This window comes from Streptomyces sp. BV286 (assembly GCF_019090165.1).
Lineage (GTDB): Bacteria > Actinomycetota > Actinomycetes > Streptomycetales > Streptomycetaceae > Streptomyces.
The window spans coordinates 1-50,929 of the sequence record NZ_JAHRIB010000080.1 but is presented as its reverse complement, the minus strand read 5'-3'; the positions used below and the strand labels follow the sequence as shown (position 1 = coordinate 50,929).

General features: G+C 72.3%; 48 protein-coding genes, 1 pseudogene and 1 riboswitch. Of the genes and pseudogenes, 16 read left to right on the top strand and 33 right to left on the bottom strand.

From position 1 onward, the window contains the following. A partial coding sequence (locus KUF83_RS11655; RefSeq protein WP_302828512.1) for an SbcC/MukB-like Walker B domain-containing protein occupies window positions 1–653 on the top strand: 653 nt, incomplete at its 5' end. A gap of 400 nt (window positions 654–1,053) precedes the next feature. Here KUF83_RS11655 and KUF83_RS11650 read toward each other — a convergent pair. Beyond that, a complete protein-coding gene (locus KUF83_RS11650) occupies window positions 1,054–1,500 on the bottom strand; it encodes an Lrp/AsnC family transcriptional regulator (RefSeq protein ID WP_217454558.1) in 447 nt (148 codons plus the stop codon). Window positions 1,501–1,679: 179 nt separating this feature from the next. Between KUF83_RS11650 and KUF83_RS11645 the strand changes: the two genes are divergently transcribed. Then, complete coding sequence (locus KUF83_RS11645) at window positions 1,680–2,216, top strand: rhodanese-like domain-containing protein (RefSeq protein ID WP_217454557.1); 537 nt, start codon at window positions 1,680–1,682, stop codon at window positions 2,214–2,216. Window positions 2,217–2,404: 188 nt separating this feature from the next. Then, on the top strand, window positions 2,405–2,920 hold the full coding sequence (locus KUF83_RS11640) for an immunity 21 family protein (protein WP_217454556.1): 516 nt from the start codon (window positions 2,405–2,407) through the stop codon (window positions 2,918–2,920). A 65-nt stretch (window positions 2,921–2,985) separates the two neighbouring features. Here KUF83_RS11640 and KUF83_RS11635 read toward each other — a convergent pair whose 3' ends face one another. Together KUF83_RS11635 and KUF83_RS11630 are read right to left on the bottom strand one after the other, a co-directional pair. Beyond that, complete coding sequence (locus KUF83_RS11635) at window positions 2,986–4,677, bottom strand: DUF885 domain-containing protein (RefSeq protein WP_217454555.1); 1,692 nt, start codon at window positions 4,675–4,677, stop codon at window positions 2,986–2,988. Window positions 4,678–4,739: 62 nt separating this feature from the next. Beyond that, window positions 4,740–5,246, bottom strand: a complete 507-nt coding sequence (locus tag KUF83_RS11630; RefSeq protein ID WP_217454554.1) for an Lrp/AsnC family transcriptional regulator — start codon at window positions 5,244–5,246, stop codon at window positions 4,740–4,742. A 60-nt stretch (window positions 5,247–5,306) separates the two neighbouring features. Between KUF83_RS11630 and KUF83_RS11625 the strand changes: the two genes are divergently transcribed. Beyond that, on the top strand, window positions 5,307–6,551 hold the full coding sequence (locus tag KUF83_RS11625; RefSeq protein ID WP_254643700.1) for a PLP-dependent aspartate aminotransferase family protein: 1,245 nt from the start codon (window positions 5,307–5,309) through the stop codon (window positions 6,549–6,551). A 228-nt stretch (window positions 6,552–6,779) separates the two neighbouring features. Here KUF83_RS11625 and KUF83_RS11620 read toward each other — a convergent pair whose 3' ends face one another. The 5 genes from KUF83_RS11620 to KUF83_RS11600 all read right to left on the bottom strand — a co-directional run bounded on the left by KUF83_RS11620 (window position 6,780) and on the right by KUF83_RS11600 (window position 15,978). Then, the gene (locus tag KUF83_RS11620; protein WP_217454553.1) at window positions 6,780–8,246 is read right to left on the bottom strand and encodes a GNAT family N-acetyltransferase; all 1,467 of its coding nucleotides are present in this window, start codon (window positions 8,244–8,246) and stop codon (window positions 6,780–6,782) included. Between the two features lie 204 nt (window positions 8,247–8,450). Further along, window positions 8,451–11,144 (bottom strand): DUF6493 family protein, encoded by a 2,694-nt coding sequence (locus KUF83_RS11615; protein ID WP_217454552.1) that lies wholly within the window; start codon window positions 11,142–11,144, stop codon window positions 8,451–8,453. Continuing rightward, window positions 11,141–12,544 carry an SWIM zinc finger family protein gene (locus tag KUF83_RS11610; RefSeq protein WP_217454551.1) on the bottom strand — a complete coding sequence of 468 codons (1,404 nt, stop codon included), beginning with the start codon at window positions 12,542–12,544 and terminating at the stop codon, window positions 11,141–11,143. Before KUF83_RS11610 ends, KUF83_RS11615 begins: the two co-directional genes overlap by 4 nt. A 187-nt stretch (window positions 12,545–12,731) precedes the next feature. Further along, a complete protein-coding gene (locus KUF83_RS11605; RefSeq protein WP_217454550.1) occupies window positions 12,732–14,315 on the bottom strand; it encodes an alkaline phosphatase in 1,584 nt (527 codons plus the stop codon). A gap of 220 nt (window positions 14,316–14,535) precedes the next feature. Continuing rightward, window positions 14,536–15,978, bottom strand: coding sequence for a PLP-dependent aminotransferase family protein (locus KUF83_RS11600; protein WP_217454549.1), 1,443 nt, complete (start codon window positions 15,976–15,978; stop codon window positions 14,536–14,538). Between KUF83_RS11600 and KUF83_RS11595 the strand changes: the two are divergent. Beyond that, window positions 15,969–16,862: pseudogene (locus tag KUF83_RS11595) on the top strand (DMT family transporter); the annotation flags it as partial. The gene KUF83_RS11600 and the pseudogene KUF83_RS11595 sit on opposite strands and share 10 nt — an antisense overlap. A 45-nt stretch (window positions 16,863–16,907) precedes the next feature. Here KUF83_RS11595 and KUF83_RS11590 read toward each other — a convergent pair. Continuing rightward, window positions 16,908–17,738: an alpha/beta fold hydrolase gene (locus KUF83_RS11590; protein ID WP_217454548.1), complete on the bottom strand. Its 831-nt coding sequence runs from the start codon at window positions 17,736–17,738 to the stop codon at window positions 16,908–16,910. A 192-nt stretch (window positions 17,739–17,930) separates the two neighbouring features. Here KUF83_RS11590 and KUF83_RS11585 point away from each other — a divergent pair, with 192 nt between their 5' ends. Next, window positions 17,931–18,815 carry an RNA polymerase sigma-70 factor gene (locus KUF83_RS11585; protein WP_217454547.1) on the top strand — a complete coding sequence of 295 codons (885 nt, stop codon included), beginning with the start codon at window positions 17,931–17,933 and terminating at the stop codon, window positions 18,813–18,815. Window positions 18,816–19,060: 245 nt separating this feature from the next. Beyond that, window positions 19,061–19,822: a GntR family transcriptional regulator gene (locus KUF83_RS11580; protein ID WP_217454561.1), complete on the top strand. Its 762-nt coding sequence runs from the start codon at window positions 19,061–19,063 to the stop codon at window positions 19,820–19,822. Between the two features lie 220 nt (window positions 19,823–20,042). On the opposite strand, the gene KUF83_RS11575 is transcribed toward KUF83_RS11580, so the two are convergent. The 3 genes from KUF83_RS11575 to KUF83_RS11565 all read right to left on the bottom strand — a co-directional run bounded on the left by KUF83_RS11575 (window position 20,043) and on the right by KUF83_RS11565 (window position 23,158). Beyond that, on the bottom strand, window positions 20,043–21,200 hold the full coding sequence (locus KUF83_RS11575) for an ROK family protein (protein ID WP_217454546.1): 1,158 nt from the start codon (window positions 21,198–21,200) through the stop codon (window positions 20,043–20,045). 102 nt (window positions 21,201–21,302) lie between these two features. Beyond that, window positions 21,303–21,965 (bottom strand): response regulator transcription factor, encoded by a 663-nt coding sequence (locus KUF83_RS11570; RefSeq protein WP_217454545.1) that lies wholly within the window; start codon window positions 21,963–21,965, stop codon window positions 21,303–21,305. A 14-nt stretch (window positions 21,966–21,979) separates the two neighbouring features. Then, the gene (locus tag KUF83_RS11565) at window positions 21,980–23,158 is read right to left on the bottom strand and encodes a sensor histidine kinase (RefSeq protein WP_217454544.1); all 1,179 of its coding nucleotides are present in this window, start codon (window positions 23,156–23,158) and stop codon (window positions 21,980–21,982) included. 108 nt (window positions 23,159–23,266) lie between these two features. Between KUF83_RS11565 and KUF83_RS11560 the strand changes: the two genes are divergently transcribed. The 3 genes from KUF83_RS11560 to KUF83_RS11550 all read left to right on the top strand — a co-directional run bounded on the left by KUF83_RS11560 (window position 23,267) and on the right by KUF83_RS11550 (window position 25,461). After that, on the top strand, window positions 23,267–24,223 hold the full coding sequence (locus KUF83_RS11560) for an ATP-binding cassette domain-containing protein (RefSeq protein ID WP_217454543.1): 957 nt from the start codon (window positions 23,267–23,269) through the stop codon (window positions 24,221–24,223). A gap of 2 nt (window positions 24,224–24,225) precedes the next feature. Then, window positions 24,226–24,951: an ABC transporter permease gene (locus KUF83_RS11555; protein ID WP_217454542.1), complete on the top strand. Its 726-nt coding sequence runs from the start codon at window positions 24,226–24,228 to the stop codon at window positions 24,949–24,951. Between the two features lie 66 nt (window positions 24,952–25,017). Continuing rightward, on the top strand, window positions 25,018–25,461 hold the full coding sequence (locus KUF83_RS11550; protein WP_217454541.1) for a hypothetical protein: 444 nt from the start codon (window positions 25,018–25,020) through the stop codon (window positions 25,459–25,461). A gap of 1 nt (window position 25,462) precedes the next feature. Here KUF83_RS11550 and mug read toward each other — a convergent pair whose 3' ends face one another. The 10 genes from mug to KUF83_RS11500 form a co-directional block, all read right to left on the bottom strand. Further along, entirely contained in the window at window positions 25,463–26,014 is a 552-nt protein-coding gene (gene mug, locus KUF83_RS11545) for a G/U mismatch-specific DNA glycosylase (protein ID WP_217454560.1), read from the bottom strand. Then, window positions 26,011–27,450 (bottom strand): adenylosuccinate lyase, encoded by a 1,440-nt coding sequence (purB, locus tag KUF83_RS11540; protein ID WP_217454540.1) that lies wholly within the window; start codon window positions 27,448–27,450, stop codon window positions 26,011–26,013. The genes mug and purB overlap by 4 nt, the downstream gene beginning before the upstream one ends. Before the next feature lie 59 nt (window positions 27,451–27,509). After that, on the bottom strand, window positions 27,510–27,881 hold the full coding sequence (locus tag KUF83_RS11535; RefSeq protein ID WP_217454539.1) for a DUF4326 domain-containing protein: 372 nt from the start codon (window positions 27,879–27,881) through the stop codon (window positions 27,510–27,512). A gap of 151 nt (window positions 27,882–28,032) precedes the next feature. Continuing rightward, window positions 28,033–28,824 carry an SGNH/GDSL hydrolase family protein gene (locus KUF83_RS11530; protein ID WP_217454538.1) on the bottom strand — a complete coding sequence of 264 codons (792 nt, stop codon included), beginning with the start codon at window positions 28,822–28,824 and terminating at the stop codon, window positions 28,033–28,035. Between the two features lie 138 nt (window positions 28,825–28,962). Further along, window positions 28,963–29,985 carry a hemolysin family protein gene (locus tag KUF83_RS11525; protein ID WP_217454537.1) on the bottom strand — a complete coding sequence of 341 codons (1,023 nt, stop codon included), beginning with the start codon at window positions 29,983–29,985 and terminating at the stop codon, window positions 28,963–28,965. Then, the gene (locus KUF83_RS11520; protein WP_217454536.1) at window positions 29,982–31,337 is read right to left on the bottom strand and encodes a hemolysin family protein; all 1,356 of its coding nucleotides are present in this window, start codon (window positions 31,335–31,337) and stop codon (window positions 29,982–29,984) included. The genes KUF83_RS11525 and KUF83_RS11520 overlap by 4 nt, the downstream gene beginning before the upstream one ends. Before the next feature lie 174 nt (window positions 31,338–31,511). Then, window positions 31,512–31,937: a GNAT family N-acetyltransferase gene (locus tag KUF83_RS11515; RefSeq protein ID WP_217454535.1), complete on the bottom strand. Its 426-nt coding sequence runs from the start codon at window positions 31,935–31,937 to the stop codon at window positions 31,512–31,514. A 134-nt stretch (window positions 31,938–32,071) separates the two neighbouring features. Beyond that, complete coding sequence (locus tag KUF83_RS11510; protein WP_217454534.1) at window positions 32,072–32,959, bottom strand: TIGR03621 family F420-dependent LLM class oxidoreductase; 888 nt, start codon at window positions 32,957–32,959, stop codon at window positions 32,072–32,074. A 61-nt stretch (window positions 32,960–33,020) separates the two neighbouring features. Then, window positions 33,021–35,588, bottom strand: a complete 2,568-nt coding sequence (locus KUF83_RS11505) for an FtsX-like permease family protein (protein ID WP_217454533.1) — start codon at window positions 35,586–35,588, stop codon at window positions 33,021–33,023. An 11-nt stretch (window positions 35,589–35,599) separates the two neighbouring features. Then, a complete protein-coding gene (locus KUF83_RS11500) occupies window positions 35,600–36,448 on the bottom strand; it encodes an ABC transporter ATP-binding protein (RefSeq protein ID WP_217454532.1) in 849 nt (282 codons plus the stop codon). Between the two features lie 199 nt (window positions 36,449–36,647). Here KUF83_RS11500 and KUF83_RS11495 point away from each other — a divergent pair, with 199 nt between their 5' ends. Together KUF83_RS11495 and KUF83_RS11490 are read left to right on the top strand one after the other, a co-directional pair. Beyond that, window positions 36,648–36,875: an antitoxin gene (locus KUF83_RS11495; RefSeq protein WP_151483877.1), complete on the top strand. Its 228-nt coding sequence runs from the start codon at window positions 36,648–36,650 to the stop codon at window positions 36,873–36,875. A gap of 49 nt (window positions 36,876–36,924) precedes the next feature. Beyond that, window positions 36,925–37,263 carry a fic family toxin-antitoxin system, toxin component gene (locus tag KUF83_RS11490; protein WP_217454559.1) on the top strand — a complete coding sequence of 113 codons (339 nt, stop codon included), beginning with the start codon at window positions 36,925–36,927 and terminating at the stop codon, window positions 37,261–37,263. Window positions 37,264–37,308: 45 nt separating this feature from the next. On the opposite strand, the gene KUF83_RS11485 is transcribed toward KUF83_RS11490, so the two are convergent. Together KUF83_RS11485 and KUF83_RS11480 are read right to left on the bottom strand one after the other, a co-directional pair. Next, complete coding sequence (locus KUF83_RS11485; protein ID WP_217454531.1) at window positions 37,309–38,010, bottom strand: class I SAM-dependent methyltransferase; 702 nt, start codon at window positions 38,008–38,010, stop codon at window positions 37,309–37,311. A 149-nt stretch (window positions 38,011–38,159) separates the two neighbouring features. Continuing rightward, window positions 38,160–38,840, bottom strand: coding sequence for a triacylglycerol lipase (locus tag KUF83_RS11480; protein WP_217454530.1), 681 nt, complete (start codon window positions 38,838–38,840; stop codon window positions 38,160–38,162). A gap of 223 nt (window positions 38,841–39,063) precedes the next feature. Here KUF83_RS11480 and KUF83_RS11475 point away from each other — a divergent pair, with 223 nt between their 5' ends. After that, entirely contained in the window at window positions 39,064–41,292 is a 2,229-nt protein-coding gene (locus tag KUF83_RS11475) for a helix-turn-helix transcriptional regulator (protein ID WP_217454529.1), read from the top strand. A gap of 12 nt (window positions 41,293–41,304) precedes the next feature. Here the strand turns inward: KUF83_RS11475 and bioD are convergent, their stop codons facing one another. From bioD to bioB, 3 genes are read right to left on the bottom strand one after another with little or no spacing between them, the layout of a single operon-like run. Next, window positions 41,305–42,024 carry a dethiobiotin synthase gene (bioD, locus tag KUF83_RS11470; RefSeq protein ID WP_217454528.1) on the bottom strand — a complete coding sequence of 240 codons (720 nt, stop codon included), beginning with the start codon at window positions 42,022–42,024 and terminating at the stop codon, window positions 41,305–41,307. A gap of 1 nt (window position 42,025) precedes the next feature. Beyond that, complete coding sequence (locus KUF83_RS11465) at window positions 42,026–43,321, bottom strand: adenosylmethionine--8-amino-7-oxononanoate transaminase (RefSeq protein ID WP_217454527.1); 1,296 nt, start codon at window positions 43,319–43,321, stop codon at window positions 42,026–42,028. Next, window positions 43,314–44,540, bottom strand: a complete 1,227-nt coding sequence (bioB, locus tag KUF83_RS11460) for a biotin synthase BioB (RefSeq protein WP_217454526.1) — start codon at window positions 44,538–44,540, stop codon at window positions 43,314–43,316. The genes KUF83_RS11465 and bioB overlap by 8 nt, the downstream gene beginning before the upstream one ends. Window positions 44,541–44,776: 236 nt before the next feature. On the opposite strand from bioB, the gene KUF83_RS11455 reads away from it, so the two are divergent. Continuing rightward, complete coding sequence (locus KUF83_RS11455; protein ID WP_217454525.1) at window positions 44,777–45,916, top strand: 8-amino-7-oxononanoate synthase; 1,140 nt, start codon at window positions 44,777–44,779, stop codon at window positions 45,914–45,916. Here the strand turns inward: KUF83_RS11455 and KUF83_RS11450 are convergent. Both KUF83_RS11450 and KUF83_RS11445 read right to left on the bottom strand, forming a co-directional pair. Then, window positions 45,897–46,121: a DUF397 domain-containing protein gene (locus tag KUF83_RS11450; RefSeq protein ID WP_217454524.1), complete on the bottom strand. Its 225-nt coding sequence runs from the start codon at window positions 46,119–46,121 to the stop codon at window positions 45,897–45,899. The genes KUF83_RS11455 and KUF83_RS11450 overlap by 20 nt on opposite strands. Before the next feature lie 9 nt (window positions 46,122–46,130). Next, window positions 46,131–46,988, bottom strand: a complete 858-nt coding sequence (locus KUF83_RS11445) for a helix-turn-helix transcriptional regulator (protein WP_217454523.1) — start codon at window positions 46,986–46,988, stop codon at window positions 46,131–46,133. A gap of 263 nt (window positions 46,989–47,251) precedes the next feature. On the opposite strand from KUF83_RS11445, the gene KUF83_RS11440 reads away from it, so the two are divergent. Then, complete coding sequence (locus KUF83_RS11440) at window positions 47,252–47,695, top strand: ATP-binding protein (RefSeq protein ID WP_217454522.1); 444 nt, start codon at window positions 47,252–47,254, stop codon at window positions 47,693–47,695. 36 nt (window positions 47,696–47,731) lie between these two features. Here KUF83_RS11440 and KUF83_RS11435 read toward each other — a convergent pair whose 3' ends face one another. The 4 genes from KUF83_RS11435 to KUF83_RS11420 all read right to left on the bottom strand — a co-directional run bounded on the left by KUF83_RS11435 (window position 47,732) and on the right by KUF83_RS11420 (window position 50,328). Then, window positions 47,732–48,259 (bottom strand): DUF6328 family protein, encoded by a 528-nt coding sequence (locus tag KUF83_RS11435; protein WP_217454521.1) that lies wholly within the window; start codon window positions 48,257–48,259, stop codon window positions 47,732–47,734. A gap of 91 nt (window positions 48,260–48,350) precedes the next feature. Then, on the bottom strand, window positions 48,351–48,824 hold the full coding sequence (locus KUF83_RS11430; RefSeq protein WP_217454520.1) for a C40 family peptidase: 474 nt from the start codon (window positions 48,822–48,824) through the stop codon (window positions 48,351–48,353). 3 nt (window positions 48,825–48,827) lie between these two features. Next, window positions 48,828–49,029, bottom strand: a riboswitch (cyclic di-AMP (ydaO/yuaA leader). Window positions 49,030–49,376: 347 nt separating this feature from the next. Then, complete coding sequence (locus KUF83_RS11425) at window positions 49,377–49,685, bottom strand: hypothetical protein (protein ID WP_217454519.1); 309 nt, start codon at window positions 49,683–49,685, stop codon at window positions 49,377–49,379. Between the two features lie 7 nt (window positions 49,686–49,692). Further along, the gene (locus KUF83_RS11420; RefSeq protein ID WP_217454518.1) at window positions 49,693–50,328 is read right to left on the bottom strand and encodes an ATP-dependent Clp protease proteolytic subunit; all 636 of its coding nucleotides are present in this window, start codon (window positions 50,326–50,328) and stop codon (window positions 49,693–49,695) included. A 70-nt stretch (window positions 50,329–50,398) separates the two neighbouring features. Between KUF83_RS11420 and KUF83_RS11415 the strand changes: the two genes are divergently transcribed. Next, the gene (locus KUF83_RS11415) at window positions 50,399–50,677 is read left to right on the top strand and encodes a type II toxin-antitoxin system Phd/YefM family antitoxin (RefSeq protein WP_217454517.1); all 279 of its coding nucleotides are present in this window, start codon (window positions 50,399–50,401) and stop codon (window positions 50,675–50,677) included. Window positions 50,678–50,929: the final 252 nt, after the last annotated feature.

Genomic DNA, 50,929 nt, shown 5'->3' with positions numbered 1-50,929 from the left:
CCTCGTCGCGCGACGACGCCGCCCGCCGCTGCAGCGAACTCGACCGGCTGACACACCGGGTGGCCGTGTCGGTCCGCCGGCTGGCACCGCTGCGCGAGGAGTACGACCGCGTGGCCCGCCTCGCGACACTCGCGGCCGGGACCTCCGCGGACAACGAACGCAGGATGCGTCTGGAGTCCTACGTCCTCGCCGCCCGGCTGGAACAGGTCGCGGCGGCCGCCACAGCACGGCTGCAGCGCATGTCCGCCGGGCGGTACACCCTCGTCCACTCCGACGACCGGGCCGGGCGCGGCCGCAGTGGGCTCGGGCTGCACGTCGTCGACGCCTGGACCGGACGCGAGCGCGACACGGCGACGCTCTCCGGGGGCGAGACGTTCTTCGCCTCCCTCGCGCTCGCCCTGGGACTCGCGGACGTGGTCACCGACGAAGCGGGGGGCGTCCGTCTCGACACGCTCTTCATCGACGAGGGCTTCGGCAGCCTCGACGACCAGACGCTCGACGAGGTCCTCGACGTACTGGACTCGCTGCGGGAGCGGGATCGCAGTGTCGGCATCGTCAGCCATGTCGCCGACCTGCGCCGACGGATCCACGCACAGCTGGAGATCGTCAAGGGACGCTCGGGATCGGTCGTACGGCAACGGATGGGCGGCTGACGCCCGGGGCACCGGCGACTTCGGCGCGGCAGCGGGAGCGGGAGCGGCAGCGGGAGTGGGAGCGGCAGCCGTTGCCGCTGCCGCTGCCGGAAGGCTCGGCGGCGTCGCCCGCCGGGCGGGGCCGGAGACCGGCCGCGGGGCGACGCCGGTCGGGCGGACAGTCGGACGGACGCCTGGGCGTGGCCGAGGGCGGAGAGGCCGGCGGAGCAGCCGGTCGACGTGGGGGCGGTCGCCTGGTTCACCGGCCAGGTCGGGCGAGATGCCCGGATGACGTCAAGGGACGGTCGGGAGACGTCCGCTCGCGTCAGGAGCCGGCCCGCGGTACCAGCCGGGGATGCCCTTCGGCCGGGCGGGGCTGGTGGGGGCGTCCCGGCGGCCGTGCGATGCCGACGGGCCGGTTTCAGCGGCCGAGCGGTCGGCGGGGCAAGGGTGACGAGTACACGACGCTCGTCGTGACCGAGCCCAGCGTGCCGATCCTGCCCGACACCTCCTCCAGGTGACTCATCGAGCGGGCCGCCACTTTGATCACGAAGCAGTCGTCGCCCGTGACGTGGTGCGCCTCCAGGATCTCCGGGGTGACGGCGACCAGATCGTGGAACGGCTTGTAGTTGCCGTTCGGGTAGCGCAGCCGCACGAACGCGAGGATCGCGAGGCCGAGGCTCTCCGGGTCGACCACCGCCGCGTACCCCTGGATGACACCCGCCTCCTCCAGTCGGCGCACCCGCTCGGTGACCGCGCTCGCGGACATGGAGACGGCGCGGGCCAGTTCGGCGAAGCTGGCCCGGCCGTCGCGCTGGAGGACATCGAGGATGCGCCAGTCCGTGGCGTCCGGGGAATACGCGGTCATGGTCGAGGAATAGCAGGGAAATCCCCGGCCGATCAAGGCAGAGGCCGGGGATCGCTCCTTCAAGGGGAAGGATCACCGGCCGTAGATTCTGGTCATGGAGTTCCGCACAGCCGGTGCGGCGACGGCGCCGGACCGCTCCAGGGCGGGCCGGCGAAAGGAACGGGGAGGGAACCCAGGCCATGGCCATGACCAGCACCACCACCGTGAGTAGCAGCATGAGCACCAGTGGCGCGACGACCGGGAAGACCGCCGCCCGGAACCCCGTCCTTCGCGTGCCGCCGGCGTCGCCCGCCGCTGCCGCCGCCCACTTCGGGGCGAGTCTCGCCTTCCACGCCGACGTGTCCGACGTCGCCGCCGCGCTGGCGGCCGACGGCGACCCCGGGTTCGTCGTCCTCGACTCGCGTTCCACGGCGTCCTGGGACCAGGGGCATGTGCCCGGCGCGATCCACCTGCCCACGGCCCTGATACGCGAGCAGGCCGAGCAGCTCCTCGACAGGGCCGTGCCGGTCGTCACCTACTGCTGGGGCCCCGGCTGCAACGGGGCCGCCCGGGCCGCCCTCGCCCTCGCCGAACTGGGCTTCCAGGTCAAGGAGATGCTCGGCGGGTTCGAGTACTGGGTGCGTGAGGGCTTCGAGTTCGAGACCTGGGAGGGACGCGAGCAGCGCGCCGCGGACCCGTTGACGGCTCCGGCGGGCACGGACGACTGCGGCTGCTGACAGCCGCTCGGCACACCTGCCACCCGCCTCACCGACGCCGGACCCCGCCCTCACCAACGCCGAACCCGGCTCTCACCGACGGCGTGTGGTGCCCTGGCGGAGGCCGTACGGACTCAGTCGCGTATCAGCTGGGCGGGTGGGCAAAGGAATCGTCAATTGCGGCCCGCACGGGCGTGTAGCTTCGGCCCATGGCGAGTTATACGGACACCGGTTCGGTCGAGTGGGTGGAGTCGGGCGGTGGACCGCTCATGGCGATACCCGAAGGGGTGCTGCCGTTCTGGACGGGGGCCGACGGCGACGAGCTGGCCTCCGACTACGACAGGGCCTGCGAGGTGGAGGGCTTCGTCGGCCTGCTCCCCGTCGGCAACGCCACGGCCCTCGTCCTCGGTGAGGACCCCGCCGCCACCGCCTATCTGCCCGAACACGGCACGTTCGTACGGTGGTTCGCGGGCGCATCGGAGAGCGAGCTGCTCGCCGGGGTGCCGGCCGCCCTCGACACAGCGGCATGGGGGCGCGAGGTGCACTGGGAGGTCCCCGGGGCCGTCGTGCTGTTCGACGCGGCATGGCCGGGGGAGGAGTCCACGAAGACGGGGCACCTTCGGATCGCCCTCGCGCCGGGCCGGTACGCGGTGCGCGCGGCGCGCGCCGAGCCGGGCCCGGAGACGTGGCTCGGCCTCGTCCAACTGAGGCCCCTGGGAAGCTGATCGGGGCCGGCGGCCGGGCCGGTCGCTCCGCCGCGCGCGGTGCGGGACCCGGCCGCCGTGCCTGGTCAGAGACGGGACAGCTCGTCGACCAGATCGTCCAGACCCAGCGAACCCTGGGACAGCGCCGCCATGTGCCACGCCTTCGCGTCGAAGGCGTCGCCATGGCGCTTGCGGGCGTTCTCACGGCCCAGCAGCCAGGCGCGCTCGCCCAGCTTGTAGCCGATGGCCTGGCCGGGGATGGAGAGGTAGCGGGTCAGCTCGCTCTCCACGAAGTCCGCCGGACGGCTGCTGTGCGCGCCGAAGAACTCCTCGGCCAGCTCCGGAGTCCAGCGCTCCCCCGGGTGGAAGGGCGAGTCCGCCGGAATCTCCAGCTCCAGATGCATGCCGATGTCGACGATGACACGGGCCGCGCGCATCATCTGCGCGTCCAGGTAACCGAGCCGCTCCTCGGCGTCCTTCAGGTAGCCGAGCTCGTCCATGAGCCGCTCCGCGTACAGGGCCCAGCCCTCGCAGTTGGCGCTGACGCCGCCGATGGTCGCCTGGTAGCGGGAGAGGTTCTCGGCGACGTGGGCCCACTGGGCGAGCTGCAGGTGATGGCCGGGGACGCCCTCGTGGTACCAGGTCGACACCAGGTCGTACACCGGGAAACGGGTGAGTCCCATCGTCGGCAGCCACGTACGGCCCGGGCGTGAGAAGTCCTCCGACGGCGGCGTGTAGTACGGGGCCGCGGCGCTGCCCGGCGGGGCGATGCGCGACTCCACCTTCCGTACCCGATCGGCGAGTTCGAAGTGTGTGCCGTCCAGTTCCTCGATCGCCTGGTCCATGAGGCCCTGCAGCCACTCGCGGACCTCGTCGACGCCCTCGATGTGCCTGCCGTGCTCGTCCAGGTGGGCGAGCGCGACCCACGGGGTCCCGGCGCCGGGCAGGACCTTCTCGGCCTCCTTCTTCATCTCGCCGAGCAGCCGGTGGTACTCCGCCCAGCCGTACGCGTACGCCTCGTCCAGGTCGAGGTCGGTGCCGTTGAAGTAGCGCGACCAGCGGGCGTACCGGTCGCGGCCCACCGTGTCGGGTGCGCCCTCGATCGCGGGCGCGTACACGTCGCGCATCCAGTCGCGCAGCGCGACGACGGCGGCGGTCGCGGCGCGGGCGGCCTCGTCGAGTTCCGTGCGCAGGGTCCCGGGACCCGCCGACGCGAAGTCCTCGAACCAGCCACGGCCCGAGCCGTCCATGTCCGACCACTCCGTGAGCTGTTCGACGAAGGTCGCGGTGGGGCGGGGGCCCGCGTACAGCTTGCGCTCCAGGCCGAGGGAGAGGGACTCGCGGTAGCCGTCGAGAGCCGTCGGCACCGCGCGCAGCCGCTCGGCGATGGCGGCCCAGTCCTCGTCCGTGTCCGCCGGCGTCACGGTGAACACCTCACGCACGGAGTGGGCCGCCGTGTGCATGTTGCCGACGGCCCGCAGGCCCTCCTCGGCCTCGTGCACGCCGAGTTCGGCGGTGAGGCGCTCGCGCAGCAGGCGGGCGCAGCGGCGCTCGATGTCACTGTCCGCGCCGGGCTGCCGCTCCGCCTCGTCGAGCCGGGCCAGCGTCACCCTCGCCAGGTGCGCGAGTGCCTCCTGGCCGGCGGGCGAGGTGTCGGGCAGCCTGCTCGAACTCTCCTTCACGCCGAGGTACGTACCGGTGACCGGGTCGAGGGCGATGAGTTCGTCGACGTAGGTGTCGGCGACCTCTCGGGGCAGCGGGTTCTTCGTCTGTGACATGCGGCCATCCTCATACGGGGACGGGGGCCGCGTCAGCTTCGTTTACCGGGCCTTGTGCCGCGTCAGCCCGATTTGGCCGGGAGCGTGGCCCCCGGCGGATCGGGCGGCAGCAGCGGCCCGCAGTCCCACTGCTGGAAGATCAGCCGGGTTTCGACGCGGGCCACCTCGCGGTGCGCGGTGAACCCGTCCAGAACCAGCCGCTGCAGATCCGCCATGTCGGCGACCGCGACATGCACGAGATAGTCGTCGGGCCCGGTGAGGTGGAAGACGGTACGGGACTCCGGGAGCATCCTGATCCGCTCCACGAACGGCCCGACCAACTCCCTCCGGTGCGGCCTGACCTGCACGGACAGCAGTGCCTCCAGCCCTCGCCCCAGCTTGGCCGGATCGAGCCGCAGCTGATGGCCGAGGATCACGCCCGAGCGGCGCAGCCGGGTGACCCGGTCCAGACAGGTCGAGGGCGCGACACCGATCTGTGCGGCCAGATCCCGGTACGTGGTCCGGGCGTCGTTCTGCAACAGACGCAGAAGATGAAGATCCACCGGGTCCAGTACGACGGATTCGGTCATGCGCCGAACGTAGCACGGAGATGTTCCTCGATAGCCCGCTCGGTGTTCAGGCTGCACCTCATGGACTTCGGCAGCACTGACGTGCGAGACACGTGTGACGACGCAGCGGAGAACGGCGGCCGGGCGGCCGGGGCGGTGGGCACCCGCGTGCGGGCGCTGGCCACCGAGGCCGTGCACGCGGGGCGGGACGATCTCGCCCGGCAGGGTTTGCACGCCCCGCCGATCGACCTGTCCACCACCTACCCGTCGTACGACAGCCGGGGCGAGGCGGCCCGCATCGACGCCTTCGCCACCGACGGCGCCGAGCCGGACGGGCCGCCGGTCTACGGTCGGCTCGGCAACCCGACCGTCGCCCGGTTCGAGACGGCTCTCGCGCGACTGGAGGGCACACAGAGCGCTGTCGCCTTCGCGAGCGGCATGGCCGCGCTGAGCGCGGTGCTGCTCGTACGGAACGCCATGGGCCTGCGCCATGTCGTCGCCGTACGGCCCCTGTACGGATGCAGCGATCACCTGTTGACGGCCGGGCTGCTCGGCTCCGAGGTGACGTGGGTCGATCCCGCGGGGATCACGGACGCCCTGCGGGCGGACACCGGTCTGGTCCTGGTCGAGTCACCGGCCAACCCGACGCTCGCCGAACTCGATCTGCGGGCGATCGCCCACTCCTGCGGGAGTGTTCCGCTGCTCGCCGACAACACCTTCGCCACACCGGTGCTGCAGCGGCCGGCCGAACTGGGGGCACGGCTCGTGCTCCACAGTGCCACCAAGTACCTGGGCGGGCACGGTGACGTGATGGCCGGGGTCGTGGCCTGCGACGAGGAGTTCGCAGGGAGGCTGCGGCAGGTCCGGTTCGCCACGGGGGGCGTGCTGCATCCGCTCGCCGGCTACCTGCTGCTGCGCGGTCTGTCGACGCTTCCCGTCCGGGTGCGCGCCGCCTCGGCGAACGCCGCCGAACTGGTTCGGCGCCTTCGCGCCGACCCGCGTGTCGCCCGGGTCCACTATCCGCGGCTCGGCGGCGCCATGATCGCCTTCGAGATCCATGGTGATCCGCACGAGGTGATCGCCGGGGTCCGTCTCGTCACTCCGGCGGTGAGCCTCGGCAGTGTCGACACGTTGATCCAGCACCCCGCCTCGATCAGCCATCGCATCGTGGACGCGGAGGACCGGCGCGGCAGCGGAGTGAGCGACCGTCTCCTGCGGCTGTCGGTCGGCCTGGAGGACGTGGAGGATCTCTGGCGGGATCTCGACGAGGCACTGGGGTCGGCGCGGGGCGACGGCGCCGTGCGGGAGATGGCGGCGGAGCGGTAGTCCGGGGTGGTAGGCCGGGGCGGTGTGCGGCGTGCGGCGTGCGGCGTTGCGTGTGCGGTGTGCGGTGTGCCGAGAGTGGTGTCGTCCCGGAGCATCGGGACGTGCGGTGCGACCGAGTCACCGGAACGCGGACGGTGGCGGGCCCGGCGTGCTCGCTGGACCCGCCACCGCGCGGAACGGATGCCGGCCGGCCGACCCCGTCCGGCTCCGTCGCTCGGGTCGCCCTTGTCAGTCGCGCACCGAGTGCTCGTGCTCGGGTGTCTGCTCGCGCTCGTCCCCGGGAGCCTCCGCGTACGCCGGGTGCGGGTCGAGGGGCGTCGCGCTCAGGCGGGCCGTGATGACGAGAGTGCCCTCCTCGATCTGGTAGTCGAGGGGGAGGTCGAGGGCGCGCATCGCGGCGACCATGCCGGTGTTGGACGACTGCGTGACGGCGTACACGCTCTCGCAGCCGGCCTCGACGGCCATCGCCACCAGCCGGCCGAGCAGCTCGCCGCCGATACCGCGCCGCTGCCAGTCGTCCTCCACCAGCAGAGCGATCTCCGTTTCGTCGCCGTCCCAGAGCAGATGGCCGAGCCCGACGACGCGCCCCGACGCGGTCTGCACGGCGAGCGTGCGCCCGAAGTGAGGGCTGAGGAGGTGCTTGAGGTACTTGTCCGCGTCGTTGACGGGCCCGTGATAGCGCATGCTCAGCGTCCGCTGTGAGCACCGCTCGTGCATGGCCTTCGCGGCGTCGATGTCACCGGCGTCGGCGCGGCGCACGGTGATGTCGTTGCCCTGGGGCAGTGTCAGGACGTCCCGGCTGTGCGGCACCCGCGGACCGAGCCGGGCGTCCAGCTCGACCAGCGCCCGGGCCCGCGCGAACTCGGTGGGCGTGAACGGCAGATAGGGCCGCTCCACGGTGATCACTCCGCCCTCCGGCGCACGCAACCGCATCACGGTGTCCTCCAGTGCCCCCTCGACGGGAGCCCCCTCGTGCGAACGGTCGCCGCGCACCGACGTGGCGGGCAGCGAACGGATCGTGCACCGCCCGAGCAACTGGCGCAGCGCCAAGGGCAGTTCCGCCGCGTCCAGCGCCGTACGCGTCGCGAGGCCCAGGACACGGGTGGGCGCGTCCACCAGGTCGTGCGCGTCGGCCCGCTCGATCCACGTGCCGCGACCGCCGGCCAGCGCCACCGTGTCGGTGACGTCGGACGCCGCCACCGGCGCGGGAGCACGCAGCAGGAACTCGTCCACGGTGCCCTCGGCCAGCGGATGCGTCTGCAGGCTCAGGATGTCGACCCGCAGAGCGGCCAGCGCCACGCACAGCGCGGCCAGCGACCCGGGCTCGTCGCGCACGGTCGTACGCATCCGCCACAGCACGGCTTCGCCGGAGCCGGCCTCCGGCGAGGTGGCATCCCCCTCGGCCGCCCCGGCCTGCCGCACGGATGCGGGCGGCAGGGCGCCGGTATCGCCCGTCGGCGGGGCGTGACCGTGGCGGCGTGCCCACCATGTGTGGAACCCCGCCGTGGCGATCAGGGCGATCGCCGGAATCGTGAGCAGGGCGGGGCCGTAGGGGCCGTGCCCGGTCAGGTGCGCCACGGTGTCGGCGACTGCCGCGGCCGTGAACAGGGCGGCCAGCCGGATGAGGTGCCGACGCCAGTGGTGGACCGGCCGGCCGTTCTTCGTGCGCGTCACGTGAGACATGTCTGGAGTCATGCGTTCACTGTGGAGCATCGGTGTTGCGTGATCACGAACGCTTTGTGACTGATCGGTTAAGTGTACTTCTGTCTTTTTTGTTGCATTTTTTACGAATCTCGGGGCGGGAATCGAACGCCCCCTGAACGGACTCAACGGGTCGAACTGGCCGAACACGTACAGCACTTGCGCGCCGAGGCCGGAGCCTCGGCGGCCGTGCCCGCTTCAGGCGGCCACTTCCCTGCCCAGGGTGTCACGCAGTCGGCGGGCCTGGGTCACGAGCCGGGACGAGCCGCTCCGCTCCGCCGCCTGCGCGAGATGGGCCACGTCGTCGCGTGCCCCGGTGAGTTCGGCGCACTCTGCGGCGACCGCCAGCAGTTCGCCGTATCCGCGGGTGGCCGGGGCGGCGCCGTCCGTCGCGAGGTCCGCGAGCAGGACGGGCAGCGCGGCCCGGAGTATCGACCAGACGGTGGCGTACGCGCCGGTCGTCGCCGCGGTCCGCACGGACTCGGCGAGCCGCAGGGGCTTCACCGCCCCGCGGCGCACCAACTGCCCCAGGTCCCCGCCGAGTCGCTCGGCGTCCAACTGCCCCCGCGCGGCGAGGACCAGGAGGGCGTCCACCGCGCCGAGCCGGTCCTCCGGGTGACGTGCCCCCAGCCCGTACGCGACGCAGAGGTGCACGGCCTCGCCCGCCTCGCCCTCCGCCTCGGCGATCAGCGGCAGGACCATGGCGGCGTTGCGGGTGTCCTCGACCGAGACCGAGGAGACCTCGCGCATCAGGCGGGCGGCCACCAGCTCGCGCCGCCCGGGCACCACGGCCAGCCAGTGCTGCCGCCCGTCCTGGGTCCAGTAGTGGTGGCAGTATCTGCGCGCCTCGAAGACACCGACGGGCCGGCCGAGCCTGCGGAACGCCGCCGGGAGGTCTGCCGGCAGCCCGTCGAGCTCGCCGAGTTCCAGCAGGATGCGGACCCCCGAGGTGCGTCGCCTGCTCGTGGGCGCCGTCGGGGCGTCGCCCGTGAGCCAGCGTGCCAGCCGCTCTCCGTGCGCCGTGCCGAGCGAGGCGGCCCGCTCGGCGGCGGCAGCGGCCACCGCACGGTCGTCGCGCCGTACCCGGAGCAGTGCCTGCGCGAAGTCGGCCGCCCCGGGCCGGGCGCCGAGCCGGTGGTACTCGCCGAGGCGGGACACGAGCTCGTCCGGCTCCAGGAATCCGGACGCCCAGGTGGGCGTGGCGAGCAGAAACGGCATCGGGTCGGTGCGCACCCGGTAGGCCGCCTCCCACAGACGCGCGTTGAAGGCGGCGCTCATCGCGCTGTGCACGCAGGGGTCCGACATCGGTCCGTGCTGATCGGCCTTGTGCAGCGTGGCCGTCCGTACCCGTCCCAGCAGGGCCGCGAGCACGACCTCCAGGCCGTGCGGCGCATCCCGGAAGTACTCGTCCGCCGAGTGGTGCTGAAGCTCGGCGCCGGCCCACCAGAGCCGCGCGACCACCGGTGTCAGGGCTTCGGTCAACTCCGCCTGGTGCCGGTGGGCGTGCCGCACCAGGCCGTCCAGGGCGCGCTCGAACGCGGCCACGTCCCCGTCGCCGGACGCCAGCAGGGCGCCGACCTCCTCTGCCAGTTCGGTTGCCGAGTCCGGCGCGGACGCGAGCCGGTCCGGCACCGGCGCGGGAGGCAGCAGCTCCAGATACGGCGGCGGCGCGAGCGCTGCCGCGTCCATTCCCAGGACCGCGCCGGCACGTGCTCGCAGTCCGGCGCTCAACCGGGCGGCCGCGTCGGCCACTTCCTCACGCGCCCGCTCGTCCACCACACCGATGTGCCGCTCCACCAGCTTCCACGCACGCTCCTGCAGGTCAGTGTCCTCGTGCCCGAAGGCCTGCGCCACCGAGGGCAGCAGTTCGGTGGCGGTGGACGGGTCGCGCCGGAGCACCTTCCCGAGAAGCACGAGCTGGGCGCGCACCAGCTTCTTCTCCGTGCGGAACAGCATGCCGTCGGACATCTCGGCGAGCTGACGGGACGTGATCCCGCCGGCCGACGCCAGCGAGCCCAGCACCGACTGGGCGTGGGCCGCCACGGTGGAGGCCGCGTGGGAGGTGAGCGCCAGCCAGTCGGCGACCCGCTCCCGCTCCTCGTCCCGGCTGAGCCCGAGTGCCGCCAACAGCCGCAGGAAGACGCGGCAGTCGGACGCCGCGCCGCCCCGCAGCAGCCGGGCCACGCAGTCGTCCACCAGGGCCTTCCGATCGAGGACACCCTCCTCGGTGACCCGCGCGAGGGCGGCGCACCAACTGTCCGGACCGTCGCCGAAGAGCCAGTCCAGGTGGCCGCCGATGTCGGGGATCCCGAAGAGCGCGGGGACGAGGTCCGCCGTGTACGGATCCTGGCGAAGCCTCTGCGCAACGGTGTCGCCGCGCTGCCACAGGCTGCCGATCTGCTCGACCCAGCCGACGACGTAGGTCTCCGTCGTCGGCACCGCGCAACCTGACAGCCGCACCAGCCCCGCCATCAGCTCGTAGGGGACCTGGGCGGTCGCCGGGCGGTCCGCGAGCCGCCGCGCGAGGTTGCCCAGCCAGTCCCGCTCCCGGTCGCCCAGCACATGGAGCAGTGCCGCGGGAGACGCCTGGGACCAGCGCATGTCGGCCGCGGTGATCCAGCCCGCCGCACCGGCCGCTCCGGTGTGGCAGGCCGCACCGGCCGCGTGCAGTGCGGGATACGCCGTGCGGGACGCGGCGTCCCAGGGCGCGACCCGCAGCTCCTTGCGCAGCTCCTGCAGAGCGGGCAGACAGAGCCGCCGCTGCGGATCCGTCATCCCGTCCAGCAGGCCCGCGGCCTCGTTGGTCCGCCCCGCCCGTACGGCCGCCAGCAATGCTTCACTCACCGGCACCGCATCGCTCACCGGAACCGCATCCCTCACCGCACTGCTCATCGCACACCCCCGTCGACCAGAACCTCCGCCTGCCCGGACACCGCGCCGCGGCGGACCATGCGTACCGCCAGCGCGTGCTTGCACGGCCCGCGCCCGCCCCGGTACCTGGCCCACCACAGGCAGCTGCAGCTCAGCACCCCCGCGTCGTCGCGCACCCGGTGCGCGTGCCCGTCCTCGGCGGTCACCGTGGCGAGGACGCCGTCCAGGACCACCGCGCCCGCGCCCACGAGATCCCGGGCGGCCCGCAACCGGGGGTTGTACCGCTCCACGCGCCCGGCGTCGTAAGGGAGTTCGCGATGGAAGTAGGCCGCTTCCGCCGTGTCGTAGCCCACGCGTCCCGAGGTGCCCAGCCGGACGAGGGCCGCCCGCACCCGCTCGGCGGGCAGTCCCGAGGAGGCGGACAGGTCCCCGACGTCGATCCTGGGTTCCCAGGCCAGCAGGACCGCGATCAGTTCCGCGTCCTCGGCCGTCTCGTCCGCGGCCAGCGCGTCGAGTACTCCTCCCTCGCCGGAGAAGCCCCGGGAGGCCTCCGGTGACAGCGTCAGTGTGAGCCGCATCCCGGGCAGGACGACCTCCCAGGCACTGGCCGTGGCGGCGCCCCCGGCGAGCGCGGGACCGTACACCCGCAGGGCCGACGCGTACCGGAGCACCCGCTGGAGGGCGATCAGCCGCTCCGGGCCCGGAAGACAGACCGCTCCGGGCACCGACCGGGTCGTGGGCCGCAGGACATGCCCCGCGGGCACCACCCACCGCGCGCCCCGGGAAGCGCCCCGCGCGCTGGAACGGGGCAGCGAGCGCAAGAACCGCACGGCCTCCGACGCGGGCAGTTCGGCCCGCAGGTCGAAACCGGCCGCTATCACCTGGGCCTCGGCGAAACCCCGCAGCCAGCGGTCCGGCAGCGGCACCTTCTTCTCCACGACCGGCCCGTCCAGGGTGGTCACGGCCATCTCGTCCGGGCCGACACGCAGGTGCAGCGGATCGTCGGAACCGATCCTCGACAGAGCCTCCCGCAAGGGGTTGTTGACGTCGACGTTCGTCGTGCCGTGCCCCACCTCGCCGCCGTCGAGACCCGCTTCCAGGACGTCCAGCCGGGCGTACACCCCGCCGCAGCCGGAGAAGGACTCGAAACGCAGCCGGTCGCCGTTGCCCGTGACCACCGGGTCCAGGGACGCCGCGAGCTGCCGCTGGAAGTAGCGCGCCCTCGCCACGTCGGCGACCGCGAGCAGCCCGGCCGACGCCACCTGAGGCGATGTCAGGAACCCCGCGAAGAAACGGGGATGCTCCTCGACACCGCGGGGCGTCGCACCCCGCGAGGTCTCAAGTCCCAGGCGGCCTCCGCCCGGTGAGGACTCCAGCGCGGAGGGTCGGGTGTAGGCCACGGCCTGCAAGGATCGCGTCATGGAAAAACCGTAGAGGCGACCACTGACAATCAGCCCTGACCTGCGCGGACAGCGGCGCCGGGCAGGACGCCGACGTGCCGCGTACCGGGGGATGACGCCGGTACGCGGCACGGGTTTCGAGGGTACGGGAACCGCGGCCCCGCACCCCCTCGGCACGCGCCACGGGAGGAGCCGTGACGAGAGAGAACTACTGCCCCACGCGCCCCGGCTGCAGGACCTTCGTGAACAGGACCGCCCCTCCGGTGGCCCGCAGACGAACCGTCAGTTCGCCGCTGTCACCGTCGATGTCGACCTCGCCGAAGTACTGGGGCGACTCCATCGGGGAAACGTTCGCTCTCGTCGGCGCCTTGACGAAGACCCGGTCCGGACCGAACGTGCCGTCCAGCGCGTTGGCCTGGAAACCGCCCGCGGCGAGCGGGCCGGAGACGAACTCCCAGAACGGCGCGAAGTCCTTGAACGCCGCACGCGACGGGTCGTAGTGCTGTGCCGAGGTGTAGTGGACGTCGGCCGTCAGCCACACCGTGCCGGTGATCCGGCGGTGCTTGACGAACCGCAGCAGCTCCGCGATCTGGAGCTCGCGGCCGAGCGGAGCGCCCGGATCGCCCTGTGCGACGGCCTCGATGTCCGTCGCGCCGTCCGGCACGACCAGGCCGAGCGGCATGTCGGCGGCGATCACCTTCCACACGGCGCGCGACCGTGCCAGTTCCCGCTTCAGCCAGGCCAGTTGCTCCGCGCCCAGGATGCCGGTGGTGTCGTCGGTCTGCCGCCCGGGGGAGTTGGCGTTGCGGAACGTGCGCATGTCCAGCACGAACATGTCCAGCAGGGGGCCGTGGCGCACGACCCGGTGCACCCGGCCCTCCTCGCCGGTGGCGGGCAGCGTGGAGATCGGGAAGTACTCGCTGAACGCCTTGCGGGCCCGCGACGCCAGCGTGTCGACGTCCTTGACCGTGTAGCGGGCGTCGGTGAGGATCTCGCCCGGGTACCAGTTGTTGACGACCTCGTGGTCGTCCCACTGGGTGATCGTCGGGACCTGCGCGTTGAACCGGCGCACGTTCTCGTCGAGCAGTGAGTACCGGAAGTTGCCGCGGTACTCGGCGAGGGTCTCCGCGACCTTGGACTTCTCCTCGGTGGTGACGTTCCGCCAGACACGGCCGTCCGGGAGCGTCACGGACGCCGAGAGCGGGCCGTCCGCGTAGATCGTGTCGCCGCTGCACAGGAAGAAGTCGGGGTTGCGGCGGCGCATCTCCTCGTACGCGTAGAGGCCGCCGATGTCCGGGTTGATGCCCCAGCCCTGGCCCACGATGTCGCCGGACCACAGGAACCGGACGTCCTGGCGCCGCTTCGAGGGCGCTGTCCGGAAGGTGCCCAGGACGGGTTCGCCGGTGCGGCGGTAGTCGTCGGGGTCGGCCAGTGTCACCCGGTAGTGGATCTGCTCCCCGGACGGCAGACCGCGGAGCGGGACCGTACCCGTGAAGTCCGTGTCGGCACCCAGGAGCGGGCCGTGCCATCTGCGCGGCCTGCGGAACGACTCGGTCGCGGAGGTCTCCACGATCATGCGTGCGGGCCGGTCGGAACGCACCCACACCAGACCGGAGTGCGTGGTCACGTCTCCGGCCTGCACACCCCACTGCGCCCTGGGCCGCCCCGACAGGGCGAACGCCGGAGCCGCGGCGGCGACTGCGGAGGGCAGGGCGAGTGCCGCCGACGCGGCGAGCGTGCCGCGCAGGACGCTGCGGCGGCCGGGGAGCGGGCTCGGCGGGCTGAGTGGCATGGGGCGCCTCCTGGGGCGGGTTCGGCCGATGTGCATGGCTATGGATACAACTACTGGTGTGCCGCAGCGCACGCGGAAACCGCAAGTGAACAACGCGCTCCGCTCCACCCGACGTGCGGATCCGGCCGGACTCGGCGGACATGCGCGGGACGGTGTGAGCCCTCGGCGCGGCCCCCTCAAGTCACTGGGCTTGGGGCGGCGCGCGGGCGCCGTCGCCCGGCTACCCGGGGCGCGTCGCCGTGGCCAGAAGGCGGATTCCCTCGCGGATGCGTGCCGGGGACACATGCGCGTACCCGAGGACGAGTCGCACCACGTCGTCCTCGGACGGAGTCCGTGTGTAGTCCGAGAGCGGGCGGACGGCGACGCCGGCCCCGGCGGCGGAGGCCAGGAAGCGCCGGGGCGGCCCGTACCGGTCGGGCAGCGTCGCGATGACGTGCAGACCGGCCGCGATGCCGGAGACCTCCGTCCCGGGAAGGTGTTCGGCCAGGGCCGTGACCAGCGTGTCGCGGCGCTCCCGGTACGCGCGCCCGCAGCGGCGGAGCTGCCGGTCGTAGTCGCCGCGTTCCACGAAGCGGGCGAGAAGCGCCTGGTCGACGACGGGATTGCCGAGGTCCATCGTGCGTTTGCGTTCGACGACCTCCTCGGCGAGCGACGCCGGTACCAGCAGCCAGCCGAGCCGCAGCCCGGGGGCCAGCGACTTGCTGACGGAACCCGTGTACGCGACGTGCTCCGGATCGAGGCCCTGCAGGGCGCCCACCGGCGCCCGGTCGTAGCGGAAGTCGCCGTCGTAGTCGTCCTCGACGACGAGCCCGTCCACGGACCGTGCCCAGTCGAGGAGTTCCGCGCGGCGGCGCGCGGAGTACGCGATCCCCGACGGGAACTGGTGCGAGGGAGTCGTCACCACGGCCCGCACCCCCGACGCCCACAGCGCCCCGCCGTCCAGACCCTCGCCGTCCAGCGGCAGCGGTACGACGCCGAGACCCGCCGACGCGTACAGGGCCCCGTGATCGGGGCTTCCGGGGTCCTCCACGCCGACGGCACGCACCCCGCGCGCGTGGAGCACGAATCCCAGCAGTGTGGTCGCCTGGGCCACACCGGAGACGACCATCACCCGCTCCGGATCCGCGACCACCCCCCTGCGCCGGGTGAGCAGCTCCGCGAGCGCGCGGCGCAGCCGGGGCAGCCCGCGCGGATCCGGGTAGCCCAGGGCGTGGTGCGGCAGTTCGGCGAGCACCCCGCGCTGCGCGGCCGACCACGCCGCGCGCGGGAACAGCGACAGGTCGGGCGTCCCGGGCAGGAAGTCCGCCCGCGCGCCGGGGGAGCGGGGCGCGAGGTCCCGCACGAGAGGGTCGGCCGCCCGCGCGGCACCGCCGACCCAGGTCCCCGCACCCCGGTCACTGCGGAGGTACCCCTCCGCGGTCAGCTGCTCGTACGCCTCCGTGACCAGGCCCCGTGACACCCCGAGATCGGCGGCGAGTTCACGGCTGGACGGCAGCCGGGTGCCCGGCGCGAGCCGCCCCGCCCGGACCGCCTCCCGCAGCGCCGTCTGCAGGGCACGGCCACGCGCGCGTGCCGGTGCCGAAGCGGCCGGCAGGAGCATGTCCCAGGCGCCGGCCCGGTCCGCCGCGGCGGACCCCTCCGGATTGGTCCCCGATGACGTCATGGAAGTGGACCTTAAACCGGACCGCGGTCCTTCATAGCGTCACACCCATGAACGCCACCACCACGCGCGGGTCCCTGCTCGCGGCCCTCGCCTGTGTCCTCGTCGGAGGCTCCTTCACCGCCAACAGCGTCCTCGGCCACTATCCGTACGCGGGCGGCCAGTTCCTGCGTTACGGCCTCGCGTGCCTGCTGCTCCTCCCCCTGGTGGGGCGGGGCGGGGCGGCGCCCCTGCGCGCACTGACCCCGCGTCACTGGACACGCCTCGCGCTGCTCGCGGCCGTCGGCATGGTCGGTTTCAACCTCGCCGTGATCGCCGCCGAACGGACCGCGGAACCCGCGATACCGGGTGTCTTCGTAGGCTGTGCCCCGGTTGTCGTCGCCGTGCTGGTCCCCCTTCAGGAGGGCCGCCGGCCCCAACGGCTCGTCCTGTACGGAGCGTTGCTCGTGGCAGGCGGCGCCGTCACGGTCCAGGGCTGGGGCCGTACCGACGGCGCCGGAATCGCCTTCTCCGTGTGCGCGCTCGTCGGAGAGGTCGGCTTCGCGGTGCTCGCGGTGCCCGTCCTGCGGCCGCTCGGGCCGAGGCTGCTCTCCGCGACCGTGTGCGGGATCGCGGCGGTCGAGTCGGCGGTGGCCGGGGTGATCGTCGACGGCCGTGCCTGGCTGCGGACCCCGGACTCCACCGAGGCCGTCGCCCTGCTGTGGCAGGCGGCGATCGTCACGGTCGTCGGCTTCGTCTGCTGGTACATGGGCATGCAGCGCATCGGCGCGGAGCGCGCGACGCTCTTCTCCGGCCTCATCCCGGTGGCCGCCGCCTGCACGGCCCCGCTCGTCGGAACGGGGTCCTACGGGGCGGCACAGGCCGTGGGCAGTGCCCTGGTGGGCGCCGGAGTCGCCCTCGGGTCCGGTGCGTCGAGCCGCCGAGCGCGGGGCTCAGCGGCTGCCGTCCAGGATGACCCGGGCGACCAGCGCGGGGTCGTCGTTCATCGGGACGTGACCGCAGCCGGGCAGCCGCACCAGCCGGGCCCCGGGGATGATCTGCTTGGCGCGGACCCCCTGGCGGCGCACCAGGATCCGGTCCCGCATCCCCCATGCGACGGTGACGGGGAGCCCGGGGACGTCGTCCGTGAACTGCACCGAACCGCCCGCCCTGAGGGTTTCCACGAATCCCTGGGCGTTGGCCAGCGCGAGGGTCTCGGCGATCACCGCCTCGGGTGAACGGCGGGCCGGGCGCGCGTAGATGCTGCTGGTCAGGACCGCGCGACCGGCCGCCGACCGCGACAGCCGCTCGACCATCGGCAGTGGCATGCTCCGGGCCGCCTGCCGCATCGCCTGCAGCAGTCCGAACGCGTACCGCCGCTCGACGGGCGACCAGAAACCGGCGGGAGAGAGCGCCGTGACGGACCGTACGAGCTTCTCGCGGCCCAGTTCGAGGGCCAGCAGGCCGCCCAGGGAGTTCCCCGCCACATGCGGCCGGTCGATGTCCAGCGTCTCGCACAGCGCGGCGAGCGCCGTGTTCATCGTCGTCAGGTCGTGGGCGAGGCCGTCGGGCAGCGCGGGGGACTCACCGAAGCCGGGCAGGTCCACCGCGATCACGTCCCGCTCGGCCGCCAGGAGGTCGACGACCGGGTCCCACGCCTGCCGGTGGTGGCCTATGCCGTGCAGCAGCAGGAGCGGCTGGCCGCTGCCCACGCGCGTGTACGCGAGGGTCACGGTCCGCGGGCCGTGCGGAGAGGGGACGCTGAAGGAGACCGTGGCGGCCATGGACTGCTCCTCGACTGGAACCGGGGCGACTCCTAGACAGCTTGTCAGCAATTGCTACCGGCGGGTAGCCCCCTGCTGTCGCCAACCTTCTGTCCGTACGTCGCACAAGGCGCCCCATGCCCCTCCCGGCCGGTCCCCGGCGGCTCCTGATGTCGCTGGACACGAGCCGACGCGCCGGGATGGGATGGCTTCGTGGCTACCGACACCGTGACCGAGGTCTTCCAGGAGCACCGGCCCGTTCTGATGGGCGTCGCCTACCGCATGCTCGGCCGGGTGGCCGACGCCGAGGACGTGGTGCAGGACGCGTGGCTGCGCTGGTCCGGCGCCGACCGCTCGGGCGTGCGCGAACCACGCGGCTACCTGGTGCGCGTCGTCACCCGGCTCGCCATCGACCGGCTGCGGCAGGTCCAGTCCCGCAACGAGGCCTACGTGGGACCGTGGCTCCCCGAGCCGTACCTCACCGACTTCGGGGACACCGTCGCCGACACGGCCGAGCGCGCCGTCCTCGCCGACACCATCTCGCTGGCCGTCCTCGTGGTCCTGGAGTCCCTCTCACCGCTGGAGCGCGCGGTGTTCGTGCTCCGGGAGGCCTTCGGCTATCCGTACGCGGACATCGCCGTCACCCTCGACCGCAGCGAGTCCGCCGTACGGCAGCTCGCGGGGCGGGCCCGCCGTCACGTCGAGGAGAGACGCCCGCGCTACGAGGTCGACCCCGCCGAACGGCGTGACCTCACCGAGCGGTTCCTCGCCGCGGCGTTCGAGGGTGATCTGGACGGACTCATGTCCCTGCTGGCTCCGGACGTGCGCCTGGTGGGCGACAGCGGAGGCCTGTCGAAGGGGCCGGTGCGCGCCATCGAGTCGGCCGACAAGGTGGGCCGTTTCGTCGCCGGCATCGCACGCAAGGGCGTCGTGGACGTGTCCGTCCGGCTCATCGAGGCCAACGCCGGTCCGGCGCTGCTGGTGATGTCCGGAGGCAAGCCCGACAGCGTCCTCCAACTGGACGTCGCCGACGGCCGGATCCAGTGCGTCTACATCGTCCGCAACCCGGAGAAACTGCTGCTCCTCGCCGTCGACTGACGAGGCCCGGCCCGGCCGGGACCCCCGCCCCCGGAGGCTGGGGTCTCTCCGTCGTGTCACCCGTTCGACGTATCGCGAACGTCGCATGAACGCTCTGTGGCAGCCCGTCTGTGTGAGCGGTAACAGTACGAGGATTGGTCTTGACCAAGGGTGGGGGCGGCCCTATGGTCGCAGGGATAGTGCAGGAACCTTTAATAAACAAGGGCGCTAAAAGCCGCCGGTACACGGCGATTGCGGAGGACAGGGTGGGGACCACGCAGTTGGATACGGTGCCGGAGCCCAAGTACTGGCACCTCAGGACCGTGCTCAGCGAAGCACTGGACTCCGAGTTCTCGGTGGGCGAGATCCTGCCCAACGAGCGCGATCTGGCAGCCCGGTTCGGCGTAGCCAGGGCCACGCTCCGCCAGGCCCTGGAGCAGCTCGAACTGGAAGGGCGGCTCCAGCGCCGCCGCGGTGTCGGCACGACCGTGGCCCCGCCGAGGATGGGTGTGGCCGTCGGCTCCGAGCAGCATGTCTGGCCGGGCGCGGCCGGTGACGCCTGGCAGCCGGCGGACTGCTCGGTCGCGGTCCCGCCCCCGGCGGTGGCCAAGGTCCTGGAGACCGAGAGCGACGAGCAGGTGCACGTCGTGCGCCGCTCCCGGATGACGCACGGCCAGCCGGTCGCCGCCGAACTGCTGTACATCCCGGCCTTTTCGGTGCCCGAGCTGTCGGGCATCGACGCACCCGCGGGAGTCGCCCGCGCGCGTGCGGTACTGCGGGAGCTCCAGCGCCTGGACCTGGACGGCCAGGACCGTGCGGTCGAGCTCGGCTCGGCCCGGGCGGACGACGCGAAGGAGCTGGACCGCCTTCCCGGCGCGCCCGTCCTCGTCGTCACGACCCGCTTCGTCGCCGAGGGACGCACGGCGGCGGTCTCCGTCGCCACCTACCGCGCCGACACCTGCCGGCTGACCTTCGGCGACTCCGGCGGCGTGGAGATCCACCACGACCCGGAGCGTCGCGCTTCCTGACCGGAGCCGAATCTCGCGCACACGTCGCGCCCCGCCTCCGGGGCGCGACGTTCTGCTGCCGGGAGCCGGGAGCCGGGAGCCGGGAGCTGCGGCGCTGTGCCGCTGCTGTGCGACCGCCGATGACCGCGTGCCGCCGTGCGGCGACGAGCCCTGCGGTACGGGGCCTGACGTGACGCGGGACCGTGGCGCGGGGTGCCCCGGGTGGCTTCCGAGGGCCGCTTCAGCGCCGTGCCGTCACGGTGCCCTCCACCGCGAAGAGCTGCTCCTCCACATGGTCGAGAGCCAGCCGCAGCGCGCCCGTCGCGACGGCCGCCTCGCCCAGCAGCGACAGCGTCACCCGGGGCGGCCGCAGACAGTAGCGGGCCAGCTCCTTGCGCAGCGGCTCCAGGACGCCGTCGATGCCCGCCGCCCAGCCGCCGATCACGACGAGTTCCGGGTCGAGGGCCAGGACGAGCGCGGCCACGTCGTGCACCAGCCGCTGGATGAAGCGGTCCACGGCCGCCAGAGCCCGCTCGTCGCCTTCACGCGCGTGCGTGAAGACCTCCGCCACCGCCTGCTCGTCGAGCGGGTGCAGCGGTTCGCCGGTCGTCGACAGCAGCGTCTCGGGAGTCGCCTCCCGGCCCAGCAGGTGCAGCGCGCCGATCTCACCGGCCGCCCCGCCGTATCCGCGGTGCAGACGCCCGCCGATCAGGGCCCCGGCGCCCGGGCTCAGGCCGGCCAGGACGAACACCATGTCGTCGGAATCGGTGGCGGCGCCCTTCCAGTGCTCGGCGACCGCCGCCGCGTTGGCGTCGTTCTCCACGAGCACCGGGCACTTGAAGGAACGGCGCAGCCGTTCGCCCAGCGGCAGGCCCGTCCACTCCGGAAGCGCCGTACCGAGGCGTACCGTGCCGTCGGCCTCGACGATGCCCGGGGAGGCCACACCGACGGCCCGCAGGGAACCACGTGCGATTCCCGCGCGCCGCAACAGTTCGGCGACGGCCGTACGCAGCCGTTCGAGCCGTTCGTCCGCCGGAGCCGTCTCGCAGACGTCCTTGGCGAGCGAGCCGAGGACGCGGCCGTCCAGATCCGACAGGAGCACCGCCACACGGTGCGGGCCGATCTCCAGCCCCAGCAGATGGCCCGCCTCCGCCCGGAAGCGGAACCGGCGCGCGGGCCGGCCCTGGCGCCGCGCGGCACTCTCGTCGGCCGCGGTCTCCACGACGAGCCCGCCGACGATGAGACCCTCCACGACACCCTCGACGGTGGGCCGGGACAGCCCGGTCACCCGGGTGATCTCGGTGAGGGTCGCGAAGTCCGTGGCCCGCAGCGCGTGCAGCACCACCGCGGAGTTGATCCTCCGCAGCAGAGAGGGATCCCCGCCGGTCAACTGCCCCAACGTCCGTCCTCCCAGCTCGTGCGCGTGTCGGTTGGCCGGATCGTACTCGGCGCGGCGGGTCCCGGCGAGTGCCGGGGACCCCTTCACCGCCCGGGACCGGAATCAGCCGGGTGCCACGAAACCCGACTCGTACGCCGCGATCACCGCCTGCGTGCGGTCCCGGGCCCCCAGTTTTGCCAGTACCGCGCTGACGTGGGACTTCACCGTCTCGGTGCCGACCACCAGCCGCGTGGCGATCTCCGCGTTCGACAGACCCCGCGTCATCAGCCGCAGCACCTCCGCCTCACGGTCGGTCAGGGCCGCCCGCTCCAGGGCGGCCCGGGCCGCGGGATTCCCGTCGCCGTCCCCGAACTCCGCGGCCAACTGCCGCACCGACGCCGGGAACAACAGCGACTCTCCCTCGGCGACCAGCCGCACGGCATGCACGATCTCGGCCGGCCGGGCCCGCTTCAGCAGAAAGCCGTCCGCCCCCGCGCGCAGCGCCTCGTACACGTACTCGTCGTTCTCGAAGGTCGTCACCACGAGGATCTTCGGCGGCCGGTCGACGGTCCGCAGCACCGCGCGCGTGGCCTCGATACCGTCCATCAGCGGCATACGGACGTCCATCGCGACGACGTCGGGCCGCAGCCGCCGCACCAGCGGGATCACCGCCGCGCCGTCGGCGGCCTCACCGACGACCTCGATGTCGGGCTGCGCCTCCAGAACGGCCCGCAGACCGGCTCGTACGAGGGGTTCGTCGTCGACGAGCAGAACGGTGACCGGCATCCGGCCAGCGTAGATCAGCGCAACGGCAGCTCGACGTGCACCTGCCAGTCGCCCTCGTCCGGGCCGGTCCGCGCGGTGCCGCCGAGCAGCGAGGCCCGCTCCCGTATGCCGCGCAGGCCGCTGCCCCGGCCAGGCCCCGGTATCTCCGCGGTCAGCGGGTTGCGCACCTCCAAGGAGAGCGTCCGGCCCTCGACCGCGATACGGATGCGGACGGGCACCGAGCCCGCGTGCCGCAGCACATTCGTGAGGGACTCCTGGAGGATGCGGTAGCCCTCGCGCGAGACCGGTCCGGGCACCGTCTCCAGAGGGCCCGTCATCTCGGCGTCGATCTTCGCCCCCGATGTGCGCGCCGACTCCAGGAGCCGGTCGGCCTCCACCAGGGTGGGGCGGCCGCTCGCGGGCCGCTGCGACTCGCGCAGCACACCGAGCACCCGCTCCAGGTCCTCCAGCGCGGCACGGCCGGTGTCCTCGATGGCCAGCAGGGCCCGGTCGGTGAACTCGGGGCTCCCCGCGGCACGCGCGGCTCCGGCCTGCACCACGGCCACCGTCAGCGCGTGCCCGATGGAGTCGTGCAGTTCACGGGCGATGCGGGTGCGCTCCAGGAGCTGCTCGGTGCGCTCCTCCAGAGCGGCGAGCCGCTCGGCGGCGGACGGACCGAGCAGACGGCGCGCGATCACCGTCATCAGCTCGCCGAGGCCGACCACGGCGGCGTACAGCGCGACCAGGGGGAGGGGCGCGAGCAGCGCGTAGGCCCAGTGCGGCTGCGACACCGGAAGGAACGGATTGTCGTCCGGCACGTAGCCCGTCGAGATCCGGATCAGGTCCACGGTGATGACCGGCAGCCAGACCGAGACACCCGCCACCACCCACCCCAAGGCCATGCGCGCTTCCAGCAGGAGCACCGTCCGCAACCGGTCGTGCCAGGTGGCCGACGGCGCGACGGAGATGGTCGCGTCCTGCCCCCGCTCCCCGCGCGCGTCCCCCTCGCCCGGCGACAGCATGTACCTCGCCTGCACACCCTCGCCCCGGCGCACGGCAGGGATCAGCCCCAGCGGAATGACCAGCAGTGCGGGCACCCACGGCTTGGTCTGGTCGATGAACATCCACAGACTGACGAACAGCATCGGCACCCACAGGTGCAGCAGCCGGGTGTACGTCGTCCCGCGGGTCAGCGGGCGCAGCAGGCGGACCATCCCGTCATCGTGCCAGCCGGCACCGACAACGAGCCTCCCCCGGGCGGGGGAGACGCACTCCCCGGGCGGGGGAGGCCCAACACCCCTCCCGCCGACCAGTCTTGGGCCATGACCAGCATCGACGTCCAAGAACTCACCAAGGAGTACGGCACCACGCGAGCCGTGGACCGGCTGACCTTCGGTGTCGCGCCGGGCCGTGTCACCGGCTTCCTCGGGCCCAACGGCGCGGGGAAGTCCACCACCATGCGGCTCGTACTCGGCCTGGACCGGCCCACGTCCGGCACCGCGACCCTCGGCGGACGCGCCTACGCGACCCTCGACGAGCCGCTGCGCCACGTCGGCGCCCTGCTCGACGCGCAGGCCGCACACGGTTCGCGTACCGCCCGGGACCACCTGCGCGTCCTCGCGGCGAGCAATCGCCTGCCGGAGCGCCGCGTGGACGAGGTCCTGGAGGAGGCGGGGCTGGCCTCCGTCGCCCGCCGCCGGGTCAGGACGTACTCGCTGGGCATGCGCCAGCGACTGGGCATCGCCGCAGCGCTGCTCGGTGACCCGCCGGTGATCCTGCTCGACGAGCCGTCGAACGGCCTCGATCCCGAAGGCATCATCTGGATCCGGGAGTTGCTGCGACGCCTGGCCCGTGAGGGCCGCACCGTGCTCGTCTCCAGCCATCTGATGAACGAGACCGCGTCGTTCGCGGACCAGCTCGTCGTACTGGGCCGCGGCAGACTGCTCGCCGACATGCCGATGCGGGAGTTCATCCACGCGCGCGTGGACCCCCGGGTACGGGTGCGCACCACGGACGGACCGGCCCTTCGTGAGCTGCTCGCACGGAACGGATACGACGCCGTGGAGAGGGCGAGCGGGGGTGAGAGCGCGGGTGAGGACGAGAGGTGGATCGTGCACCACGCGCGCGTGGAGGACATCGGCCGCCTCGTGTCGGCCGCGGGTCTGCCCCTCCTCGAACTCGCCGCGGAGGAAGGCACGCTGGAGCAGGCCTACCTCGATCTGACGGCCCCGGAGGCCGAGTTCGCAGCCCAGTCCCCGACCCAGCCGCAGGAGGTCTGACCGTGCCGTTCACTCCCGCACTCCACTCGGAGTGGCTCAAGATCCGTACGCTTCGGTCGCTCGTCGCCGGACTGGGCGCCGTCGTGGCCGTCACCGCGGTCTTCTCCGCGCTCGCCGGGCTCGACAACGCAGCGGACGCGGACTTCGACCCCCTGTTCTCGGCGTTCTTCGGCGTCAGTTTCGGGCAGATCGCGGCGATCACCTTCGGCGCGCAGGCCGTCTCCGCCGAGTTCCAGGGCGGTGCCCTGCGGGTCTCGCTCGCGGCCGTGCCCCACCGTGGGCGCTGGTTCGCGGCGAAGGCGGCGGCGGTGGGGCTACCGGCCCTGGCGGTCGGCCTCCTCACCGGAGTCGTGAGCCTGCTCGTGGGCAAGGCCGTCCTCGGCGACCGGGGAAGCGGGCTGGGCTGGGGCGAGGGGGTGCGGGCAGCCGTGGGCTGCGGGATCTACCTCGCGCTGATGGCCCTGTTCGCCGCCGGACTGACCGCGCTGCTGCGCAGCGGCGTCGCCACCCTGAGCATCCTCATCCCCTTCCTGCTCATCGTCTCCTTCGTGGTCGGCGACGTGTCCGGGAGCGTGTCCGACTTCCTGCCCGACAAGGCGGGACAGGTGATCCTGCACGAGACGTGGGACGGCGCGCTCGGCCCGTGGACAGGACTCGCGGTGACGGCGGCGTGGGCAGGGGCCGCGCTGCTGGCCGGTGCGTGGAGCGTCCGGCGCCGGGACGCGTGAACCGGCAGGAGGCCCCCGCACCTGACGCATCGCCACTTGTCAGTGGTGGCCGCTTTACTGGAACGCATGACCACGGCACAGCACCTGGCCACGATCGACCTGCTGCGCACCCGCGACTTCCCCGCGGAGCACGGCAGGTCGGACGTCGGCACGGCGGGACCCGGTTACCACATCGCCGAGTTAGCGACGAGCGACGGCTTCTGGGAGGACGACGGCACGGGGAGGGAGGAGACGGAGACGCAGTACGAGCTCGACAGGGACGGCCTCTCCGAGCGGTTGACCAGCCGCTGGGGCCGTCCGGGCGTCTTCAGCCTGGCCGGTGTCTTCGAGCGGAGCATGGACGGCGAGGACATACCGGAGCCCTGGGGCACGCTCAGCTCACACGTACCGGACATCCACCTCTGGAGGACCGACACCCAGGACCGCTGGATCGCCCTGGGCGTCTCCCAGTGGGACACGGAGCTGCCGTTCCAGCTGCTCGCCGTGGTCACCGAGGTCGACCCGCCGTGAATCAGCCCCGGCTCCCGGACGCCTTCCGCAGCCGCCCGAACTCCTCCGCCATCGTCGCCGCCGTCCAATGCGCGTTCAGACCACTGGGGTTGGGCAGCACCCACACCCGGGTGGCACCGAACGTGCGCTCCTGCGGGCCGATCGCCGCCTTGCGGTCGTCGAACGCCGTCCGGTAGGCGGTCACACCGACCACCGCGAGCCAGCGTGGCCGCAGTCGTTCCACCTTGGCGGCGAGCAGACGCCCGCCCTCCCGGTACTCGTCCGCGCTCAGTTCGTCGGCCCGGGCGCTCGCCCGCGCCACCACGTTGGTGATGCCGAGCCCGTACGAGAGCAGCTCGTCCTGTTCCGAGGGCTTCAGCAGCCGGGGAGTGAAGCCCGACAGATGCAGGACGGGCCAGAAGCGGTTGCCGGGGCGTGCGAAGTGGTGGCCGGTCGCCGCCGTCATGAGGCCGGGATTGATCCCGCAGAACAGGACCTGGAGGCCGTCCGTGGCGACGTCCGGCACGAGCCGGTCGCGGGCGGCCTCCAACTCGGCGGGGGTGTACCGCGTCAGAGGATCGCCCCCGGCGTGTAGCCCGCGGCCTCCGGGTGCTGCTTGACGATCTCCTCGACACGGGCCACGACCGCGGCCACCTGGTCGGCGGCGGCGCCCGTGAAGGACAGCTTGTCGGCCATCAGTGTGTCGAGCTGCGCACGGTCGAGCGGGATGCGCTCGTCCGCGGCGAGCTTGTCCAGCAGCTCGTTGCGCTCGGCACCCTGCTCACGCATGGCGAGGGCGGAGGCGACGGCGTTCTCCTTGATGGCCTCGTGCGCGACCTCACGGCCCACACCCGCGCGCACCGCACCCATCAGGACCTTCGTCGTCGCGAGGAACGGCAGGTAGCGGTCCAGCTCGCGCGCGACGACGGCCGGGAAGGCGCCGAACTCGTCGAGGACGGTGAGGAAGGTCTCCAGCAGACCGTCCAGCGCGAAGAACGCGTCCGGCAGCGCGACCCGGCGCACCACCGAGCAGGACACGTCGCCCTCGTTCCACTGGTCGCCCGCGAGTTCGCCCGTCATCGAGGCGTAGCCGCGCAGGATCACCATCAGGCCGTTGACGCGCTCGCAGGAGCGGGTGTTCATCTTGTGGGGCATCGCGGAGGAGCCGACCTGGCCCGGCTTGAAGCCCTCGGTCACCAGCTCGTGCCCGGCCATCAGCCGGATGGTCTTGGCGGTGGACGAGGGGGCGGCCGCCAGCTGTACGAGCGCGGTCACGACCTCGTAGTCCAGCGAGCGCGGGTAGACCTGGCCCACCGACGTGAACGCCTGCGAGAAGCCGAGGTGCCCGGCGATCCGCTGCTCCAGGTCGGCGAGCTTCGACGCGTCCCCGCCCAGCAGGTCCAGCATGTCCTGGGCTGTGCCCACCGGGCCCTTGATGCCGCGCAGCGGGTAGCGGCCGAGCAGTTCCTCGACCCGGCCGTGCGCGACGAGCAGCTCGTCGGCGGCGGTCGCGAAACGCTTGCCGAGGGTCGTCGCCTGCGCCGCAACGTTGTGCGAGCGGCCCGCCATGACCAGCTCGCCGTACTCGCCCGCGAGCTTGCCCAGTCGCGCGAGGACGGCGACCGTGCGGTCGCGGACCAGTTCGAGGGAGAGCCGGATCTGCAGCTGCTCGACGTTCTCGGTGAGGTCGCGGGACGTCATGCCCTTGTGGACGTGCTCGTGCCCGGCGAGGTCGTTGAACTCCTCGATCCGGGCCTTCACGTCGTGGCGTGTGACCTTCTCGCGATCGGCGATGGAGGCCAGGTCGACCTGGTCGAGGACCCGCTCGTAGTCGGCCAGGGCGGCGTCGGGCACCTCGATCCCGAGGTCCTTCTGGGCCCGCAGCACGGCGAGCCAGAGCTGACGCTCCAGCTTGACCTTCTGCTCGGGGGACCACAGGGTGGCGAGCTCGGCCGAGGCGTAGCGGCCGGCGAGGACGTTCGGGATACGGGGCTTTGCAGGCGCAGTCACGTGGAGGAATTCTACTGGCGGTTCCTGCAGGCCGGCGCCGCGGGCCCGTTCGTCGGAACCTACGAGAGCGGACCGGGGGCGGCGGGTGGGGTGGGCCCGGCGTCGGCGAGTTCCGCCAGGATGTCGCCGTGGCACAGCTCGGGCGTGCACCAGCAGGCCAGTGTCCTGCCGCGCAGTTCGGGCACCAGAGCCAGCAGGTCCGGGCGTTCGAGGAGGTACGCCCGGTACTTGGCCATCACCTCGGCGCGGGTTCCGTCGCGTTTCCTGGTGGGGGTGTCGTAGGCGAACGGGTTGTAGAGCGGGTGCCGGGGGAGGTCCCAGTGCCCCATGGTCCAGCGCCGGCCGACGTAGACCAGGTCCGCCGGGGCCCGCTCCAGCCGGGCGCCGAACTCGTGGATGTGTCCCTTGAGGTTGATCACGGTCGTGGTCACGGGCTCTCCGTTCACGCTCGCTCGGGGGCGGCGAGCCCGATCATGCGCCGCACGGACGGTGTACGCCACCCGCCCGCCTGCCCACCAGGGCCGCAGGCCTCGTACCACCGCCAGGCCTCGTACCACCGCCGCCGCGCCGCGGGTGCCGCCCCTAATCCACCGGCCCCCGGTACTCCTCGTACGGCAGCAGTTCCGGTCGTTTGGGCGGGCGGCCGTCGCCCGACGAGCGGCCGGTCAGCCGGCGGCCGATCCACGGCAGTAGGTACTGGCGGGCGAAGCGCGCGTCGGCCACCCGACGGGCGGCCCAGCCGGGCGGGGCGGAAGCCGGCATCGGGGTGTGCCACTCGGCGTCCTCCGCCGCGTGCCCGAGTGCCTGCCAGACCGCCTCGGCGACCCGCCGGTGCCCCTCGCCCGTCAGGTGCAGCCGGTCCACGTCCCACATGCGGGGGTCGCCCAGGGACGCCGCTCCGTAGAGGTCGACCACGAGTGCTCCGTGGCGGGAGGCGAGATCGTCGATGCAGACGAACAGTTCCTCCATGCGGGGGCGGAACCGTTCCAGTACCGGGCCCTGGCGTCCGGGGCTGCGCATCAGGACGAGCTGCTTGCAGGCCGGCGCCAGACGCTCCACGGCCTCTTCCAGGAGCTCGCGGACCCGCACCATGTCGCACTTGGGCCGCAGGGTGTCGTTCAGGCCGCCGACCAGCGTGATCACGTCGGGCTGCATGGCCACCGCGACGTCCACCTGCTCGGCGACGATCTGTCCGATGAGCTTCCCGCGCACCGCGAGGTTGGCGTAGCGGAAGCCGGGCGTCTGCGCGGCCATCCGGGCCGCGAGGAGATCCGCCCAGCCCCGGTACGAGCCGTCGGGAAGGCGGTCCGACATGCCCTCGGTGAAGGAGTCGCCGACGGCGACAAGGCTGGTGAAGGTGGCGTTCGTCTGCATGGCGGAAGAAATGATATCGCGTGCACATACCCGCCGGTCTGCCGCTGGGTGCGCACGGCGGGCACACCCCGCGCAGCGGCGACCGACGCCGACACGGCCCTTACGACAACACCGCCACCGCCCGTGCCACCGACACCGTCACACGGGCTGACCGAACAGCTCCCTCAGCACGTCCTCCATCGTCACCAGACCCGCCAGCCGCCCGTCCGTGCCGAGCACCGCGGCGAGATGCGTACGACTGCGCCGCATCGCCGTCAGGACGTCGTCGAGCGGCGTGCCCTCGCGGACGCGGGCGATGGGCCGCATGTCCTGGACCCGGAACCGCAGGTCGCGCGGCATCGCGTCCAGGGCGTCCTTGACGTGGAGGTAGCCGACGATGCGCAGCCCGTCGTCCACCACGGGGAAGCGGGAGAACCCGGACTCGGCGGACAGGGCCTCCAGCTGCTCGGGCGTGACACCCAGGCGCGCGTAGACGACGCGCTCCAGCGGCAGCACCACGTCCCGCACGGGACGGCGTCCCAGTTCCAGGGCGTCGTGCAGACGTTCCTGGGCGCGGTCGTCGATGAGCCCCGCCTCGCTGGCGTCCTTCACCAGCCGGGCCAGCTCGGTGTCCGAGAAGGTCGCCGACACCTCGTCCCGGACCTCGACGCGCAGCAGCTTCAGCAGCCCGTTGGCGAACGCGTTGACCGTGAAGATCACCGGCCGCAGCGCCCGCGACAGGCCGACCAGCGGCGGACCGAGGAGCAGCGCCGTCCGCACCGGCTCGGCGAGCGCGATGTTCTTCGGCACCATCTCGCCGAGCAGCATGTGCAGATACGTGGCCAGGCTGAGCGCGATCACGAACGAGATCGCGTGCCCCGTGCCGGAGGAAAGCCCCACCGCGTGGAACAGCGGCTCCAGCAGATGCGCGATCGCGGGCTCGGCTACCACGCCCAGGACCAGCGTGCACAGCGTGATGCCGAGCTGCGCGGCCGCCATCAGGGCGGACACGTGCTCCAGCCCCCAGAGCACGGCGCGCGCCCGCCGGTCCCCGGTCCCGCCGCTCTCCATGGACTGTTCGATCTGGCTGCGGCGCACGGAGATCAGCGCGAACTCGGCCCCCACGAAGAAGGCGTTCACGACCAGGGTCGCCAGGCCGATCAGCAGTTGTACGGCCGTCATCGTCGCCGCCCTCCTTCCGGTCCGGCCCCGTCGGCACGGCTGTCCGTGGCGTCCGGCGTGTGCATCAGTACCCGGGCGGCCCGCCGCCCCGTCGCGTCCACCACGTCCAGCCGCCAACCGGCGACCTCGACCGTGTCCCCTTCGGCGGGGATGCGCCCGAGTTCGGTCGCGACCAGGCCCGCGAGCGTCTCGTACGGCCCGTCGGGCGCGCGCAGGCCGACCCGGGCCAGGCGGTCGGTGCGGACGGAGCCGTCGGCCGAGTACAGCGTGCGGCCCTCGTCGTCCGTGCCGGCCGGGGCCAGGTCGGGCGTCTCGTGCGGGTCGTGCTCGTCGCGCACCTCCCCGACGACCTCCTCGACGATGTCCTCGAGGGTGGCGACCCCGGCGGTGCCGCCGTACTCGTCGATGACGACGGCCATCGTGCGCTTGCCGGACAGCCGGTCCAGCAGCCGGTCGACGGTCAGCGTCTCCGGTACGAGAAGGGGCTCGCGCATCACCTGGGACACGGGCGTACGGGCCCTCCTGTCGGCGGGCACGGTGATGACGTCCTTGATGTGTGCGACTCCGACGACCGAGTCGAGGTTGCCGCGGTAGACCGGGAAGCGGGACAGCCCGGTCGCCCGGGTCGCGTTCGCCACGTCCTCGCAGGTCGCCTGGACGTCGAGGGCGATGACCTGGACGCGCGGAGTCATCACGTTCTCCGCGGTGAGGTCGGCGAGGTTCAGCGTACGGACGAACAGTTCTGCGGTGTCCGCCTCCAGGGCCCCCTCCTTCGCGGAGTGCCGGGCCAGGGCGACCAGTTCCTGCGGGCCGCGCGCGGAGGCCAGCTCCTCGGCCGGCTCGATGCCGAAGCGGCGTACGACACGGTTGGCGGTGTTGTTGAGATGGGTGATGAACGGCCGGAACACCGCACTGAACCAGCGCTGCGGCGTCGCCACCCGCTTGGCCACGGCGAGTGGCGAGGAGATCGCCCAGTTCTTGGGCACCAGCTCGCCGACGACCATCAGGAAGACCGTCGACAGGGCCGTACCGATCACCAGAGCGACGGACGAGGTGGCCGACGGAGGTACCCCGGCGGCTTCGAGGGGACCGGCGATGAGCTTGGCGACGGACGGCTCGGCGAGCATGCCGACGACGAGGTTGGTGACCGTGATGCCGAGCTGAGCGCCGGAGAGCTGGAAGGTGAGGTTCCGTACGGCCCTGAGGGCGCCCGCCGCGCCGACCTCGCCGCGCTCGACGGCCCGCTCCAGTTGGCTGCGCTCGACGGTGGTCAGTGAGAACTCGGCCGCGACGAAGGCGCCGCAGGCCAGCGAGAGCACCACCGCCACGGCGAGGAGGAGCACTTCGGTCATCGGGTCACCTCCGTCCCATGATCGGGCAGGGGCGGAGGAATCGCTCGATGTCGGCGTGGCGGGACGCCGTGCCGTCGGTGGTCGGAAGGCTCGCCCATGGGCGGACGCTCTCACCTTTCCTCGGGGACCGTGCGGTCCTTCGTGAGCGAAGGACCGGTGGTGTCCCGGCTGCGGTCACTCGACCAGCGGCTTGACCCAACGCCGCCAGTGCTCTTCCGGCGTGTACCCCGCCGCGCGCCAGGCATGGTGTGCCGTCTCGTTGCGTGCCAGAACCATCGCGTCGCCCCGGCGCCCGCCGAGGCGCACGAACCGTTCCTCGGCCGCTGTCAGAAGCGCCGAGCCGATGCCCTGGCGGCGCCGGGCCGGGTCCACCGCCAGCCGGTACAGATGACAGCGCCAGCCGTCGAAGCCCGCGATGACGGTGCCCACGAGCTCCCCGTCCCGCTCGGCGAGGATCAGCGCCTCGGGGTCGCGCGCGATCAGGCGCTCCACCCCGGCCCGGTCGTCACTGATGCTGGTGCCCTCGGCGGCGGTCTTCCAGAAGGCGAGAACGGCGTCGAGGTCTTCCGGCGCGGCGGCACGTATCCGAAGATCATTCATGGCCCGATCCCATCACGGCCGAAGCGCACGGTCATCGGATTCCACGATGCGGACGCGTCCTCGCCCGCACTCGCGCGCATCCGCAGGCCCTCCGCAGCGCATGCCCTGCGCGTTCCGGGCAGGCCCGGCCGCGGTCACTCGCCCTGGAGCCCCGCGATGACCGCCCCGAAGGCCTCCATGTACGGCTCCAGCACCGTCAGGTACGAGAATCCGTACCGCTCCCGTACCGCCCGGACCTTCTCCCTGATCTGCTCCACCGAGCCGGCCAGCACGATCGGCAGCTCCAGGACCTGCTCCTCGGTGAGGTGCGGGATGTGGGGGAGGAGAGGCTGGACGGCGCCCTGCGGGTCGTCCGTGACGACGACCAGCTGGACGAGCAGGTTCAGTTCGGCGGGTTCGGGGCGGTCGGCGGCGAGGCGCAGGTAGAGGGCCACCCGTTCGTCGATCTCCTCGGCGGAGAGCGGCTCCAGGGTTCCGGTCGTGCTGCCCCGCACCGTGCGCGCGGCGGTGAAGGCCGCGATGTCCGCGTGTTCGGCGGTCAGCCGCAGCATCCGGTCGCCGTTGCCGCCGAGGAGCAGCGGCACCCGCTCTTGCGCCGCCCCCGGCGGCCGGTCCGCCGCGCCGAGCAGCCGGTCCAGCTCCTTGACCGTGTGCCGCAGGTGGTCCACACGCTCGCGCGGCGAACCGTACGGGAGCCCGGCCGTGTCGTGCTCGGCCTGTACGTATCCGGTGCCGAGCCCCAGTTCGAGGCGTCCGCCGGTGAGCGCGTCCGTGGTGGCGACCTCGCGGGCGAGCAGCGCCGGGTTCCAGAACCCGGCGTTGAGCACGAACGTGCCGAGACGGGGCCGCTCGGTCGCCGCGGCGGCCGCGACCAGCGAGGGGAAGGGAGCGGGCATGCCGAGATGATCGGCGACCAGGATCACGTCGTAGCCGAGCTCCTCGGCGCGGCGGCACTTGGCGCGCCATTCGCCCGCGGGGGCGGGCGTGACGAGGCTGGCTGCGAAACGGAAGGGGCGCGGCATGAACTCTCCTCACCTGCGGGCGATGTGACGTTTCGGACCGTTGCTCCGCGCCCCGTACCGATCACTCGTGCGCGATGGCCGCCAGCACGTTCATGCGCGACGCGCGCAACGCGGGCAGTAGCGCCGCCACGATGCCCACGACGGCCGAGCCCACGACGACCGCGACGAGGGTGGTCCACGGGATCGCGAACGCCGTCATCCCCTGCAGTGCGAGGACCTGCTGCACGCACACGCCCCAGACGAGCCCGAGGGCCAGGCCGAGCACCGCGCCGAACACGGCGATCACCACCGACTCCAGCCTGATCATCCGCCGCAGCTGGCGCCGGGCGAGCCCGATCGCGCGCAGCAGTCCGATCTCGCGGGTGCGTTCCACCACCGACAGGGCAAGGGTGTTGACCACTCCGAGCACCGCGATGACGATCGCGAGTCCCAGCAGGGCGTACACCAGATAGAGCAGGACGGCGATCTGGTCGTGGATCAGCTTCTTGTAGTCGGCGAGGTCGCGGACCTGCACCTGGGGGTACGGGTCGAGTGCCTTGTCGAGGTTGGAGCGCAGCGTGTCGGCGGAGGCGCCGGCGGCCGCGTTCACGTACAGCGCGGAGTCCTGGCCACCGGGCACGTACTTCTCGACGGTGCCGAAGCCGAGGAAGAGCCCGCCCTGCGTTCCGAAGCCCTCGGCGGCGTCCTGGTCGGTCAGCGCCGCCACCTTCAGCTCGGTCTTCCGCCCGGCGGGGAACTCGACGGGGATCGTGCTCCCCACGCGCACGTCGTGGTCCTTCGCGAAGCCGGCGTCCATGGCGATGTTCCCGTCCGCGAGCGCGGCGGCCGTGTCCCCCTCGGCGTAGGTGATGCGGGCGACCTCGTCCAGCTGGGACTCGTAGGCCGCCGCCGTTGTCTTGACGCGCTTGCCGTCGGGCAGCCGGACGGCGACCGGCGCGAAGCGCTGCCGTACGACGAGTCCCGCGCCGTCCGTGTCCTTCACCTTCTCGGTGATCTCCTGCGGGAACGGCATGAAGTTGGCGTTCTGCACCACGAAGTCGGCGCCGAGCGTCTTGTCGATCTGCTGGTCGAAGGACTTGGTCATGGACGCGCTCGCCACGGACATGCCGCCGACCAGGGCGAGGCCCACCATCAGGGCGGCCGCGGTGGCGCCCGTGCGGCGCGGGTTGCGCAGCGCGTTGCGCTGGCTCATCCGGCCGACCGGCCCGAACAGGGCCGGGAAGAAGCCGCCGAGGACACGGATCACCGGGCGGACGAGCAACGGTCCGGCGATCACCGTCGCGGTGAGGGTGAGGACGACACCGAGGCCCAGCAGGGAGGCGGCGGACGAGGTCTTCGTCGCTGTCGCGCAGCCCACCAGTGCCGCGGCGCCCAGCGCGCCGACGACCGATCCGACGACGGCCCGGACCCGCAACGGCCGTCCCACTCCGGCGATCTCGGCGTCCGACAGCGCGGCCATCGGTGACACTCCGGCGGCGCGGCGGGCCGGAAGATACGCCGCGACGAAGGTGACGCCCACCCCGACGACGTACGCGGCGACGGGCGTCCCCCACCCGATGACCATCTCGGTGCTCTTCAGGTTCATGCCGAACAGGCCCATGAGCTCGATCAGTCCGGCCGCGAGCCCGATTCCCGCGGCCAGGCCGAGCGTGGAGCCCACCAGGCCCAGCAGCATCGCCTCCGTGAGCACGGAGCGGCGCACCTGGCGCCGGTCGGCGCCGAGCGCCCGCAACAGGCCCAGTTCGCGGGTGCGTTGGGCGATCAGCATGGAGAAGGTGTTGACGATCAGGAAGATCCCGACGAGGACCGCGATCCCCGCGAAGCCGAGCATCACGTACTTGATCACGTCGAGGAATCCGCCGAGTTGGGACGCCGCCGACTCGGCCTGCTCGTCCGCGGTCTCCAACTCGTAGGTGCCGGAGCCGAGTTCCGCGGCGATGCGCTGCTTGAGCATCGCATCGCTCACTCCCTCCTTCGCGTCCACCTGGATGCTGGTGGCGGCCCCGGCCTTGCCCAGCAGCTTCTGGGACGCGACCGCCGGGTCGACGAACAGGAGCGCGGCGCCGGGGTTGGTGGTCGTGAAGGTCGCGATCCCGACGACCTCAACCTTGAACGACCCGGGCTGCGCGATCACGGTCAGCGTGTCACCGATGCGCACGTGCTTCTTGTCGGCGGTGTCCGCGTCGAGGAGCGCCTCGCCGGGCCCGCGCGGGGCGTGCCCGGACGTCAGCTTCACGGGGCTGCGCGCGGTGACGTACCAGTCGCCGGCGATGGTCGGTGCGCCCGTGGTCGGGCCCACCGACTTGTTGTCACTGTCGACGACGGTGACGTTCTCGACGGACACGTCCTGACGCACGAGGGCGACCCCGTCGACCTTCGCGATGCGGTCCACGAGGCTCGTGGGCACCGTCTCGACAGCCCCGGAGGGGATCTGTGACTTCAGGTCGTCCTTCGGGGCCACGGTCACGTCGGCCGACGTGGACGCGAAGAGCCGGTCGAACGTACGGCTGACGGTGTCCGAGAAGATCAGGCTGCCCGCGACGAACGCCACGGACAGGACGACGGCCAGCGCCGAGAGCAGCAGCCGGCCCTTGTGGGCGAGGAAACTCCGGAGTGTCGCCTTCAGCACGACGGTCTGCCTCAGTCTTTGTCGAGGGCGATGCCCTGGTCGAGGACGTTGTCCTGGTCGGGGGCGGGGTCGCCCTCGAACGTCCCGCGGATCGTGTCGAACCTCTTCATGCGCTCCAGCACCGCGTCCGCCGTCGGCCGTGCCATCTCGTCCACGATCCGCCCGTCCCCGAGGAAGAGGACCAGGTCGGCGTGGGCGGCCGCGCCCGGATCGTGCGTGACCATGACGACGGTCTGCCCCAGCTCGTCGACCGCGTCCCGCAGGAAGCCGAGGACCTCCAGGCCCGCCCGGGAGTCGAGGTTGCCGGTCGGCTCGTCCGCGAAGATCAGCTCGGGCCGTGAGGCGAGCGCCCGGGCGCAGGCGACGCGCTGTTGCTGACCGCCGGAGAGCTGCGCGGGCCGGTGCTTCAGCCGGTCGCGCAGGCCGAGTTGGTCGATGACCTGGTTCAGCCACTTCTCGTCGGGCTTCTTGCCCGCGATGTCCATGGGCAGCGTGATGTTCTCCGCCGCGTTCAGGGTCGGGATCAGGTTGAACGACTGGAACATGAAGCCGATCCGGTCGCGGCGCAACTGGGTCAGCTCGCGCTCCTTCAGTCCGGTGATCTCGGTGTCGCCCAGCCACACCTGTCCCGTCGAGACGGTGTCGAGCCCCGCCAGGCAGTGCATCAGCGTGGACTTTCCGGAGCCCGAGGGCCCCATGACCGCCGTGAAGCGGCCGCGCGCGATGTCCACGTCGACCGAGTCGAGGGCGATCACGGCCGTCTCACCCGACCCGTACGCCTTCGTCAGACCCCGGGCGCGGGCCGCGATCTCCTCGGCGTCCGTGCGCCCGAGGGCGTGCTCCGCAGCTGCTGTGGACAAGGCCGCCTCCTAGGTCGGACTACGGTGTCCGCGGGCGAGCCTAGTGTGATCCGGGGCACACCCGGTATCCCCCCGAAGTGCCGGGTGGGTCTCCGTCGCAGGTCGGTGTCCCTGAGGTCCGTGTAAGGGGCACCCTTAGGGGAAGAGGTTCGTGCCCGTCCCCTTGCCGTTGCTAGCGTTTCGGCGCTAGCTTCGAAGTATGGCGAAGACCCAGCTGAACGTACGCGTGGACGAGGGCACCGCCCGCGCCGCGCGTGAACGCGCCCTGGCCCGCGGGATGAGCGTCAACCGCTACATCGAGGAACTGGTCAGACAGGACACCGGCGAGGCCGGCCACACCTTCGTCGAGGCCGCCGCCGACTTCATGAAGCAGTACGAGTCCGTGTTCGCCGAGGAGTTCGGCGCGGAACGAGAAGGCCGTCGCTGAGCTCTTGAACGAACCCCTGAACATCAGAGTCGACCTCGCCTGGCTCCTCATGGTCGCCGAACAGAAGACGCCCGGAGACCCCCAGGTCGTCGACTGGGGAGCACTCGTCGCCGCCGTCAGCCGGCACGAGGCCGCGATATTCGGCGTCCCCGTCTACGACACCCCGCACACCCGCGCCGCCGCGCTGCTCCAGCTCCTGCTGCACGTGCCGGCGCTCGAACGTTCGAACGCGATGTTCGCCATGGCCGTCGCGTACGCCTACCTCGTGGCCAGCGGCCTGAAGGTCGTCACGTCACCCGAGCAGGTCCGCGACCTGGCCAGACTGGTCAAGACGGGCGAGGCGACGGTGCAGGACATCGCGCGAGAACTGCGCCAGTGGAGCCTGTGAGACGGGGTCCGGCCCGGCACATCCGGCCCGGCGGCCGGGACGGCTTCAGGAGACGGCCTGGTCCCGGGTGTCGGGACGGCGTGCGGTGCCCAGCACGCAGTACGAACTCGGCGTCCGCGGCCCCCTGTCGGGCACCAGCAGCCGCCGGTAGGCGCCGAGCTCGTACCCCGCGTCCCTGATCGCGGCGACCGGATCCCGGCCCACGTGACAGCCGCCGAACAGCAGCGGCCACACCGTGCGGTCGAGGACGCGCTGCCCGGTCGTCATCGCGCGGCCACCGCCCCTGCCGTGCTCGAAGAAGCGCAGCTCACCGCCCGGGCGCAGGACCCGGCGGATCTCGGCGAGCGCCCGCGGCAGGTCCCGTACGCTGCACAGCACCAGCGACACGACGGCCCCGTCGAACGCCTCGCTCTTGACCGGCAGGGCCTCCGCGACCCCCGGCACCACGTCGACCGGCACCTCCGCGCGCCGGGCGGCGGTCCCGGCCAACTGCCGCAGGCGGCGCTCGGGTTCGATCGCGACGACCTCCGAGACAGTGCCCGGATAGTGGGCGAAGTTCAGGCCGTTGCCCGCGCCGATCTCGATGACCCGGCCGGAGAGCCCGGCGAGCAGCTCGTCGCGATGGACGCCGATCGCGGGCTCGGCCGCCACGCTCAGCCGGGCGTAGAAGCGGGCGAACAGCGGGTGGTGCACCGGAGGCGGAGGCAGCGGGCCGGCCTTGCCGGATCTGGAGCCGAGCGGTCGCATACGGGCCTCCCCTGGGTGCGGACCTACCGCGATTGTCCCCCCGGAGGGCCACCCTCACCCGTCCGCCGCCCGGCGGTTCTCGCCCGCTCCGCCACGGTCCGCCCTGGGATCCCGGCCGCGCCGGGACCCCGGGACGGACCTGTGGGGCGTCAGGCGACGAAGTCGCGCACCTGCTCGTAGACGCCGTGGTCGTTGTTCATGTCGGTGTGCGAGACGCATCCGACCTCGACGTTGGTGGCGCCGCTGAGGATCGCACTGGTGTCCGGGGTGAGTGCGTCGTCGCAGTTCGACCAGTAACTGGCGTAGGAGACGCTGCCGGGTGTCTCGTCCCCCGAGTTGAGCGCGGTCAGGAACGAACTGCCGGTGTACATCTGCGCACACGACGTGTAGAGCCACTGGCACCAGCCGGCCGTCGTGGTCCCGTGGTTCACACCGGCCGTCGACACGAAGTCGTCCACGTACGCGGTGCCGCCGAGGTTCTTGAGGTAGTAGCGGGAGTTGAGCGCGCCCATCGAGTGGACGACCAGGTCGACCTTGGCCGCTCCGGTCTGGGTACGCACGCTCTGGATCTTGGCGGACAGCTGCTGGGCGGTCGTGACGTTCGACTGGCCCCAGTCGTACGACCAGGAGAACAGCTCGGAGCTCGTGTAGCCGTCGGCCTTGAAGTCGGCGATCCAGTCGTCCCAGCTGCTCGACGAACTGCTCAGTCCGTGGACGAAGACGACGGGATTGCGGGCGGCCGCGTGGGCCGGGGACGCGGGCAGGGACAGGAGCAGCGACGCGAGCGCGGCTGCGAAGACCGTGCCGGCAGTGCGAATGCGGCGGGTCATGACGCCTCCTGACGGGGGTGGGTTCGTCAGGAGTGTCCGGCGGGGTCTACGCGCGGCGCATCGGTGAAATCGCCGGTCTTTACGCACCACTTAACTCGCCAGTAACGTGAAAGGCGTGGTGACTTCGGTGAACCCCCCGCCTCTCCCGCAGCATCCGCCACCGTCCCTGACGCACGCTCCGAAACAGCCGGGCGGCGTGGCGCGGACGCCCGCGCGAACGCCGATGCCCGAAGGCGTCCGGATACGGGTGCTGCGCGCCGTGCACGGCGATCCGCTCGCCGCCGCCGAACTCACGGCGGTCCTCGACGAGCGCCAACTGGCCGGTCTCGAACCGCTGCCGGCCGACCCCGTCACCGTGGTGCCCGGCCTCCTGCGGTCCCTCCGGCCGGAGTTCCGCTCGCTCCCGCCCGACACCCGGCGCCTGCTGCTGATCGCCGCCGCCGACCAGCACCCGGTCGCCACGCACGCCTACCAGCGCGCGGTGACCGCGGCCCGGCTCGACACCGGCCCTCTCGACGACGCGGAGGCGGCAGGGCTCGCCAGAGCGACGTCCGGTGGAGTCGTGTTCCGGGATCCTTGGACCCGCATCGCCGCCTACGAGACCGTCTCCGCCGTGGACCGGCGCGAGACGCACCGGCTCCTCGCCCGGGTCCTGCGCGGCGAGGGCGAGGCACCCCGCCGGTCCTGGCACCGGGCCGCGGCGGCGCTCGGTCCCAGCCGGCGTCTCGCGGCGGAACTGCGCGCCTCGGCGCACGAGGCGCGCGCCGCCGGGGAACACGCGCTGGCCTGCGTACTCCTCGAACGGGCGGCCGAGCTGATTCCGGACCCGCGGGAACGTCCGCGCCTGCTGGCCCGCGCCGCCGCCGACGCCTGGCGCTCCGGCGACGGCGACCGGGCGCGTCGCCTGGCCTCCCACGGGAACATCGACGGGCTGAACGGACTGCTCGCTCTACGCGCGGGGAACGCCACGGAGGCGTTCGACGCGCTCCTCGCGGGAGCGGAGCGAAGCGCCGAGCGCGGCGCGGAGAGGGGCATGGAGAGGGGCATGGCGACAGGGGCGGAAGCGAGCACGGGCGCCCCGTCCGACCGCACGGTCAAAGGCGCGCTGATCGAGGGCGCCGGCGGCAGCCGGGTGGTTTTCCCCGCCGCTGCCGACGCCTCGGCGCACCTGCTGGCACGTGCCACCGAAGCCGCCGTCTACACCGGTGACCTGCGCCGCTGCCGGGAGGCCGCGGCGGTCGCCGACCGGCTCGGGATCGTCCCCCCGGGCACGCTGGGAGGACTGGCCGCGGCGTTCGACGGGCGCTACGAGGACGCCCGCGACCTGTTGAAGGCCGCCGCCGGGCGCTGCGGGCCCGGCGGCGACCCCACCTCGCTGATCCACGCCTCGATCGCCGCGCTGCTGCTCGGCGACCACACCCGCGCCGCGGCCGCGGCAGTCGGGGCCGCCGCCTCGGCCCGCGCCATGGGCGAGCCCGCGGCCGTTCCGCAGGCCATGGAGTTCCGGGCGTACGCCGAATTCTGGACCGGCCGTCCCCGATCCGCCGGAGCCGCCGCGCTGGACGCCCTGCGGCAGTCGTACGCCACCGGACAGGACAACGGGGCCTGTCACCTCCAGGCGGCCCTCGCCATGTTCGCGGCCGTCACCGGCGACGAGGAACTCTGCCGGGCCCGCGCCGAGGCCGCCCGCACTCACGCCCTGGAACGCGGCCTCGGTCTCCCCGCCGCCCTCGCCCTGTGGGCGCTCGCCTTCCTCGACCTCAGCACGGGCCGGTACGCGGCCTCCGCGTCCCGGCTGCGGGCGCTCGCCGGATTCGGCCCCGGGCACGGGCACCGGGCCGTCCGCCACCTCGCCACCCCGCACTACGTGGAAGCCGCCGTCCGCACGGGGGACACCCGGGTCGCGCGCGCCGCCCACGCCGACTACGACCGCTGGGCGAGGGCCGTCCGCAGCCCCGACGACCTGGCCCTGAGCGCCCGCTGCCGGGCCCTGCTGGCCACCGGCCACGACGCCGCCGACCACTACCGGACCGCTCTCGGCCTCCACGCCGGCGGCACCCGGGACTTCGAACGCGCCCGTACGGAACTCCTGTTCGGCAGCGCCCTGCGCCGGCTGCGCAACCGTACGGAGGCCCGTGACCGGCTGCACAGCGCCCTCGAGGCCTTCGAGCACTTCGGCTCCCCGCACTGCGCGGCCCAGGCCCGGGCCGAGCTGCGCGCACTGGGCGAACCGGCCCGGCCCCAGACCGCCGCACGGCCCCTGGCCACCGTCCTCACCGCCCAGCAGCTGATGGTGGCCCGCATGGCCGCCGAGGGCGCCACCAACCGGGAGATCGCGTCCCGCCTGCTGCTCAGCCCCCGCACCATCGACCATCACCTGCGCGGCGTCTTCACTCGTCTCGGCATCCGCTCACGCATCGAACTGGTCCGTCTCCTGGCCTCGGAGGACTGAGCCGGAGGGGGGTCAGCCCCCGGTCCGCTCCGCCGCGAAGGTCTCCGCGTCCCACGTGCCCCACAGACGCGGCGCCAGCCAACTGCCCGCGCTCGCGCGGAAGTCGGCGGCGGGAAGTCGCCCGGCGCCCCCGGGCAGGGCGCCCAGCAGAGGCGCCCCCGCCACCACGGGAAGATCGGCGAGGTTGCAACGCGACGCGAGATCGGGCTCGTCCGGCCAGCTGCCCACGACGACGCCGAGCAGGTCGAGCCGACGGAACCGCAGTTCACGGGCGGTGAGCTCCGTCGTGTTGAGCGTGCCGAGCCCGGCAGGGGCCACCACCAGCACCGGCGCGTCCAGCAGCAGCGCGGCGTCCGCGAGCGTGCCGCCCTCGTCGTCGAACCGTACGAGCAGCCCGCCCGCCCCTTCGACCAGCACGAGATCGTGCGACGCGGCCAGCTTGCCCGCGGCCTCAGCCACCTCCTGGGGCCGCACCGGCGCGAGACCGGACCGCCGGGCCGCCGTGGCGGGCGCCAACGGCTCCGGATAGCGGGCGAGTTCGACGGACGTCACCGCGCCCGCGAGCCGTGCCACCTCGTCGGCGTCCCCGCGCTCACCCGGCACCACACCTGTCTGCGCGGGCTTGAGCACGGCCACCGACAGCCCGGCCGCGACGGCCGCCGCGGCGACGGCGGCGGTCGTGACGGTCTTGCCGACCTCCGTACCCGTTCCCGTGATCACCAGCACCGTCATGTCAGCCCTCCCGCGCCGCCGCGCACACGGCCGCCGTGATCCGCGCCAGGTCGGCGTGCCCGGTGACGTACGGCGGCATCGTGTAGACGAGGTCCCTGAACGGCCGCAGCCACACGCCCTCGCGCACCGCCGCCCGGGTCGCTGCCGCCATGTCGACATCGTGGTCCAGCTGTACGACCCCGATGGCCCCGAGCACGCGCACATCCCTGACGCCCGGCAGTCGTGCCGCCGGAGCGAGCCCGTCCCGCAGCCCCGCCTCGATGCGTTTGACCTCGGTCTGCCAGTCCTGGCCGAGCAGGAGGTCGATCGAGGCACAGGCCACCGCGGCGGCGAGCGGATTGCCCATGAAGGTCGGACCGTGGGCGAGGACCGGCACCTCGCCCCGCGAGATGCCCTCCGCCACCCGCGAGGTGCACAGCGTGGCCGCCATCGTCATGTATCCGCCGGTCAGCGCCTTGCCCACACACATCACATCGGGCGTCACACCCGCGTGCCCGGCCGCGAACAGGGTCCCCGTACGTCCGAAGCCCGTGGCGATCTCGTCGAACACGAGCAGCACGTCGTGGGCGTCGCACGCCTCGCGCAGGACCCTCAGATACGCGGGGGAGTGGAACCGCATCCCGCCCGCACCCTGCACCACGGGCTCCACGATCACGGCCGCCAGCTCGTGCGCGTGCCGCTCGATCAGCGCACGCAGATGGTCGGCGTACGACTCCTCGTACGCGGCCGGCGGTGCGTCCGCGAACACCTGGCGCTGGAGCACGCCCTGCCACAGCTCGTGCATCCCGCCCTCGGGGTCGCACACCGACATCGGCTGCCAGGTGTCCCCGTGATAGCCGCCGCGCCAGGTCAGCAGGCGCTGCTTGCCCGGCCGCCCGAGCGAACGCCAGTGCTGGAGGCACATCTTGACCGCGACCTCGACGGACACCGATCCGGAGTCGGCCAGGAAGACATGCTCCAGCCCTTCGGGAGACATGTCGACAAGACGCTTCGCCAGTCGTACGGCGGGCTCGTGGGTGAGCCCGCCGAACATCACATGGCTCATCCGCCCCAGCTGGTCGCGGGCCGCCTCGTTGAGCGCCGGGTGGTTGTAGCCGTGGATCGCCGACCACCAGGAGGACATGCCGTCGATCAGCTCGTCCCGGGCGCCGGCCAGCCGCAGCCGCACCCCGCTCGCCGACTCCACGACCAGGGGTTCCTGCCGGCCGGGCATCGGCCCGTAGGGATGCCAGACGTGCCGCCGGTCGAGCTCCAGGAGTTCGGGCACGGACAGGCCCGGGACGTGCGGGTCAGGCATTGGGGGCGAGATCCGTTCCGGCACCGCGGCGGCGTACCGCGACTAGGTCCGTCCGGGCCTCGGCGGGGACCCGCGTGCCGGCCGGTGCCGGCTCGGCGGCGGCCGGACCGCAGGGGCCGCATCCGCCGCCCTCGTGCGAGCCGCAGCCCGCGTCGGTCTCCGCGTGCGAGCCGCATCCGGTCTCGGCGCGGGAACCGCAGCCCGCGCCCGCCGCGGCCCGGTGCTCCGGGAGCGTCACCTCGCCGGCGCCCTCCACCTCGAACCCGGCGTCCGCGATCATGTCCAGGTCCGCCCTGCCCGCCTGTCCCTCGCTCGTCAGGTAGTCACCGAGGAAGATCGAGTTGGCGAGGTGCAGGGCGAGGGGCTGCATCGTACGGAGATGCACCTCGCGGCCGCCCGCGATCCGCACCTCGGCGTCCGGGCAGACGAAGCGGACCATCGCGAGGATGCGCAGACAGCGCTGAGGGGTGAGGTTCCACTCCTTGGCCAGCGGGGTGCCCTCGAACGGGATCAGGAAGTTGACCGGGACCGAGTCCGGGTCGAGCTCCCGCAGGGCGTACACGACGTCGACGAGGTCCTCGTCGCTCTCGCCCATGCCCGCGATCAGCCCGGAGCAGGCGGACAGACCCGCGGCATGCGCCTTCTGGACCGTGTCCACGCGGTCGGCGTACGTGTGGGTCGTGGTGATCGCCTCGTACGTCCCCTCGGACGTGTTGAGGTTGTGGTTGTAGGCGTCGGCGCCCGCCTCGCGCAGCCGCTCGGCCTGGCCGTCCGACAGGAGACCGAGGCAGGCGCACACCTCCACGCCGTCGTGCCGGTCCTTGATCGCCTTGATGGTGTCCGAGACCCGGTCGACGTCCCGGTCGGTGGGACCGCGTCCGCTCGCCACCAGACAGACCCGCTTGGCACCGCCCGCGAGCCCGGCGGCCGCGGCCTCGGAAGCCTGGTCGGGCTTGAGCCAGGTGTACTTGAGGATGCCGGCTTTGGAACCGAGCCGCTGCGAGCAGTACGAGCAGTCCTCGGGGCACAGGCCCGACTTCAGGTTGACGAGGTAGTTGAGTTTCACCCGTCGGCCGAACCACTGCCGGCGTACCTTGCCGGCCGCGGCCACCACATCGAGGAGTTCGTCGTCGGAGGTGGCCAGCACGGCCAGCGCCTCGTCGCGGGTCGGCAGCTCGCGCCGAAGCCCCTTGTCCACCAGCGTGTTCAGCAGGTCCATGAGGTCCGATCCTGGCCTATCGGACCGCACCGGGCCAAGGAGGGACCGGACAACAGAGACGGTTCGAGGTGTGGGTATTGCCACATCATGGGCCGCTGGTGGTCCGGCTAGGGTCTGTGCGTTGCCTACAAAAGGCAGTGGGAGCCGCCGGGCGTTACGTCATGTGTCGGCACCCCATGCAACACCCGCACACACCGGCACACCCGCACATCCGCACCGCATGGCCCGGAGGAGACATGGCGCGATCGCCGTTCGAGTGGATCGACGAGCAGGCGAGGGCGCGCCACCGGGCCGGACTGGTCCGCACCCTGCGGCCGCGCCCCGCCGACTCCGCGCTGCTCGACCTTGCGGGGAACGACTATCTGGGCCTGGCCCGGCACCCCGAGGTCACGGAGGCCGCCGCCCGGGCCGCCCGCACGTGGGGCGGCGGCGCCACCGGCTCCCGGCTCGTCAGCGGCTCCACGGAACTGCACGCGGAACTCGAACGCGAGCTGGCCGGATTCTGCGGCTTCGAGTCCGCCCTCGTCTTCTCCTCGGGGTACGCGGCCAACCTCGCCGCCGTCACCGCGCTGGCGCCGCACGGCTCCCTCATCGTCTCCGACGCCGGCAACCACGCCTCACTGATCGACGGCTGCCGTCTCGCGCGCGGCACCACCCAGGTCGTCGCGCACGCGGACCCCGAGGCGGTGCGCAAGGCGCTGGACACGCATGCCGCCGGGCCCGCGATCGTCGTCTCCGACACGGTCTTCTCGGTGGACGGCGACGCGGCCCCGCTGGCGGGCCTGGCCGCCGCCTGCCGGGCGTCCGGCGCGGCCCTGGTCATGGACGACGCGCACGGTCTGGGCGTCCTCGGCGACGGCGGACGGGGCGCCGCGTGGGCGGCGGGACTCGCGGGCGCGCCCGACGTCGTCACCACCGTCACGCTGTCGAAGTCCCTCGGCAGCCAGGGCGGTGCCGTCCTCGGACCGGCCCACGTCATCGACCACCTGGTGAACGCGGCCCGCACCTTCATCTTCGACACCGGTCTGGCCCCCGCTGCCGCGGGCGCGGCCCTGGCGGCCCTGCGTCTGCTGGGCCGGGAGCCGGAGCGGGCCGCACGCGCGCGTGCGGTGGCGACAGCTCTGTACGAACGGCTGACGGCCGAGGGGCTCGAAGCCGTACGGCCGGACGCCGCGGTCGTCTCCGTGCGCGCTCCCTCCCCGGAGCAGGCGGTCCGCTGGGCCGCGGACTGCCGTGCGGCGGGACTGGCCGTCGGCTGTTTCCGTCCCCCGTCGGTACCGGACGGCATCTCACGGCTGCGGCTCACCGCCCGCGCGGACCTCACCGACGGACAGGTCGACCGAGCCGTGCGCGTGATCAGCGAAGCGCGGCGATAAAGCCCTCCCAGGCTGCGGGGGCGAAGAGCAGGGCGGGACCCGGCGTGTTCTTGGAGTCCCGTACCGCGAGCAGACCGGCCCACGGGCCGGAGCCCGGACGGGCCGTCTCGACGCAGTTGTTCATTCCCGTGCTGCGGCTGCTGCGCTGCCACCGCACACCGTGCAGATGGGTGCTGGAAGGTACGTACCGAGGCATGGCGGGCATGGTGCCTCCTTATGCGCCGTCAGCTACACCGGCGATGAAATCCAACGTGTCCTCGGGCGAAAGGGCGTGGACCTGAAGGGAGTCGAAGGCCTCGCTGTAGGCCTGGAGTTCTTCTTTCCGTTCGAGGTAGAGGCTACTCGTCAAGTGGTCGAGAACAACCACATCCAGATCAGATTTGCTCGGAAACGAAAAAATAACAAAGGGCCCAGTGACTCCGATGTGGGCCCCAACTCCGAACGGCAGCACCTGAATCCGCACGTGGGGGAGGTGCGCGGCCTCGCGGAGCCGCTCCAACTGCCGTGCCATGACCTCCGGTCCACCCACTGCTCGCCGGAGCACCGCCTCGTCGAGGACGGCGCTCAGCCGGAGCGGTGGATTCGAACGCAGGACGTCCTGGCGGGCGAGGCGCACCTCCACCAGCGCGTCGACCTTGCTGTCCGGCGCCCCGTCCAAGGCGGCGCGCGTCACCTCGCGGGCGTACTCCGGTGTCTGCAGGAGCCCCGGCACGACCGAGTTCTCCAGCGTGCGCATCACGCCGGCCTGCGACTCCAGACTGATGAAGTCGCTGTACGTGGACGGCAGAAGCCCCCGGTAGGCACGCCACCAGTGCTGTCGGCCGTCGTCGTCCGAGCCCGCCAGCGCGACGAGCAACTCGTGCAGCTCCACGTCCCGGACGTCGTACGCGTCCAGGAGCAGCCGTACGTCCGCGGGCTTGACCCCGCTGCGGCCGGTCTCGATCCGGCTCACCTTCGACTGGTGCCAGCCGACGAGCCGGGCCGCCTCACCGCTCGTGAGGCCCGCGAGGGCGCGCAGGGCGCGCAGTTCGGCGCCGAGTTTCCGTCGGCGCACCGCGGGACCGTACTGCATGGCCGTCTCCTTCCGACCGTCGCGCCGACGCTATGACGTCCGGCATCACGCCGACGGTAGAGGACGAATCGGCGGCCCGCCCAAATACGGTCGACCGTCGTAGAGTTCACCGCTTCGAGCGACAGATATATGCATATCTTGGTGGATCGGCACCGTGAACGGCGAGGTAGTGGCACTCTGGCGCAAGCACCAGTCCGGGACCGTACTCGAATCAACCGCTTCGTGTCGGACTCCGGTCCCGTGGGGAAAGGGACGACGTCGCCATGGCAGATCACCAGGAAGCATCCGTCACTCTGCCGAGCGATCCCGCCTCGGTCCACGCCGCCCGCACGTACGTCACCGACGTCCTGGCCGAATGGGGGCTCCCGTCCGGCTCGGAGGCCGCCGACACCGTCCGGCTCATCGTCTCGGAGCTTGCCACGAACGCCGTACAGCACACGTTCGGGCAGTCACCCACCTTCACGGTGGACATCGCGCTCGACCGTGACGAACAACTGCGCATCGGCGTGACCGACAGCCACCCGCGCTTTCCCAAACGGCTGCCCGCGGCGGTCCAGCAGGACAACGGCCGCGGCATGGTGATCGTCCGCTGGCTCACCGCCGAGTGCGGTGGCAAGCTCACGGTCCGCCCCACGAGGGAGGGCGGAAAGACGGTCTCGATCATGTTGCCCTGGACCGTTCCGGTGGCGCCGGTACCGGCGGACTGAACCTGTCCCCTCCGAAGCCGGGGACGCCGGCCTGAGCTACCCGTCGTCCGAGCCGTCCTCGTCCGGGTCCTTCCCGTTCGCGCCTTTGACGGTGGCGCGCTTCACCAGGTAGGGCATGACGGCCCACAGGCCGGTGCACACGACCAGAGTGGCCGCGCCCGCGGCGATGCCCTCGGCCCGGTCCACCGCCACGTCCACGACGAGCAGGACGGAGCCGGACAGGGCGAGTGCGAGGGTGGCCATGCCGAGCTGCGCGAGATGCGACGACACGTGCACGACCTGAGGCTTGGCGCCCTGCTGGAAGAGCCGGCGGTGCAGTGCGGCGGGTGCGGTGAAGAGGGCGGCGGCCAGAACGGACAGCAGCAGCGTGGTGACGTACGTGGCGCGCTGCATCTCGTCGAGGGAGGGGAACCGCGGGGTGAAGGCGAGGGTCAGCAGGAAGGCGAAGAGGATCTGTACGCCGGTCTGCGTGACCCGCAGCTCCTGGAGGAGCTCGTTGAAGTTGCGGTCGGCGCGCTCGAGTCGGGTCTCGTTGCGCTCCTCGTGGTGGTGACGTTCGGCCATAGGTGAACAAGTAACCGTTCAGCCGCGAATATCACGCCACGGCCCCTCACGGGGTGACAGCGGCGATCGCCGCGGCCACCCCGCAGGCAGGTCACCTCACCCGGCCGTACCAGACGCTCTTCGTCCAGATCTTCTGGAGCTTCACCACTTCCCCGGTCTTCGGGGAGTGCCAGATCCGTCCCTTACCGGCGTAGATGCCGACGTGGTAGACGTTCCGGCCGGAGTGGAAGAAGACGAGGTCTCCCTGCTTCCGGTTCGAAGCGGAGATGTGGTTCGTCTTGTTGTACTGCGCCGCAGCCGTTCGGGGCAGGCTCTTGCCTGCCTTCTTGAACGAGTAGAGCGTCAGGCCGGAGCAGTCGAAGCGCTTGGGCCCCACCGCTCCGTACTTGTACGGGGAGCCCTTCTTCGAGGCTGCCACCTGAAGTGCCTTCGTCGCGGGTGTGGCCGCTTCCGCGCCGGACGCGAAGCCCGGGGCCACAATGCCGCCGCCGACAGCGGCGATGGTCAGAGCCGATGCGGTACCGGCCCTGGTGAACAGCGACGGGACACGATTGAGCGCAGTCATGCGCAACCCTTCGTCAGCCGCCTGTGAAGGATGACCTGTCGGATTCGGGCTGGCGAAGTTGCCCGGCCGCTGCTGCGGCTTCACCCCAAGGGCTGCTCGGCCCGGTCATGGCGTGACCGTTCCGGCGACCCGTCGTGCTTGGGTCCTCCACTCCTGCCGATCCACTTCTGTCGACCTGTCATCCGGGCGGCGGCAGGACTCGGCGTCCGCCCGGATCGCCCCGCCGCTTGTGGCGGGGTCTTGTCGTCGGAAGGGATCTTGACGCACTGATGTCCCAAAAGCCGAGCGGAATCGGCGATTTGTGGGCTTACTCACCACTCACCCGTTCGGGTGGACGACCCTCTCCAGGTGAAGGCGTCGAGGGGGCGGGGACCCCCGTACCAGCACCGGAACGGGTTGTTCCGCCCTGGTGGTGCGCGCGCTGCGCAAGTTCCGGGGGCCTGAAGAAGCAGCCCCGTCTACGCCGTCCGGGGGTACACCGTTTGGTCCGATTCAACCCTTGCCCGGACGCCTCGTCAGATGCCTGCGCGACGCCGGGCCGGTGGTTGTGCGTCAGGTGCCGGAGCCGGGCGGCAGGGCGACCCGGCCCGCCCGGCGCTCACCGTCCAGGACGCGCAGGGCCCGCGCGAGGGTCGGCGCGTGCACCTCGTGCTCGCCCCGCTGGTGCATCAGCGTCAGGGCGTCGCGCAGCGCGGTGGCCCTGCCGACCAGGGCCTGGGCCGCACGCAGTCCGCGGTAGGTGTCGCCGGAGTGCGCCGGGTTGATCCGGCCGAGCAGGTCCACCACCTCCAGGTAACGGTCGATCAGCTCGGCCTCGGCCCGGGTCAGCGCCGGCAGCGGGGGCAACTCGGGTGGGAGCACCGGCGGTTCACCTCGCGTCGGGTGTGCCGAGAGCCGCCCGGCGGCTCGGGACGATCCGGTCGATCAGGCCGTACTCCAGCGCTGCCGGGGCGTCGAGGATCTTGTCCCGTTCGATGTCCGCGCCCACCTGCTCGCGGCTCCGGCCGGTGTGCAGCGCGAGCATCTCCTCCAGCCGGGTGCGGGTGCGCATCAGTTCGTCGGCCTGGATGGCCAGGTCGGACGCCTGCCCCTGGACGGGCTCGGAGAGCGACGGCTGGTGGATCAGCACGCGGGCGCCGGGCAGGGCGGACCGCTTGCCCGGGGTGCCGGCCGCCAGCAGCACCGCCGCGGCCGACGCGGCCTGCCCCAGGCAGATGGTCTCCACCTCGCAGCTGACGAAGCGCATCGTGTCGTAGACGGCCGCCATGGCGCTGAAGGAGCCGCCCGGGGAGTTGATGTAGAGCGAGATGTCCCGGTCGGGCGCCTGGTACTCGAGGTGCATGAACTGCGCCATCACGTCGTTCGCGGACGTGTCGTCGATCGGCGTGCCGAGAAACACGATCCGCTCTTCGAGGAGCTTGGAGTACGGGTCCATGGTCAGCGTCCCCGAACTGGTGCGTTCGGTGAAGTGGGGCAGGACGTAGCGGGCGGACGGTCGGGTCATGACACACGCCTCCTCCGGATGAGGTCCTGTAAAAAATGTACAGGACGTACATGACGTTATGATGGGGAGCATGGCCTACGAGATTCCGGTGACGCAAGCCAGGGCTGAGCTCGCCGACCTGATCAACCGGGTGGTGTACGGCGCCGAACGCGTCGTGGTGACGCGGCACGGAAAGCCCCTTGTCGCCCTGGTGTCAGCCGCTGACCTGGAGCGACTCGAGAAACTCGACGCGGTGGGGGACGAGCAGGTGATCAGCTCGGTCTCCGGGGTCCGCGAGGTCGCGTCCGCTCCCCGCGAACGCCAGCGGTTCGGGATCGCAGCGGAACATCGAGGGCCCGGCGCGTCGTAGGGCTGAGGCGGTTGCCGGTTGCTGGTCGCCGCGGGGCGGGCTGGTGAGCGGGGACCGGTCGCGCTTCCCCGCGACGCTGAGGCGGGTGGCGACCAGCGGTGGTGTGTCCTGGCGGGCGGGACCGCTGACCGCTCAGGAGCGGCCCCCGGTTCGTGGTGTGCGCCCGGCTGCCGGTCCCTGCACGCACAAGACCGTGCACCCCCGTCCGCTACTGCGGGGGCGCACGGCCGTTCTGGGCGGGTGCCGGCGGGT

Coding starts and splice junctions, on each gene's coding strand:
- KUF83_RS11445 (WP_217454523.1), bottom strand. CDS start 46,988: ATGCAGTACGGTCCCGCGGTGCGCCGACGGAAACTCGGCGCCGAACTG.
- KUF83_RS11630 (WP_217454554.1), bottom strand. CDS start 5,246: ATGACCGAATCCGTCGTACTGGACCCGGTGGATCTTCATCTTCTGCGT.
- KUF83_RS11605 (WP_217454550.1), bottom strand. CDS start 14,315: ATGCCACTCAGCCCGCCGAGCCCGCTCCCCGGCCGCCGCAGCGTCCTG.
- KUF83_RS11465 (WP_217454527.1), bottom strand. CDS start 43,321: ATGCCTGACCCGCACGTCCCGGGCCTGTCCGTGCCCGAACTCCTGGAG.
- KUF83_RS11645 (WP_217454557.1), top strand. CDS start 1,680: ATGGCCATGACCAGCACCACCACCGTGAGTAGCAGCATGAGCACCAGT.
- KUF83_RS11520 (WP_217454536.1), bottom strand. CDS start 31,337: ATGACCGAAGTGCTCCTCCTCGCCGTGGCGGTGGTGCTCTCGCTGGCC.
- KUF83_RS11640 (WP_217454556.1), top strand. CDS start 2,405: ATGGCGAGTTATACGGACACCGGTTCGGTCGAGTGGGTGGAGTCGGGC.
- KUF83_RS11570 (WP_217454545.1), bottom strand. CDS start 21,965: ATGCCGGTCACCGTTCTGCTCGTCGACGACGAACCCCTCGTACGAGCC.
- bioD (WP_217454528.1), bottom strand. CDS start 42,024: ATGACGGTGCTGGTGATCACGGGAACGGGTACGGAGGTCGGCAAGACC.
- KUF83_RS11610 (WP_217454551.1), bottom strand. CDS start 12,544: ATGACGCGATCCTTGCAGGCCGTGGCCTACACCCGACCCTCCGCGCTG.
- KUF83_RS11530 (WP_217454538.1), bottom strand. CDS start 28,824: ATGCAGACGAACGCCACCTTCACCAGCCTTGTCGCCGTCGGCGACTCC.
- KUF83_RS11525 (WP_217454537.1), bottom strand. CDS start 29,985: ATGACGGCCGTACAACTGCTGATCGGCCTGGCGACCCTGGTCGTGAAC.
- KUF83_RS11485 (WP_217454531.1), bottom strand. CDS start 38,010: ATGCGACCGCTCGGCTCCAGATCCGGCAAGGCCGGCCCGCTGCCTCCG.
- KUF83_RS11430 (WP_217454520.1), bottom strand. CDS start 48,824: ATGACTGCGCTCAATCGTGTCCCGTCGCTGTTCACCAGGGCCGGTACC.
- KUF83_RS11625 (WP_254643700.1), top strand. CDS start 5,307: ATGGACTTCGGCAGCACTGACGTGCGAGACACGTGTGACGACGCAGCG.
- KUF83_RS11475 (WP_217454529.1), top strand. CDS start 39,064: ATGCCCGAAGGCGTCCGGATACGGGTGCTGCGCGCCGTGCACGGCGAT.
- KUF83_RS11600 (WP_217454549.1), bottom strand. CDS start 15,978: ATGACGTCATCGGGGACCAATCCGGAGGGGTCCGCCGCGGCGGACCGG.
- KUF83_RS11490 (WP_217454559.1), top strand. CDS start 36,925: ATGGTCGCCGAACAGAAGACGCCCGGAGACCCCCAGGTCGTCGACTGG.
- KUF83_RS11650 (WP_217454558.1), bottom strand. CDS start 1,500: ATGACCGCGTATTCCCCGGACGCCACGGACTGGCGCATCCTCGATGTC.
- bioB (WP_217454526.1), bottom strand. CDS start 44,540: ATGGACCTGCTGAACACGCTGGTGGACAAGGGGCTTCGGCGCGAGCTG.
- KUF83_RS11415 (WP_217454517.1), top strand. CDS start 50,399: ATGGCCTACGAGATTCCGGTGACGCAAGCCAGGGCTGAGCTCGCCGAC.
- KUF83_RS11565 (WP_217454544.1), bottom strand. CDS start 23,158: ATGGTCCGCCTGCTGCGCCCGCTGACCCGCGGGACGACGTACACCCGG.
- KUF83_RS11590 (WP_217454548.1), bottom strand. CDS start 17,738: ATGGCCGCCACGGTCTCCTTCAGCGTCCCCTCTCCGCACGGCCCGCGG.
- KUF83_RS11495 (WP_151483877.1), top strand. CDS start 36,648: ATGGCGAAGACCCAGCTGAACGTACGCGTGGACGAGGGCACCGCCCGC.
- KUF83_RS11550 (WP_217454541.1), top strand. CDS start 25,018: ATGACCACGGCACAGCACCTGGCCACGATCGACCTGCTGCGCACCCGC.
- KUF83_RS11515 (WP_217454535.1), bottom strand. CDS start 31,937: ATGAATGATCTTCGGATACGTGCCGCCGCGCCGGAAGACCTCGACGCC.
- KUF83_RS11450 (WP_217454524.1), bottom strand. CDS start 46,121: ATGCCCGCCATGCCTCGGTACGTACCTTCCAGCACCCATCTGCACGGT.
- KUF83_RS11510 (WP_217454534.1), bottom strand. CDS start 32,959: ATGCCGCGCCCCTTCCGTTTCGCAGCCAGCCTCGTCACGCCCGCCCCC.
- KUF83_RS11455 (WP_217454525.1), top strand. CDS start 44,777: ATGGCGCGATCGCCGTTCGAGTGGATCGACGAGCAGGCGAGGGCGCGC.
- KUF83_RS11620 (WP_217454553.1), bottom strand. CDS start 8,246: ATGACTCCAGACATGTCTCACGTGACGCGCACGAAGAACGGCCGGCCG.
- KUF83_RS11635 (WP_217454555.1), bottom strand. CDS start 4,677: ATGTCACAGACGAAGAACCCGCTGCCCCGAGAGGTCGCCGACACCTAC.
- KUF83_RS11440 (WP_217454522.1), top strand. CDS start 47,252: ATGGCAGATCACCAGGAAGCATCCGTCACTCTGCCGAGCGATCCCGCC.
- KUF83_RS11435 (WP_217454521.1), bottom strand. CDS start 48,259: ATGGCCGAACGTCACCACCACGAGGAGCGCAACGAGACCCGACTCGAG.
- KUF83_RS11560 (WP_217454543.1), top strand. CDS start 23,267: ATGACCAGCATCGACGTCCAAGAACTCACCAAGGAGTACGGCACCACG.
- KUF83_RS11615 (WP_217454552.1), bottom strand. CDS start 11,144: ATGAGCAGTGCGGTGAGGGATGCGGTTCCGGTGAGCGATGCGGTGCCG.
- KUF83_RS11480 (WP_217454530.1), bottom strand. CDS start 38,840: ATGACCCGCCGCATTCGCACTGCCGGCACGGTCTTCGCAGCCGCGCTC.
- KUF83_RS11420 (WP_217454518.1), bottom strand. CDS start 50,328: ATGACCCGACCGTCCGCCCGCTACGTCCTGCCCCACTTCACCGAACGC.